This window comes from Xanthomonas indica, assembly GCF_040529045.1.
GTDB lineage: Bacteria > Pseudomonadota > Gammaproteobacteria > Xanthomonadales > Xanthomonadaceae > Xanthomonas_A > Xanthomonas_A indica.
Genome location: NZ_CP131914.1, coordinates 656493 through 713602, shown reverse-complemented (window position 1 = coordinate 713602; position 57110 = coordinate 656493). Strand labels below are relative to the sequence as shown.

The following is a 57110-nucleotide window of genomic DNA, read 5'->3' as shown; positions in this document are numbered from 1 at the left end:
GCCAACTTCACCGGCCGCGCGATCACCACCGAATTCGCCCAGGAAACCCTGCGCGACCTGCTGCGCGCACAGCAGCAGGCGATCGGCATCCCCAACATCCAGAAGACCGTGGCCGACTACTACGGCCTGCAGATCAAGGACCTGCTGTCCAAGCGCCGCACGCGTTCGCTGGCGCGGCCGCGGCAGGTGGCGATGGCGCTGACCAAGGAACTGACCGAACACAGCCTGCCGGAAATCGGCGATGCGTTCGCCGGGCGCGACCACACCACCGTGCTGCACGCCTGCCGCCAGATCAAGCACTTGATGGAGACCGACGGCAAGCTCCGAGAAGACTGGGACAAGCTGATCCGCAAGCTCAGCGAGTAGTGCGGCGGCCGGTGCGGAGGACGCCGGATAAATCGGTGCATGACTTCGCGACAAATCCGGGAGAAACTGTGGATAAAGCGCGACGCGGCGGCGACGGCAAAACTATCCACAGGTTTCCCCACCAGTTCCGGGACAGTAGTACACGGGATTGGTGGCGCCAAAAATTCTTTGTTTTCAGTGGCTTGAGCTACATTTTCACCGATTTTCGCTCTACCATCACCACCAAGCTTTTGATTTATTCCACATCTTTTAAAGCATAGGGGCACGGAACCACATGCGTTTCACACTGCAGCGCGAAGCCTTCCTCAAGCCATTGGCGCAAGTCGTCAATGTGGTCGAACGCCGCCAGACCTTGCCGGTTCTGGCCAACTTCCTGGTGCAGGTGCAGGGCGGCCAGCTGTCGCTCACCGGTACCGATCTGGAAGTGGAAATGGTCTCGCGCATTGCGGTCGACGATGCCCAGGATGGCGAAACCACCATCCCGGCGCGCAAGCTGTTCGAGATCGTGCGTGCCCTGCCCGACGGCAGCAAGGTCACCGTGTCCCAGTCCGGCGACAAGATCACCGTGCAGGCCGGGCGCAGCCGCTTCACCCTGGCCACGCTGCCTGCCAACGACTTCCCGTCGGTCGACGAAGTCGAAGCCACCGAGCGCGTGGTGGTGCCGGAAGCGGCGTTGAAGGAACTGATCGAGCGCACCGCGTTCGCGATGGCCCAGCAGGACGTGCGCTATTACCTCAACGGCCTGCTGTTCGACCTGCGCGACCAGACCCTGCGCTGCGTGGCCACCGATGGCCATCGCTTGGCGCTGTGCGAGACCGAGCTGGAGAACGCTGGCGGCGCCAAGCGCCAGATCATCGTGCCGCGCAAGGGCGTGACCGAGCTGCAGCGCCTGCTGGAAGGCGGCGAGCGCGAAGTCGAACTGGAAGTCGGTCGCGCGCACGTGCGGGTCAAGCGCGACGATGTCACCTTCACCTCCAAGCTGATCGACGGTCGCTTCCCCGACTATGAAGCCGTGATCCCGATCGGTGCCGACCGCGAGGTCAAGCTGGATCGCGAAACCCTGCGCGCGGCGCTGCAGCGTGCGGCGATCCTGTCCAACGAGAAGTACCGCGGCGTGCGCGTGGAAGTCTCCCCGGGCCAGCTGAAGATCAGCGCGCACAACCCCGAGCAGGAAGAAGCGCAGGAAGAAGTGGAAGCGGACACCAAGGTCAGCGACCTGGCGATCGGCTTCAACGTGAACTACCTGCTCGATGCGTTGTCCGCGCTGCGCGAGGAGTTCGTGGTGATCCAGCTGCGCGACGCCAACTCGTCGGCGCTGGTGCGCGAAGCCAGCAGCGCCCGCTCGCGCCATGTGGTGATGCCGCTGCGTCTCTAACGTTTCTTTGTGTTCCACGTGGAACAAACGCAGAAAAGCGACCCGGCCTTGTGCCGGGTTTTCTTTTTCTGGCGGGTTGGGAGCAGAGTTGTTGCTGCGGTGGCACCCCCACGGGCAACCGCGGGAGATAAGAATCAAGGGCTGGAGACGTCGAAAGAGAGCGCTGCGGCGACGCTCGGCATTCGTCGCTCACCGTGGACTGACCGCAGTTGAGAGGCGAGTTTTGTTTTGTCGTCAGTGCTTTTGCAGACGGCACACGGCGGATATCCTATCCATCCGACTTTCGATGGAATGCGCCGAGTCCAGCAGGCGCGCCCATCTCGTCAGGACACAACGCGGCAGATCGCATCCCGGCCCAACCGCAAGCGCGCTTGCTCCACACCGCCTGCCAACCGTTTTGGGTATGCTGCCGCTCTCCCCCATAGCCCCCGATCTGCGTGCGCCCGGCGCGAGCGCTTTCGCCTCCATCCCCGCATGCACGTCTCTCGTCTCGACTTCCACCATCTGCGCCGCTTCGCGACGCTCGAGTTGGCCCCCGCGCCCGGGCTGAACCTGATCATCGGCGACAATGGCGCCGGCAAGACCACGGTGCTCGAGGCGATGCACCTGATGGCCTATGGCCGCAGCTTTCGCGGCCGCGTGCGCGATGGGTTGGTCCGCCAGGGTCAGGAGGCGTTGGATGTCTTCGTCGAATGGCAGGAACAGGCGGGCGACGCAGGCACGCCGCGTCGGCGCCGCGCCGGACTGCGCCACAGCGGCCAGGACTGGCGTGGCCGTCTCGACGGCCAGGACGTCGCCCATCTCGGCACGCTGTGCGCAGCGCTCGCGGTGGTCACCTTCGAGCCGGGCAGCCATCTGCTGGTCAGCGGCGGTGGCGAGCCCCGCCGCCGCTTCGTCGATTGGGGCTTGTTCCACGTGGAACCTGATTTCCTGTCGCTGTGGCGGCGCTATGCGCGGGCACTCAAGCAGCGCAACGCCCTGCTCAAGAGCGGCGGCAGCGGCGCGGCACTCGACGCCTGGGATCACGAACTGGCCGAGGCAGGCGAGCCGCTGACCTCGCGCCGCCAGGACTACCTGGATCGCCTGCTGCAGCGCCTGCTCGCCCTCGCCCCTGATCTGGCGCCGGCGTTGGGCATTTCGCATCTGCAGTTCGCGCCCGGCTGGCGCCGCCAGGAGGTGTCCCTGGCCGATGCGCTGCTGCTCAACCGCGAACGCGATCGGCAACTGGGCTATACCTCGGCAGGTCCCCACCGCGCCGACTGGAGCCTCAGCTTCGCCGAGATCCCCGGCCGCGACGCGCTTTCCCGCGGCCAGGCCAAGCTCACCGCCCTGGCCTGCCTGCTGGCGCAGGCGGAGGACTACGCCGAACAACGCGGCGAATGGCCGGTGATCGCCCTGGACGACCTGGCCTCGGAACTGGACCGCCACCACCAGGGCCGGGTCCTGGAGCGGCTGCGTGCCGGCCCGGCGCAGGTCTTCGTCACCGCCACCGAAACGCCGCAGGCGCTGGCCGACGCCGGCCTGCCGATTGCGCGGTTCCACGTGGAACATGGCCAGATCCTGGCCGTTTCCTAGGCCGCCCCGGGTCCGGCGGCCCGGGCTGCTATAATTTCTGCCAATCCCCTATCCAGCGGCGCGAACCGGCCCCGGCCTGTCTTCGCCGCCTCGTGGAGCCTACGGCACGCGCAATGACCGACGAACAGAACACCCCGGCAAGCAACGGCAACTACGACGCCAACAGCATCACCGCTCTGGAAGGCCTGGAGGCGGTCCGCAAGCGGCCCGGCATGTACATCGGCGACGTCCATGACGGCACCGGCCTGCATCACATGGTGTTCGAGGTCGTCGACAACTCCATCGACGAAGCCCTGGCCGGGCATGCCGATCACGTCGCGGTGACCATCCACGCCGATGGTTCGGTGTCGGTGTCCGACAACGGCCGCGGCATTCCGGTCGGCAAGCACGCGCAGATGAGCGCCAAGCTCGGCCGCGAGGTCTCCGCCGCCGAGGTGGTGATGACCGTCCTGCACGCCGGCGGCAAGTTCGACGACAACAGCTACAAGGTGTCCGGCGGCCTGCACGGCGTGGGCGTCAGCGTGGTCAACGCGCTGTCGGAGAAGCTGCTGCTGGACGTGTTCCAGGGCGGCTTCCACTACCAGCAGGAATTCAGCAACGGCGCGGCCGTGGCGCCGCTGGCCAAGCTCGGCGAGACCACCCAGCGCGGTACCACCGTGCGCTTCTGGCCGTCGGTGGTGGCCTTCCACAACAACGTGGAATTCCACTACGACATCCTGGCCCGGCGCCTGCGCGAGCTGTCCTTCCTCAATTCCGGGGTCAAGATCGTGCTCGCCGACGAGCGCGGCGAGGGCCGCCGCGACGACTTCCACTACGAGGGCGGCATCCGCAGCTTCGTCGAGCACCTGGCGCAGCTGAAGACCCCGCTGCACCCGAATGTGATCTCGGTCACCGGCGAGCACAACGGCATCACCGTCGAAGTGGCGCTGCAGTGGACCGACTCCTACCAGGAGACGATGTACTGCTTCACCAACAACATCCCGCAGAAGGATGGCGGCACCCACCTGGCCGGCTTCCGCGGCGCGCTGACCCGCGTGCTCAACACCTACATCGAGCAGAACGGCATCGCCAAGCAGGCCAAGATCAACCTGACCGGCGACGACATGCGCGAAGGCATGATCGCGGTGCTATCGGTGAAGGTGCCGGACCCGAGCTTCTCCAGCCAGACCAAGGAAAAGCTGGTCAGCTCGGACGTGCGCCCGGCGGTGGAGAACGCCTTCGGTGCACGCCTGGAGGAGTTCCTGCAGGAGAACCCCAACGAGGCCAAGGCCATCGCCGGCAAGATCGTCGATGCCGCCCGCGCCCGCGAGGCCGCGCGCAAGGCAAGAGACCTCACCCGCCGCAAGGGCGCGCTGGACATCGCCGGCCTGCCCGGCAAGCTGGCCGACTGCCAGGAAAAGGATCCGGCGCTGTCGGAGCTGTTCATCGTCGAGGGTGACTCGGCGGGCGGCTCGGCCAAGCAGGGCCGCAACCGCAAGAACCAGGCGGTGCTGCCGCTGCGCGGCAAGATCCTCAACGTCGAGCGCGCGCGCTTCGACCGCATGCTGTCCTCCGACCAGGTCGGCACGCTGATCACCGCGCTGGGTACCGGCATCGGCCGCGACGAGTACAACCCGGACAAGCTGCGCTACCACCGCATCATCATCATGACCGACGCCGACGTCGACGGCGCACACATCCGCACCCTGCTGCTGACCTTCTTCTACCGGCAGATGCCGGAGCTGATCGAGCGCGGCTACGTCTACATCGGCCTGCCGCCGCTGTACCGGCTCAAGCAGGGCAAGCAGGAGCTGTACCTGAAGGACGACAACGCGCTCAACGCCTACCTGGCCAGCAGCGCGGTCGAAGGCGCGGCGCTGATCCCGGCCAGCAACGAGCCGCCGATCACCGGCGCGGCGCTGGAGAAGCTGCTGCTGCTGTTCGCCAGCGCCAACGAGGCGGTGGCGCGCAATGCGCACCGCTACGACCCGGCGCTGCTGAGCGCGCTGATCGACCTGCCGCCGCTGGACGTGGCCCAGCTCGAGGCCGAGGGCGAGGCGCATCCGAGCCTGGAGGCGCTGCAGGCGGTGCTCAACCGCGGCAGCCTGGGCTCGGCGCGCTACAGCCTGCGTTTCCAGGCGTCCAACGCGCAGCGTCCGGCCACCCTGCTGGTGGAGCGCCGGCACATGGGCGAGGAGACCACCTACGTGGTGCCGATGGCGGTGTTCGAGAGCGGCGAACTGCGCCCGCTGCGCGAGATCGCGCGGGAGCTGCACGGGCTGGTGCGCGAGGGCGCGCAGATCGTGCGCGGCAACAAGACCCAGGCCATCACCAGCTTCGCCCAGGCCTACGCCTGGCTGTTCGAAGAGGCCAAGAAGGGCCGCCAGATCCAGCGCTTCAAGGGCCTGGGCGAAATGAACGCCGAGCAGCTGTGGGAGACCACGGTGAACCCGGACACGCGCCGCCTGCTGCAGGTGCGCATCGAGGACGCGGTCGCCGCCGACCAGATCTTCAGCACCTTGATGGGCGACGTGGTCGAACCGCGCCGCGACTTCATCGAGGAAAACGCGCTGAAGGTCGCCAACCTCGACATCTGACCGCGGCGGCGGTCGCCCCGGCGCGTGCCGGGGCCGGCTGCCCTCCGTGCCTTCCGCCCGCTTCCGCGCAGGACCGCGATGACCGCACCGCCGCCGTTGCCCGCCGCTCCGCTGTCTTTGTCCTCCCCGCCGACGCCGACGCCGACCCGTCCGCGCCGGCCGATCCTCGGTTTCTTCCTCGACGTGCTGCTGGCGGCGGTGGTGCTGCTTGGGGTGAGCGTGCTGTGCGGCCTGGTCTGGGGCGTGCTGCGCGGCTTCCAGCTGGCCATGCAGCTGAAGACGCAGGGCATCCCCGCCGATCGCCTGGCCACGCTGGTCGCGCAGCAGGTCGGCCAGCCGGGCGCGCTGGCGCAGCTGCTGATCGCGCTGGTCAGCACCCTGTCCGCAGCGCTGTTGCTGTACTTCCTGCGGCGCCCGGCCAGTGCCGCCGAGCGCCGCGCCTCGTGGCAGGCGGCGCGCGTGCCGTCGACCTGGGGCTGGGTGCTGCTGGTCGCGGCCGGAGTGTTCTTCGGCAGTGCCGCGATCTCCGCGGTGTCGGCGCAGTTCGGCATCAAGCCGGAACCCACCAACCTGCCGCTGATGCGCGAGGCGATGGCGCAGATGCCGTTGTTCCTGATCGTGTTCGCCGTGGTGATCGCCCCGGCCTACGAGGAACTGCTGTTCCGCCGCGTGCTGTTCGGGCGGCTGTGGGATGCCGGCCGGCCGCGGCTGGGCATGCTGCTCAGCGGCGCTGCCTTCGCCCTGGTGCACGAGGTGCCGGGAACCACCGGCAACAGCCTGGCGGCGACCGCCCAGCTGTGGCTGGTCTACGGCGGCATGGGCGCGGCGTTCGCCTGGCTGTACAAGCGCACCGGCACCTTGTGGGCGCCGATCGCCGCGCATGGACTCAACAACGCCCTCGCGGTGGCCGGGCTCTATTGGTTTGGCGCAACCTGAAGGTTTGTTTGACGAAATGTTAAGACGCGGCCCCCCACACTGCCACGCGTGTTAGGAGGGGGGACCGTATGAAGCAAGTGGTACTTGGCGCGTCGTTCGCGATGCTGCTGGCAGCGTGTGCGACGACGACATCGCCAACCGGGCGTACCCAGGTCGTGGGGGGCATCTCGCAGCAACAACTCGACCAGATGGGCGCGCAGGCGTTCGCCGAAGCCAAGGCCAAGGAACCGCTGGACACCGATCCCAAGCGCAACGCCTACGTGCGCTGCGTGGTCAACGCGCTGGTCGCGCAACTGCCCGACCAATGGCGCGGCACCGGTTGGGAAACGGCGCTGTTCAACGACAAGGAACCCAACGCGTTCGCCCTGCCCGGCGGCAAGGTCGGGGTCAACAGCGGCATCTTCAGCGTGGCCAAGAACCAGGACCAGCTCGCCGCCGTGCTCGGCCACGAGATCGGCCACGTCATCTCGCGTCACCACGAAGAACGCATCACCCGTCAGCTCGGCGCGCAGGCGGGCCTGAGCGTGATCGGCGCGCTGGCCGGCGCGCGCTACGGCCAGGGTGCGGCCGACACCGTCGGCCAGGTCGGCGGCATGACCGCGCAGACGCTGTTCCTGCTGCCCGGCTCGCGCCAGCAGGAAAGCGAGGCGGACATCGTCGGCCAGCGCCTGATGGCACAGGCCGGATTCGACCCGGCGCAGGCGGTGGATCTGTGGAAGAACATGATGGCCGCCGGCGGCGATCGTCTGCCGCAATGGCTCTCCACCCACCCCGATCCCAGTGCCCGCATCGGCGAGTTGCAGCGCGACGTCGCTGCGCTGGAACCGGTGTATGCGCAGGCGCGCAGCGCCGGCAGGACGCCCAAGTGCGGTTGAGTCGGCCGTCGTCCCCGCGCCCGTCGCCGGCGCTGTCACAGAAAACGCATCTAAAAACGTTTTCACGGCGTACAGGTTTCTGATAGGTTTGCTGGCTCGGCCGAGGAATGGCCGCTCCGTCTTCCGTGCCGCTCCGGGCGGTTTCCACCGAGGTGACCCATGAAATTCCGCATCCGCAAGCAAGCGTTGTTGTCCCTGGTGATCACCGCCGCCCTCGGTGGCGCGGTGGTGACCGATGCCGCTGCGCAGAGCGATCGCACCGACCACCGCTCCTCGCGTAATGCGAAGAACGAGAAGGCGGCGGTGCTGTTCCCCAATGCCGAGCGCAAGGAGCCGAACGGCAAGCCGTCGTCCAAGCTCGGCAGCAAGCTGCAGAAGCTGATCGACACCTACAACAAGGGCGAGGACTACGCCTCGGTGCGTGCCCAGGCCGACGAGATCCTGGCCAACAGCGGCGCCAACGAGTACGACAAGTCGGTCGCCGCGCAGCTGGCCGCGCAGGCCGCCTACAACCTCGACGACAGCAAGGCCGCGCAGGCCTACCTCAAGCAGGCGATCCAGTTCAACGGCCTGGACAACAACGGCCACTACCAGTCGATGCTGATGCTGGCGCAGCTGCAGCTGCAGGACGACCAGACCGCCGAAGGCCTGGCCACGCTGGACAAGTTCCTCGCCGAAACCAAGTCGACCCGCCCGGAAGACCTGATCCTCAAGGGCCAGGCGCTGTACCAGGCGCAGCGCTACCAGGAAGCGATCCCGGCGCTGAAGCAGGCGATCGCCGCCTCGCCGGAGCCGAAGGACAGCTGGAACCAGCTGCTGATGGCGTCCTACGCCGAAGCCGGCCAGACCGGCGAGGCGGTCAAGGCCGCCGAGGCGCTGGCGGCCAAGTCGCCCAACGACAAGAAGGCCCAGCTCAACCTGGCCAGCATGTACATGCAGGCCGACCAGATGGACAAGGCCGCAGGGGTCATGGACAAGCTGCGTGCCGCCGGTCAGCTGACCGACGAAAAGGAATACAAGCAGCTGTACTCGATCTACGCCAACACCGAGGGCCACGAGAAGGACGTCATCGCGGTCATCAACGAGGGCATGCAGAAGGGCATCCTAAAGCCGGACTACCAGACCTACCTCGCCCTGGCGCAGTCGTACTACTACACCGACCAGCTGCCGCAGGCGATCGAGAACTGGCAGAAGGCCGCGCCGCTGTCCAAGGATGGCGAAACCTATCTCAACCTGGCCAAGGTGCTGCATTCGGAAGGCCGTGTGGCCGAAGCCAAGCAGGCCGCGCAGCAGGCACTGGCCAAGGGCGTCAAAAAGCCGGAAGACGCCAAGAAGATCATCAACCTGAAGTAGCACGCAAAAAAAGCCCCCGAAGACCAGTGCTGAAAGTAGTGCAGGTAACAGGGATTGGTATAAGCTTGGAGGTTCCTGCGGTGTCATCGCCGCGTGAACTTGGGTTCAGCTCCACAGCGGAATCCGCCCCCCTTTAATCGAGTCATTGGCGCATGACGGAACAACTGGTCATCCATCGGCAGTACGACAAAGATGACGCCTCCGGCCTCAGCTGGCCGCGCATCATCGGTATTGCCTTCGTAATCGCGCTGCATCTTGCGGCGCTGATGTTGCTGCTGATTCCGGCCGTTGCGCCCAAGGCGGTGGCGGAGAAGGAACGCAACATCATGGTCACCCTGGTGGATGCACCGCCGCCGCCTCCCCCGCCGCCGCCGCCGCCGCCGAAGCCGCCGGAAACCCCGCCGCCGCCGGTGAAGAACCTGGCGCCGCCGAAGCCGACCCCGCTGCCGCCGCCGCCGGAAGCCCCGGTGATCGACGTGCCGGAGCCGCGCCCGAACGACGTGGCCACCCCGCCGTCGCCGCCCGCGCCGCCGGCCGCACCCTCGGACATCAGCGCTAGCGTCGATATTTCGTCGAAGAACATGAACCCGCCGAAGTACCCGCCGGCTGCATTCCGGTCGGGCGCACAGGGCGAGGTGATCCTGATCATCGACGTCGATGCCAGTGGTAACGTCACGAACGTTGCCGTCGAGAAATCCAGCCGCAACCGCGACCTGGACCGCGCCGCCATGGAAGCAGCGCGCAAGTGGCGGTTCAATGCCGCTGTCGTCAATGGACAGAAGACTGCCGGTCGCGTCCGCGTCCCGGTCAACTTCGCGCTGAACTGATACAAGGGTTCGCGGGCCGGCGCACCGCCGGTCCGCACGGCCTGTCTACTCTTTGCACCACCCTCATCACCACCACACACAACAAAGGTAAGCGTCATGCTGCAGGAAATTTTCATCGCCGCTGCTGCGGGGGGCAACAACGCATCGAACGCCCTGTCGCAGATGGGCTTCGAGCACCTGATCACCGAAATGACCTCCAAGCCGGGTGACTTCGCCGTCTCCTGGGTGGTGCTCATCACCCTGATCATCATGTCCGCCTCGTCCTGGTACTGGACGATCATCAACATCTTCCGCGCCACGCGCCTGAAGAGCCAGGCCGACCGCGTCACCAGCCTGTTCTGGGATACCCCGAACGCGCAGGACGCCATCCGTGCGATGGAAGAGCAGCCGGCTTCCGAGCCGTTCTCGAAGATCGCCCTGGACGCCGCGCAGGCCGCTGCGCACCACCAGCGCGCCGAAGCCGGCACCGGCACCGGCCTGGGCGAGACCCTGAGCCGTTCGGAGTTCGTTGACCGCGCCCTGCGTCAGGCCGTGACCCGCGAAAGCACCAAGCTGCAGTCGGGCATGACCCTGCTGGCGACCGTCGGTGCGACCGCGCCGTTCGTCGGTCTGCTGGGTACCGTGTGGGGCATCTACGGCGCGCTGATCAAGATCGGTGCCACCGGCTCCGCCTCGATCGACGCCGTGGCCGGCCCGGTCGGTGAAGCGCTGATCATGACCGCGATCGGTCTGTTCGTCGCGATCCCGGCCGTGTTCGCCTTCAACTTCTTCAGCAAGGTCAACAGCTCGGTGATCGCCAAGTTCGACACCTTCGCTCACGACCTGCACGACTTCTTCGCCACCGGTTCGCGCGTTCGCTGATCCCGGCTAAGTCGTCCACGCAACGTTAACGGAGCCCGTTATGGCTTTCAGTAGTGGTAACAGCGGCGGCCCCATGGCCGACATCAACGTCACGCCCCTCGTGGACGTGATGCTGGTGCTGCTGATCATCTTCATCATCACGGCACCGCTGATGTCCCACAAGGTCAAGGTGGAACTGCCCCAAGCCAACTTGAAGCAGGATCCGGACAAGGACGACAAGCGTTCGAATCCGATCACGCTGGCGGTCAAGGAAGATGGGTCGCTGTACTGGAACGATGAGCCGATCTCCAAGGAAGCCCTGGAGTCGCGCTTCTCGACCGCCGCACAGCAGACCCCGCAGCCGCCGCTCAACCTGCGTGGCGACCGCACCACCAAGATGCGCACGATCAACGAGATCACCAAGATCGCGCAGAGTCAGGGCATGCTGGACGTCGGCTTCGTTGCGACCAAAGAGAAGGGGAACTGAGCCATGGCGTTCAGCTCAGGAGGCGGCCGTGGTCCCATGGCCGACATCAACGTCACGCCGCTGGTCGACGTGATGCTGGTGCTGTTGATCATCTTCATCGTGACCGCGCCGATCATGACGTACCCGATCGACGTGGATCTGCCGCAGCGGGTCATCAACCCGCCGCCGCAGTTGCGCGATCCGCCGCCGCCGATCGATCTGCGGATCGATGCGTCGAACCAGGTGTTCTGGAACAACAGCCCGGTGGCGGTGAGTGCGCTCCCGCAGATGATGGAAAACGAAGTCCAGCGCGATCCGACCAACCAGCCGGAACTGCGCATCGATGCCAATCCGGATTCCGAGTACGAAGTGATGGCCAAGGTGCTGGCCGCCGCCAAGAACTCGGACATGAAGAAGATCGGCTTCGTGCAGCAATAAGCTTCAACGCAATCCGTTTCACCGCAACACCTCAGTCATGACGCGACTGCAAACGCCACCGGCAACGGTGGCGTTTTTTTATGCGCGGACGGAAGCCCCTCCCCTGCCCGTTCGCCAGGCAGGCCCGGTCCGCGGCCGGATGCGCTGACGCGACATGCAGCCGAATGGTCCGGACACGCGCGTCCCGTGCACCCTGCCGCCTGCGTGTCCGCCGCCTGGGCCAAGTCCGCATGCCCGCACCATCCTTGGCCGCCCACTCGCACATCGCCGCGGCCCAGGTGTAGGCTGGTGGCGCGACACCACACCCACAGGAGGCTGGCCATGGCGTTCAGTGCTGCAGGGACTCGGGGACCGCTGGCGGAGATCAATGTCACTCCGCTGGTCGATGTGATGCTGGTGCTGTTGATCATTTTCATCGTCACCGCGCCGATGCTGACGCGGACGATCACCATGGACCTGCCGCAGCGCACGCCGGCAATGTCCAGGCCCTTGCCGCCACCGGACCCGATCCAGTTGCGCCTGGATGCCAGCGGCCAGTTGTTCTGGAATGCCTCCCCCCTGCCGTTGCGCGAGTTGCAGCCGCGCCTGCAGCAGGCGATGGCGCAAGCCGCCGGCAATCCGCCCGAGCTGCGCATCGATGCCAGCCCGGATGCCGACTACGACGCCATGGCCAAGGTGCTGGCGGCGGCGAAGAACGCCGACGTGCAGCGCATCGGCTTCGTGCAGTAAGCGGCGGCCCGCCGGGCCGCCATGTAGCGACGCCACCGAAAGGTGGCGTCGTGCACGTCGTGCGCCGCTCGTCGTTCCGGTTTGAGGGCGGCAGCGCAAGACGCACCATGGCCAGCTTGCGCTGAGCGCGACAGCCCTGCGGACGGCGATCGCTGCGCCAGCAAAGCGCGCCTTGCTCCAGAGCGGCGCCTGCCTCGCAGAGTTTGTTTGGCTCAGCGTGCGCCGGCCAGCACCGCCAGATAGGCCTTCACCGTGGCGTCGAGCCCGGCGTACAGCGCCTCGCCGATCAGCGCGTGGCCGATCGAGACCTCCAGCACCTGCGGCACGTTCGCCAGGAACGCGCCGAGATTGGCCTGGGCCAGATCGTGGCCGGCGTTGACGTCCAGGCCGGCCGCCTGCGCGCGGCGTGCGGCGGCCGCGAACGGCGCCGCCGCGGCGCTGTCGCCCCGCTCCCATGCGGCCGCATAGGGGCCGGTATAGAGCTCGATGCGGTCGGCACCCAGTTCGGCCGCCACCGCCAGCTCGGGGTTGTCGGCATCGACGAACAGGCTGATCCGGCAGCCCAGCGCCTTCAGTTCGGCGATCAGTGGGCGCAGGCGCGCACTGTCGCGGCCGAAGTCGAAGCCGTGGTCGGAGGTGAGCTGGCCGTCGCCGTCGGGCACCAGGGTCGCCTGCGCCGGGCGGGCCTGCGCGCACAGGGCGATCAACCCGGGATAACCGGTCCGCGGCGGTGCGAACGGGTTGCCCTCGATGTTGAATTCGACGCCGCGGTCGCGGGTCAGCTCGGCCAGCGCCAGCACGTCTTCGGCATGGATGTGACGGCGGTCCGGCCGCGGGTGCACGGTGATGCCGTGCGCGCCGGCATCCAGGCAGGCGCGCGCGGCCTCGAGCACGCTGGGCAGGTCGCCGCCGCGCGAATTGCGCAGCACCGCGATCTTGTTGACGTTGACGCTGAGCTTGGTCATTGCCGGCGTGCCGTTACGGCGCCGCGGCGTCGTCGCTGGCGGCGGCCGCGGCGCGGCGCGCCTCGGCCTGCTCGCGCAGCCGGCGCAGCTCGGCCGGGTCGATCATCGGCATCGCATCGCGCTGGCTGGCGTCGCCGATCTTGGCCACGTACCAGCCGCGCGCCCAGGCCAGCAGAAAGGCCAGCGCGGCCAGCAGGCTCACCACCAGCAACCACATGTGCGGCGTCGTGAACGCCAGAACGAAAGCACCCAGCGCAAGCGGCAGAAAGAGCCAGTACATGACGATCTCCCCAAGGATGGCGCAGTGTAGCGCCGCCGGGCGTGCCGGTTCCACGTGGCGCCACGGCCGGTGCGGGTGGCCCGGCCGCCGGGGCGCCGCGACTACAGCAGCGGCGAGGTGAGCCGCGCCACTGCCTCCGGCAGCCGATAGCGCCACAGCGAGCGCTTGCGGTCGTCGCGCACACGCACCGCATCGGCCATCTCGCCTTCCAGCAGCTCGGCCAGCTGCCGGGTCAGCCCGTGGTCGCGGAACAGCGTGGCGACCTCGAAATTGAGCCGGAAACTGCGGTTGTCGAAGTTGGCGCTGCCGACCAGGCACAGGTCCTCGTCGGTGATCAATGCCTTGGTGTGCAGCATGCGCGGGCCGTATTCGTAGATCCGCACGCCGGCCTGCAGCAGTTCGTCGAAGTACGAGCGCGCGGCCAGCGTCACCAGCCGCGAGTCGCTGCGCTTGGGCACCAGCAGGCGCACGTCCAGCCCGCCCAGCGCGGCCGAGGTCAGCGCCATGCGCGCGGCCTCGCCCGGCACGAAGTACGGCGTGACCAGCCAGACCCGGCGCTGTGCCTCGTAGATCGCGGCGACCTGCAGGCGGTGGATGCTCTCCCACGACGAATCCGGTCCCGACACCAGTACCTGTGCCTGGATGCTGCCGGCATCGCGGCTGGGCATGTCGTTGGGCCAGATCCGCGCCATGTCGAAGGCGTCGCGGCCCTGGCGGGTGGCGTACAGCCAGTCTTCCACGAACACCAGCTGCAGGCTGCGCACCACGTGGCCCTCGCAGCGCAGGTGCAGGTCGCGGTAGGCATCGGCGCGCAGCGCCTCGTTCTCCTCGTCGGTGACGTTGATGCCGCCGGTGAAGGCGATGCGGCCGTCGATCACCACGATCTTGCGGTGGGTGCGCAGGTTGACCCAGGGCCGCTTGAACTTGAACGGCCGCAGCAGCTGGGTGGGATGGAACCAGGCCACCTCGGCGCCGGCCTCCAGCAGCGGCCGCAGGAAGCGCTTGCGTACCTGCGAGGAGCCGACCGCATCCAGCAGCAGGCGCACCCGCACGCCGGCACGGGCGCGCTCGACCAGCGCGTCGCGGATGCGCGTGCCGGTGCGGTCGGGATTGAAGATGTAGTACTCCAGGTGCACGTGGTGCTGGGCGGCACCGATGTCGCGCACGATCGCCTCGTAGGTGGCCGCGCCGTCGACCAGCCACTGCACCGCGGTGGCCGAGCTCGGCGCCAGGCCGGTGGTGGCCTGGGCGATCTTGGCCAGCTCGGTGCAGTCGGCGTCCGGCGGGCAGACGCTGCTGTAGTGCTCCATGCCCGAGCGCGAGCGGCCGCGGCGCAGGCGCTGCCGCTTCACCTTCTGCGGGCCCAGCAGGTAGTAGATGACGAAGCCGAGGTAAGGCAGGGCGGCCAGCGACAGCACCCAGCTCAGCGTCGCCGCCGGCTCGCGCTTCTGCAGCACGATCCAGCCGCTCAGCCACAGGATGTACAGCAGGTAGGCGGCGGTGAGGTAGGCGCCGATGTGCGGGATACCGGTCAGCCGGTCCCAGGTGTTCTGCAGAGTCGCGATCACGAGCATCGGCGGATTCTAGAGGGTGGCGCGGAGATTGCGGCGAAGGCGATGCCGGCGCGGGATGGCGCGGTCGGCCTGCGCGACGCGGAGGCCGCCTGTCTTGCTGCTGGCCACCGGCGCCGCGAACCGACATGGCGCTGCATGGTGTATGACACCTGCTCGCGGCAGCCGCGTGACACCCGTGGGGACCTGTTCGCGAGCGAGTGGGGATCGGCCCCGGCAAAGCGCGGCATCATCTCGGCCGGGTCACCCTGAGCGTCGACCTGCTGCGCTGACAGCGCGCCAATCCTGCGCACGGGACGAAGGTGGCCGTGCCGCAGGCGTCGGCCTGAAAGATTCAGCGCGGCGGCAGGCACCGTCGCATCCGCCGAGACGCCCGGCGCGTAGCCTATGCCGATGAGCACTGCCATCAAGGGCCGCGGCGCCGGCAGCCACCTGCCCGGCCGCTTCGAACGGACCGTCAGCCAGGCCGAGGACGATGGCTGGCACCCCGACGACAGCGAGGAATTCGCCGCCCCGCGCCTGCGCACCCAGGTGAGCGAGGAGACCGCGCGCAGCATCATCAGCCGCAACCAGTCGCCGGACGTGGGGTTCGCGCAATCGGTGAACCCCTACCGCGGCTGCGAGCACGGCTGCAGCTACTGCTTCGCCCGTCCCAGCCATGCCTATCTGAACCTGTCGCCGGGGCTGGACTTCGAGACGCGGCTGTTCGCCAAGACCAATGCCCCGGAGCTGTTGCGTCGCGAACTGGCCAAGCCTGGCTACGTGCCCAGCCCGATCGCGCTGGGCATCAACACCGATGCCTACCAGCCGATCGAGCGCAAGCTGCAGCTGACCCGGCGCCTGATCGAGGTCTTCGCCGAGACCCGCCATCCGTTCTCGCTGATCACCAAGAACGCGCTGGTCGAGCGCGACCTGGACCTGCTGGCGCCGCTGGCCCGCGACAACCTGGTCAGCGTGCATTTCTCGGTGACCTCGCTGGACGCGCGGCTGTCGGCCAGGCTGGAGCCGCGTGCCTCGGCGCCACACGCGCGGCTGCGGGCGATGCGCACCCTGCACGCCGCCGGGGTGCCGGTCGGGGTGATGGTGGCGCCGGTGATCCCGTGGATCAACGACCATGCGCTGGAAGCGGTGCTGGAAGCGGCCCGCGAGGCGGGCGCCGAGTCCGCCGGCTACGTGTTGCTGCGCCTGCCGCACGAAGTGGCGCCGCTGTTCCGCGACTGGTTGCAGGCGCACCACCCCGATCGCGCCGCGCACGTGATGAGCACGGTGCAGCAACTGCGCGGCGGCAAGGACTACGACAGCACCTTCGGCAAGCGCATGCGCGGCGAAGGCGTCTACGCCGACCTGCTGGCGCGGCGCTTCGCCCTGGCGCACAAGCGGCTGGGCTATGCCGAGTCCCCGCGCCGCCGCCTGGACTGCAGCCACTTCGTCAAACCGCTGCCGCCGCGCCCGCCGTCGCCGCAGGGCGAGTTGTTTTGAGCGGGGAGTGGGGATTCGGGATTGGTGATTCGCAAGAGCGGCTTTCTTGGCGGTTGAATTGCAATGGCGGCGGACCGCAGCGTCGCGCCGCTTTTGCGAATCCCGAATCTCAAATCCCCAATCCCTGCTTTCGACGAATCCCTACTCCCGGCCGTACAACGCCTGGGCCGATTGGAACAGGATCCAGCTGGTGGCGATGAACTTGTCGCCGCGTTGCGGGCGGTTGCCGCGGTGGGTGTGGGTGAAGGCGGTGGGGGCGATCAGCAGGCTGCCGGCGCGCGGGGCGATCTTGCGGCGCTGGAACAGGAACTCGGTCTCGCCCTCGTCGAAATCGTCGTTGAGGTACAGGGTCCACAACAGGTGCCGGTGCAGGGTCTCGGCGCCGGGATCGCGCGGATACAGTTCGCAGTGCCAGTACGGATAGCCACCCTCGCCGGCTTCGTACCACTGCAGGTTGATCGCGCCCGGGCGCAGGCAGGTGCGCGCCAGGTTGGACAGTGCCGCGTCGTCGAGCAGGGCGAAGTCGTCGGCACCGAGCCGGTGCGGCTGGCCGTCAGCGCCCGGCACCTGCAGCATCAGCGGCGAGATCAGGGTCTGCGGGTACTTGCGCAGGTAGCCCAGCAGCCCGCCGAACACGGCCTGCTGCAGTCGTTGTTCCACGTCGCGCCACGGTTCCAGGCCGCTGATGCGCAGGTCGCGGCTGCGCTTGAGCTCGGGAAACACGCCGCTGCCGACTTCGCCGGGCCGCAACTGGGTGCTGCCGCGCAGGCGGCGCAGGATGGCGGCGCAGTCCTCGCGGGACATGGCGCCCTCGAACACTTCGATGAAATCGGGATGCGGGTCGGACATCGCGCGACCTTACCAGCGATTTCGCAGGGTTGCAGCCGCAGCGACGCGGTCGCCAGCGATTGGCGCGGCGACGCAGCGGCCGCCTCAGGCCAGCGGCGGCGGGTACGGACTGGCCTTGAGCAGGCGCGCCAGGTGGGCGGCATTGCTGGCGGCGGTGGTGATGGTGTCGGCCAGCACCTTCGGCGTCTGCTTCAGGTCCCGGTAGGCGGTGCTGCCCATGGCGTCGCCGGCCCAGTATGGCGGGCTGCCGCCGGCGATGCTGGAGCCGACGTCGGTGAGCCTCTGGTACAGGTCGGCGCTGACCTTGTGCGCGCCGTCCTCGTGCCTACCACTGCGACATGGCCGCTGGCCGCCGCGCTTCAGCGGAACAGGTGCCGCGTTGCCCGACGCTAGCGCTTGTCGGTGGCCGCCGGGTTGCCGCGGATCGCGATGCCCAGCAGCACCAGCCACACCGCCAGCGCCAGCAGGGTCGGCAACTCGAAGCGGCTGGAGTTGTACAGGGTGAAGCTCCTGGCGGCGAAGAACAGCAGCGTCCACAGCGCCAAGTTGATCAACACGATGCGCTTTCGCCAGCGGTGGCGGGTGAACAGCGCGATGACGGTGGGCATCAGCGCGACCGGTGCGGTGGCGAAGAAGAACAGCACGACGAGGGTCTGGTTCATGGGGTTCCTCCCGCCCGGTACGACCAAGTGCATGTGACGACCGCCTGCAGTCATCGCGCTCGCGCAGGCCGCCACACTGCCGCTACCCTACCGCAGCCACCACGCCAGGCAACCGCGGACACAGCGGCGGCGATGCACATCAGGGTGACGTCGCGGCGGACGGATCTGTCATCCAACAGGATGCAAGCCAAGGCGCGCAGCGGCCTCAGTGCGCCGCACTCGCGGGCCAGACCCGATCGACCAGGTCGCCGATCTCCATCGGCGCCCCTTGGCCCTCGGCGACACGCTGCCAGGCCGCTGGTGATGGTCCTTGGCGCTCGGTCGGCGGCGCGTCCCACAGGGTGACGTTGAGCGCGAACACCACCACGCCGCCCTTGGCCTGGAACGGCGGCACCCGCTCCAGTGCCGTGACCAGCGTCGTCGCCGTCGCATCGGGAAGTGTGGGTGCCAGATCCAGCCAGATCCTGGAACGGCCGCCGGGGCGGACGGCCACCGCCACGAAGCCGGCGGCAGGCCGGGGCGTGCCGACCCGCGCCAGTTCGCGCGACGCCGCGGCGTTCAGCGCCTTCACATACGCCGCCAGCGCTTCGATGTTCCCGGCACGCTCGCGCATCACCGCGTCGGGCTGCAGCAGCATCAGGTTCTGCATGCGAAAGGGCTCGGCCGCCGACACCATGCCGCTACACAACACCGCCACCAGCATCATGCACCAGCGCATCGGAACCTCCTTGTTCGTCTTGGTCGCTGCCTGCATCCTGCCGCATCGCTGCGCCCCCGGCCAGGGGGCGGCGTGCGTGTGCGATCAGTACAGCAGGTCGACGTAGTGGATCTTCTTCGCACCGAAGCCGCCACAGCCCTCGCTGGTCGTGAACTGCAGCACGACCTGGGTCCTGGAAGAGGCAGCAGAGAGGATGGCCGAATACTTCTCCTTGGCGATGGTATCCGCGGAAAAATCGATTACCCAGCGCCCGTCGGACGCGCACTCGTTGTTGGTCGGCTGGTTCTCCAGCCAGACGGAGGCGTAGTTGGATTCGACCACCACACGGGTGATCTTCCCTTGTTGCGTGGTGTCGGCACAGGCCACACCCGAGACGAGCAGCAGCAACAGCCCGAAGACACGTTTCATCGCACTTTCCCCTGTTTGCGTTGTTTTACCGCCACCGGCGCTGCGACCGCGATAGCGCACATCATCGCGCCGAGGCACCGCCCAGGAGCGACGGCTGCCGTTCCAGGACGATCTCGCCGAAGCGCAATACGCCGCCTGTGGCGGCTTCCCCCTGCACCACCGCGGCCATGCGTCGGCGTTGCGGCAGCGACTATACGGCAGTGCGGGCGACAGCCGCCATCGTCCAGGGGACCTGGACGCGCGACTGTCGCGCCGTCCGCTCAGCCCTGGCGGCTGTCGTGCTCCAGGTGATACCGCACCGCCTCGGCCACTTCGTTCTTGGAGCCCAGGAACACCGGCACGCGCTGGTGCAGTTGCTCCGGCTGCAGGCCGAGGATGCGCGCGCGGCCGGTGCTGGCGGCGCCGCCGGCCTGCTCCACCAGCATGCCCATCGGGTTGGCTTCGTACATCAGCCGCAGCTTGCCGGCCTTGCCGGGATCCTTCTTGTCCCAGGGATAGATGAAGATGCCGCCGCGGGTGAGGATGCGGTGCACGTCGGCGACCATGCTGGCAATCCAGCGCATGTTGAAGTTCTTGCTGCGCACGCCTTCGCTGCCGGCGAGCAGGTCGGCCACGTACTGCTGCATCGGCGCTTCCCAATGGCGCTGGTTGGACATGTTGATCGCGAACTCGGCAGTGTCCTCGGGGATGCGCATGTCGGCCTGGGTCAGCAGGAAGCTGCCCTCCTCGCGCTCCAGGGTGAAGGCGTGGGTGCCGTGGCCCAGGGTCAGCACCAGCATCGTGCTGGGGCCGTAGATGCAGTAGCCGGCGGCGACCTGCGCGGTGCCCGGCTGCAGGAAGTGCTCGTCGCCGGGCTTGTCGGTGCCCGGCGGTGCGCGCAGCACCGAGAAGATGGTGCCGACCGAGACGTTGACGTCGATGTTGGAGCTGCCGTCCAGCGGGTCGAACAGCAGCAGGAAATCGCCGCTGGGGTACTTGTCGGGCACCGGCTGGCAGTGGTCCATCTCTTCCGAGGCGCAGGCGGCGAGGTGGCCGCCCCAGGCGTTGGCTTCGAGCAGGATGTCGTTGCTGAGCACGTCCAGCTTCTTCTGCGCCTCGCCCTGCACGTTGCCGGTGCCGGCATCGCCGAGCACGCCGCCCAGCGCGCCCTTGCTGACCGCGATGGAGATGCGCTTGCAGGCACGGGACACGATCGTGATGAGCTGGCGCAGTTCCGGGCCGATACGCCCGGCATGCTGTTCTTCGATCAGGAAGCGGGTCAGCGAGGTTCGCGACATGGGCAGGGCGGCCTTGCGTGAGAAGGGGACCGCCATTGTCGCGGGTTGCGCCGCGGATTTCGATGCGCCGCGCTGCACGCGCGTCGAAACGCCGCGTAGCGGCCGACGCGCGCGTGCCGCTATGGCGTGCGCTCGTCGGCTTCGAGGGCAGCGGCGAACTTCGCCATCAGCCGCACCAGATCCGTCACGTCCTGCGGCGCCCAGGAGGCGAAGATCCGCCGGCCGATGCGCTCGCGTGCCGCATCCAGACGGTCGGTCATGTCCTTGCCCTTGGGCGTGACGGTGGCCTCGCGCAGGCGCCGGTCCTGCGCGTTGCCGCGGCGTTCGACCAGCTCCATCGCCGCCAGCTTGGCGACCTGGCGGCTGATGGTCGTGTAGTCGCGGCCCAGGCGCTCGGCCAGGTCCACCACCCCGATCGGCCCGAATCGCTCGATCACCACCAGCAGGCGGAACAGCGCCTGGTCCAGGGTCAGGCCGGCTTCTTCCAGCAGTCGCGCGTCGTTGCGCGGGCGGTTCATCACGCTGGCGATGCTGACCATGGACAGGTGCAGCGACTTCAGTTCGGGCGATATATGTGTATCTTGCACTCTCTTATCGGCAGGCATATCGTCCTCTCCAGTTAAGTGCATTTTGCACATTTATGGAGCCTGCAGCGATGACGATGTCCCCCGAGGTGGTGATCTGCGGTGCCGGCGCGGCCGGTTTGACCCTGGCGATCGAACTGGCCCGCCGCGGTGTCGCGTTCCGGCTGCTGGAACAGCGCGACCAGCCCTTCCCCGGCTCCCGCGGCAAGGGGATCCAGCCACGCAGCCAGGAGATGTTCGAGGACATGGGCCTGATCCATCGACTGTTCGCCGCCGGTGGCCTCTACCCGGTGTCGCGCACCCATCGCGCCGACGGCAGCTGGGTCGACACGGTCGTGGTGGACGGCGGTCCCGCCACCCCGGCCGAACCCTATCGCAGCCCGTTGATGGTGCCGCAGTTCCTGACCGAAGCGGCGCTGCGCGCGCGCCTGTCGGAACTGGGGCACCAGGTGGAGTTCGGCCATGCCTTGCTCGATTTCGCGCAGGACGCCGAGGGCGTCACCGTACGCGTGGCCACGCCGGCCGGCGAGCAGACCATCGCTACGCGCTACCTGATCGGCGCCGACGGCGGCCGCAGCGCGGTGCGCCCCATGCTGGGCATCGGCTTTCCCGGCCAGACCCTGGGCGTGCGCGCCGTGGTCGCCGACATCGTGCTGCACGGGCTGCCGCGTGGTGCCTGGCATACGTTCCACGAGGACGACAACGCGCGGCGCATTTCGCTGTGCCCGTTGCTGGGCACGACGCTGTTCCAACTGCAGGCGCCGGTGCCGCGCGACGGCGAGGTGGACCTGTCGGTCGCGGGCCTGGCGGCCATGCTGCGCGCGCGTACCGGCCGCGACGACCTGGTGATCGACCGCGTCTGTTGGGCATCGGCTTATCAGATGAGCGCGCGCTTGGCCGATCGCTACCGCGCCGGGCGCGTGTTCCTGGTCGGCGATGCGGCGCACATCCATCCGCCGACCGGCGGCCAGGGGCTGAACACCAGCGCCCAGGATGCGTACAACCTGGGCTGGAAGCTGGCCGCGGTGCTGCGCGGCGCGCCCGCCGCCCTGCTCGATACCTACGAGGAAGAGCGGCGGCCGATCGCCGCCGCGATGCTGGGCCTGTCCACGCGGCTGCTCGATCGCGCCCGCCACGGCGACCAGCGGCGCGGTCGCGAGGTGCAGCAGCTCGACCTGCAGTACCGGGCCTCGTCGCTGTCGCTGCAGGCCGACGCGGGCGAGCGCCGGATACTACAGCCGGGCGACCGGGCGCCGGATGCGCCGCTGCGCGGTGCGGGCGGGCAGCCGCTGCGGCTGTTCGAGGTCTTGCGCGGCACCCACTGGACCCTGCTCGGCTACGCCGCCGATCGGGCCCTCGCCCCCGGGTGCCGCGGACTGCACGTGCACATCATCGGTCCGGCCGGGGATCTGCGCGATGTGCACGGCCACTTCGCCGACGCCTACGCACCATACCCGGGCGAGTGGCTGTTGGTGCGTCCGGACGGCTACGTCGCCGCACGGGTGGCAACCCCGGACCTCGCGGCGCTGATCGGCCATTTCCAACGGCATGCGGCGTGACCTGCGCTGGCGCCTGCGCAGGTGGCACAGGATGCCGTGCGGCGACCCGATCGATCGCGCCACACGGCACAGCGCCGCCTGCGCGATCCCGCCCCAGGCGCGCCGGCGTTGGCGGCGGGCATAAAAAAACCGGGAGGCTTGCGCGCTCCCGGTGCGATGTCCTGGCCGGACTGCATCAGGCCGCCAGGCGGCGGCCTCGCCGGCGGCACTCAGCCCTTGTGCACGGTCGCCACGGCCTGGGTCACGTAGTCCAGGTTCTTCTGGCTCAGCGCGGCCACGCAGATGCGGCCGGTGCCGACCGCGTAGATGCCGAACTCCTCGCGCAGCCGGTCCACCTGCGCCTTGCTCAAGCCCGAGTAGGAGAACATGCCGGCCTGCTGCTGGATGAAGCCGAACTCCGGCGCGCCCAGGGCGGCCAACTTCTGCACCATGCCGGCGCGCAGGGCGTGGATGCGCTCGCGCATCTCGGTCAGTTCCTGCTCCCACATCGTGCGCAGTTCCGGGCTGTTGAGCACCCCGGCGACCAGCGCGGCGCCGTGCGTGGACGGGCTGGAGTAGATGGTGCGGATGATGCGCTTGACCTGCGACTGCACCGCCTTGCTCTCGGCGGCGTTGGCCGAGACCACCGACAGCGCGCCGACGCGCTCGCCGTACAGCGAGAACGACTTGGAGTAGGAACTGGCGACCACGTAGTTGTCGATGCCGACCTCGGCCAGCAGGCGCACCGCGTAGGCGTCGGCGTCGATGCCCTTGTCGAAGCCCTGGTAGGCGATGTCCACGAACGGGAACAGGTTGCGTTCCTTCAGCAACTCGGCCACGGTGCGCCACTGCGCCTGGCTCAGGTCGGCGCCGGTGGGGTTGTGGCAGCAGGCGTGCAGCAGCACCACGCTGCCGGGCGCGAGCGCGCGCAGGTCGGCGAGCATGCCGTCGAAGTTCAGGCCGTGGCTGGCCGGATCGAAATAGGTGTAGTCGACCACGTCGAAGCCGGCGGCGGTGAACACCGCGCGGTGGTTCTCCCAGCTCGGGTTGCTGATGGCGATGGTCGAGGTGGACAGCAGCTTCTTCAGCAGGTCCGCGCCCACGCGCAGCGCACCGCTGCCGCCGACGGTCTGCGAGGTGGCGACGCGGCCGGCGGCCAGCAGCGGCGACTCGGCGCCGAACAGCAGCTTCTGCGTGGCCAGGTCGTAGGCGGGCAGGCCGTCGATCGGCAGGTAGCCGCGCGGCTTGGCCTCCTGCGCCAGTTGCTGTTCGATCTGCTGCACGGCGCGCAGCAGCGGGATGCGGCCGTTTTCGTCGTAGTAGATGCCCACGCCCAGGTTGACCTTGGTCGGGCGGGAGTCGGCGTTGTAGGCCTCGGTCAGGCCCAGGATCGGGTCGCCTGGGACCTGTTCCACGTTTGCAAAGAAGGACACGGCGGTACTCGTTCGGTGGCGGAGGTGGGGGCCGGAAGGACCGGAGCCGGCGCGGTCAAACACCTCATCCTAACAAACGCTGCCGCGCTTGGCGGGTGCGGCCCGGGGGCACATGGGCGATGATGGCGCATGTCCGTTCCCCTGCCCTCTGCCCTGCTCTGCGGGGCCTGCGCCTTGGCGCTGTCCTCCCTTGTCCGCGCCGCCCCCGGCGCGGATCCCGCCACCACCCTGCCGGCGTTGCAGGTCCAGGCCGCCCGCGTCGGCGGCGTGGCCGATTTCGACCTGCCGGCGTCGCTGACCACCACCGGCCTGGGCGACAGCGACCGCCTCGGCGTGCAGGCCTCCGAGGCCCTGGCCGGGGTGCCCGGCCTGCTCGCGCGCGACCGCCAGAACTATGCGCAGGATACCCAGTTGTCGATTCGCGGCTTCGGCGCGCGCTCGGCGTTCGGCGTGCGCGGCGTGCGCCTGCTGCTCGATGGCATCCCGGCGACGATGCCGGATGGCCAGGGCCAGCTGTCCAACTTCAACCTGTTCGGCAGCGAGCGGGTCGAGGTGCTGCGCGGGCCGTTCTCGGCGCTGTACGGCAATTCCTCCGGCGGCGTGGTGCAGCTGTGGAGCGCCGATGGCCAGCCGGACGATCCGTGGCGGCTGCGCAGCGCGATCGGCAGCCACGGCACCGCCGCCCTCAGCGCGCAGGCGCTGGGCCAGCAGGGCGACGTCCACTACAACCTGGCCGCCACCCATTTCAGCACCGACGGCTACCGCGACCACAGCCACGCGCAGCGCACCACCTTCAACGCCAAGATCGGCATCGACCTGGCGCCGGGGCGGCGCCTGGACCTGCTGCTCAACGCGCTGGAGGCGCCCGATGCGCAGGATCCGCTGGGCCTGAACCGCGCCCAGGTCGCCGCCGACCCGCGCCAGGCCACCGCCGTGGCCAGCCAGTACGACACCCGCAAGTCCACCCGCCAGGTGCAGGCCGGCGCCATCTTCACCCAGCAGGTGGACCAGCAGACCTGGCGGCTGATGGGCTACGCCGGGCGCCGCGACGTGGAGCAGTACCTGTCGGTGCCGGTGAGTGCGCAGAGCAACCCGCTCAACGCCGGCGGCGTGATCGACCTGGATGGCGACTACGGCGGCCTCGACGCGCGCTGGGCCTGGCAGGGCGAACTGGGCGGCCGCCCGTTCCAGTTCACCGTCGGTGCCAATGCCGATCGCCAGCAACAGCACCGCACCGGCTACGAGAACTTCGTCGGCAGTACGCTGGGGGTGAAGGGCCGGCTGCGCCGCGACCAGCAGGACCGAGTGGAGAACGTGGACCAGTTCGCCCAGGCCTGGTGGCAGTTCGCCGAGCGCTGGTCGCTGCTGGCCGGCCTGCGTCACAGCCAGGTGCGGTTCCGCTCGGACGACGCCTACATCGTCGGCCGCAACCCCGACGACAGCGGCCGCACCGACTATGCCGCGACCACGCCGGTGGCCGGGCTGGTGTTCCGCGTCAGCGACGATCTGCGGCTCTACGCCTCGGCCGGGCGCGGGTTCGAGACCCCGACCTTCAACGAGCTGGGCTACCGCCGCGACGGCGGCGCCGGCCTGGCCTTGGACCTGGCCGCCGCGCGCAGCCAGAACCTGGAACTGGGCGCGAAGTGGCGCAACGCCGCCGGCGCCAGCTGGGACGCAGCGCTGTTCCGCGCCACCACCGACGACGAGCTGGCGGTGGCCAGCAACACCAACGGCCGCAGCACCTACCGCAACATCGGCCGCACCCGCCGCCAGGGCGCCGAGACCAGCCTGACCCTGCCGCTGGGCGACAGCGCGCAACTGCAGCTGGCCTACACCTGGCTGCAGGCGACGGTGCGCCAGGCCTACCTGACTTGCGCCAGCAGCGGCTGCGCCACGCCCACCGCGGTGGTGGCCGCCGGCACGCGCCTGCCCGGCGTGCCGCGCCAGCAACTGTTCGCGCGCTGGCAATGGCAGCCGCACGCCTGGCAGTTCGCGGTGGAGGGCGTGGCCGCCGGCGACACCGTGGTCAACGACCTGGCCAGCGAGGCCGCGCCCGGCTACGCCGTGCTCAATCTGGAAGCGGCGCGGCGCTGGACCACCGCGCACGGCACCCTGCGGACCTTCGCGCGCATCGACAACGCGTTCGATCGCCGCTACATCGGTTCGGTCATCGTCAACGACGGCAATGGCCGTTACTACGAACCGGGTCCGGATCGCGGCTATACGGTCGGGTTGCAGTGGGATTTCATGCCCTGAGTGGGTCGTCGACGTGCAGCATTGCGCGGGCACCGTCAGTACGGGGCCACCCTCGCACGCGTTTGGAGACGCTGATGAAAACCAGATGGCTGCTCGCCCTGCTCGCCCTCACGCCGATCACCGCGCTGGCCGCGTCCGTCACCGGCACGCTGGTCGAGGGCGGAGGCATCGACGACATGAGCATCGTCGTGCGTGCGGCCGATGGGCGGCAGGTGGAGGCGTATTGCACGATGCAGTGTGGCGACTGGTTTGTCGTCGAGGCAGAAAGCGAGGTGTCGGTGTTGAAGAAGGCACTCAAGGGCAGGCAGGTGGCGTTGGAGTACGCCACCGAAGCCAACGGCGACCGCATTGCCGGTCCGAGCCCGGACGAGCGGTTGCGGTTCGTGAAGCGTGTGCGCCTCCTTCCCTGAGCGGTCCTGTCGGCACAGGCGCAGCAGCGCAGACAGACGCTGGGACGTAGCCGCCTCACACGCATGCTCGTCACGTCGCTGCTGGCGATTGGCGATCACTACAGGCGAGCTCGATGATCTTGTGCAGTGTTGCCGGCAGCGTCGCGACACCCTGGTTCAGTGCGTCCCCAACTGCAGCCGCCGGTACAGCGTGCTGCGGCTGATGCCCAGCCGGCGTGCGGCCTGCGACACATTGCCTTGGCAGGCATCCAGTGCCTGGCGCATGGCGCCGAGCGCCAGGCTGTCCAGGTCGGCGTCGGGCAATGGCATCGCGGTGCCGCCGTGGCCGCCCTGCTCCGCCGCGCGGAGGCCGGGCAGGTAAGCCGGCAAGGCGTCGGTATCGACCAGCGCGTCCGCCTCGCTCAACGCCACCAGCGTGCGCAGGCACGCCACCAGTTGGCGCAGGTTGCCCGGCCACGCATAGACGCTGAGCGTCGCCAGGGCCGCCTCGGTCAGGCGCCTGCCCTGCCCCAGCCGTGTCCACAGGTCGGCGACCAGCGTCCGCCGGTCCGGATGCGCGCGCAGCGCCGGCACCTGCACGCAGTGATGGGCGATGCGGTAGTACAGGTCGGGGCGGAAGCGCTGTTCGGCCATCGCCGCGTCCAGGTCGCGGTGGGTGGCGCAGATCAGCGCGAAATCCAGCTTCACCGGCTTGCCGCCGCCCAGCGGCAGCAGCTCGCGTTCCTGCAGCACGCGCAGCAGCCGCGGCTGCAGGGCCAGCGGCATGTCGCCGATCTCGTCCAGGAACAGCACGCCGCCATCGGCCTGGCGCAGCAGGCCCGGGCTGCCGTGCTTGCGCGCGCCGGTGAAGGCACCGTCCTCGTAGCCGAACAGTTCCGCTTCGATCAGCCCTTCCGGCAGCGCCGCGCAGTTGACCGCCACGAACGGGCGCCCGGCGCGCGCGCTGCGCCGGTGCAGTTCGCGCGCGAACACTTCCTTGCCGGTGCCGGTCTCGCCCTGCACCAGCACCGGCAGCTGCGCGTCGAGCACGCGCCGCGCGCGTTCCAGCGCCAGCTCCTGCGCGGCATCGAACAGCGGCGCGTCAGACGCGGCCGCCGCCGAAGGCCGCGACGACGTGGTCACGGTGATCGGCGCCTGCTGCGGGCGCCGCCGCGGACGGTCGTCGGCCGGGCTGTCGATGCGTCCGTGCAGTGCGCGCCCCTGCAGGTCGAACACGCTGCCCTGCTGGCGCAGCCGCGACAGCGGTTCCTCGAACAGTGCCTCGTAGGGCGCGCGCCCGAGTTCGTGGCGTTCCAGTCCGAACAGCCGCAACCCGGCCTGGTTGGCCGCCACCAGGCGGCCGTTGCGGAACGCCAGCAGCGCCTCGCGCGCGGTGCCGAGCAGCGCCGGGTCGTGGTGCACGCGCAGCAGTTCGCAGCCGGGAATGCCGTCGTCGAAGTAGCGGTGCTCGATGTTCGCCACCGCCATCCGCGCCAGCGCCAACGCATGCATGTGCTGCACGCTGGCGTCGCCGGAGATGTCGAGCACGCCGGCCAGGCCGCCGTAGGGATCGAAGATCGGCACCGCCGCGCAACTGAGGATCTGATGCGGGGCGAAGTAGTGCTCGCCGCCGCGCACTTCCACCGAGCGGCTTTCGACGATGGCGGTGCCGATGGCATTGGTGCCGACCTGGGTTTCGCTCCAGCACGCGCCCGGCATCAGCGCCACCCTGCCCGCCTTGTCGAGGAAGCGCGGGCTGCCTTCGGCGTCGAGGATCCAGCCGGCCTCGTCGGTGAGCAGCACGATGCTGCCGGTGGCCGCGGCGTCGCCGGCCAGGCCTTCCAGCTCGGCGCGGGCCAGCCGCCACAGGCGCTCGTGCGCCTCGCGCAGGGCGCGCAGGCGCGAGGCCTCCAGCGGCTCGATTGCCGGCTTGGCATCCGCGGCCAGGCCCAGGCGCTGGCAGCGCTGCCACGACTGCAGGATGGTGTCGGGCACCTGCCCGACCGGCGCGCCGCCGCGTTCGAAGAAGGCGCGGCGCGCCAGGCCGAGCTGATGTTGCGATGGTTGCGCCATGTCCGGCTCCGCTGTCGCAGATTGCGACACCTGTTGATACGGGTGTTCCGATAAACAGCACATCCGTCGGCGCGGTGCAATCGCCACACGTGACGCGACGCAGCAAAACCGGTGCAGGTGCGTCGATCTGTCGCGGTGCGACCGCGTGACGCGGCGCAGCACGCAAAACCTGGCATCGGACTTGCGCACATGCGGCTACCGGACGGCCCTGCCCGTCCTTTCCGACCGCCGAAGGAGAACACGATGAACGCCGTCAGCACCGCCAAGCCGCATGCCACCGATCCGCAGTCCATCTTCAAGTCGCGCTACGGCAACTTCATCGGCGGCAAGTGGGTGGAGCCGAAGAGCGGGCAGTACTTCGACAACAGCACGCCGATCACCGGCAAGGTGTTCACCGCGGTGGCGCGCTCCAATGCCGAGGACATCGAAGCCGCGCTCGACGCCGCGCACGCCGCCAAGGACGCCTGGGGCAAGGCCTCCAGCACCGAGCGCAGCAACGTGCTGCTGAAGATCGCCGACCGCATCGAGCAGAACCTGGAACTGCTGGCCTATGCCGAGACCTGGGACAACGGCAAGCCGGTGCGCGAGACGCTCAACGCCGACGTGCCGCTGTGCGTGGATCACTTCCGCTACTTCGCCGGCGCGGTGCGTGCGCAGGAAGGCGGCATCTCCGAGATCGACCACGACACCATCGCCTACCACTTCCACGAGCCGCTCGGCGTGGTCGGGCAGATCATCCCGTGGAACTTCCCGCTGCTGATGGCGTGCTGGAAGCTGGCACCGGCGCTGGCCGCGGGCAACTGCGTGGTGATGAAGCCGGCCGAGCAGACCCCGGCCTCGATCCTGGTGCTGATGGAGGTGATCGGCGACCTGCTGCCGCCGGGCGTGCTCAACGTGGTCAACGGCTTCGGCCTGGAGGCGGGCAAGCCGCTGGCCAGCAACCCGCGCATCGCCAAGATCGCCTTCACCGGCGAGACCACCACCGGCCGGCTGATCATGCAGTACGCCAGCCAGAATCTGATCCCGGTGACGCTGGAGCTGGGCGGCAAGTCGCCCAACATCTTCTTCGCCGACGTGATGGCCGAGGACGACGACTTCCTCGACAAGGCGGTGGAAGGCTTCGTGCTGTTCGCCTTCAACCAGGGTGAGGTGTGCACCTGTCCGTCGCGCGCGTTGATCCAGGAATCGATCTACGAGCGCTTCATGGAAAAGGCCCTCAAGCGCGTGGCGGCGATCAAGCAGGGCAACCCGCTCGACCCCAACACCATGGTCGGCGCGCAGGCTTCCAGCGAGCAGCTGGAGAAGATCCTGTCCTACATCGACATCGGCAAGCAGGAAGGCGCCGAAGTGCTGATCGGCGGCGAGCGCAACGCACTGGACGGCGACCTGGCGGGCGGCTTCTACGTCAAGCCGACGGTGTTCAAGGGCCACAACAGGATGCGCGTGTTCCAGGAGGAGATCTTCGGCCCGGTGGTGTCGGTGACCACCTTCAAGGACGAGGCCGAGGCGCTGGCGATCGCCAACGACACGCTGTACGGGCTGGGCGCGGGCGTGTGGAGCCGCGATGCCGCGCGGCTGTACCGCATGGGCCGCGCGATCCAGGCCGGGCGGGTGTGGACCAACTGCTACCACGCCTATCCGGCGCATGCCGCGTTCGGCGGCTACAAGCAGTCGGGCATCGGCCGCGAGAACCACAAGATGATGCTCGATCACTACCAGCAGACCAAGAACCTGCTGGTCAGTTATTCGCCGAAGGCGCTGGGTTTCTTCTGACGCATGGGGCAGGGCGGCGGCACGCAGCAGCGTGTCGTCGCCTGCCCCAACTGATCTGGATCAAGGCACTCCGTCGCCGGTCGCGCGATGGTGACATCACCCGTTTTTCTCAGGAGCGTTGCAATGGACAAGACGATGAAAGCCGCCGTGGTGCGGGAATTCGGCAAGCCGCTGGCGATCGAGGAAGTGGCGGTGCCGCGGCCGCAGGCCGGCGACATTCTGGTCAAGATCGAGGCCTGCGGCGTGTGCCACACCGACCTGCACGCGGCCGAAGGCGATTGGCCGGTGAAGCCGAATCCGCCGTTCATTCCCGGCCATGAGGGCGTGGGCCACGTGGTGGCGGTCGGCGCCGGCGTGGACCACGTCAAGGAAGGCGACCGCGTCGGCATTCCGTGGCTGTACTCGGCCTGCGGCCATTGCGAGCACTGCCTGGGCGGTTGGGAAACCCTGTGCGAGACGCAGCAGAACACCGGCTATTCGGTCAACGGCGGCTTCGCCGAATACGCGCTGGCCAACGCCAGTTACGTCGGCCATCTGCCGAAGGGCATCGGCTTCGTCGAGGTCGCACCGATCCTGTGCGCCGGCGTCACCGTGTACAAGGGCCTGAAGGTCACCGACACCAAGCCTGGCAACTGGGTGGTGATCTCCGGCATCGGCGGCCTCGGCCACATGGCGGTGCAGTACGCCAAGGCGATGGGCCTGAACGTGGCCGCGGTGGACGTGGACGACGCCAAGCTGGCGCTGGCCACGCGCCTGGGCGCGACGGTGACGGTGAACGCGCGCACCACCGACCCGGTGGCGTACCTGAAGAAGGAGATCGGCGGTGCGCACGGTGCGCTGGTCACCGCGGTCTCGCCGAAGGCGTTCGAACAAGCCATCGGCATGGTTCGCCGCGGCGGCACCGTGTCGCTCAACGGCCTGCCGCCGGGCGAGTTCCCGCTGGACATCTTCGGCATGGTGCTCAACGGCGTGACCGTGCGCGGATCGATCGTCGGCACCCGCCTGGACCTGCAGGAGTCGCTGGAATTCGCCGAGCAGGGCAAGGTCGCCGCGACCGTGGCCACCGACACCCTGGACAACATCAACGACGTGTTCGCACGCATGCACGCCGGCAAGATCGAAGGCCGCATCGTGCTGGACATGGCCGCCTGATGGATGCGTCCGCGCCCGCGGCCGCGCTGCCGCCGCAGGTACTGGCAACGCTGCCGGCCCTGCAGTTGATCGCCAAGCTGCGGGCGCGGCACGGCGCGCTGCTGTTCCACCAGTCCGGCGGCTGCTGCGACGGGTCCTCGCCGATGTGCTATCCGCAGGACGACTTCATCGTCGGCGATCGCGACGTGCTGCTGGGCGAGATCGGCGAGGCGCCGTTCTACATCAGCCCGTCGCAGTTCGCCTACTGGAAGCACACGCAGCTGATCATCGATGTCGTGCCCGGCCGCGGCGGCATGTTCTCGCTGGAGAACGGCGAGGGCGTGCGCTTCCTGGTGCGCTCGCGGTTGTTCGACGACAGCGAGTACGCCGCGCTGGAGGCGGCGGGGAAGGTGTAGGAGCGGCTTCAGCCGCGACGGGCGTTACCGGGAACGCCGCTCGCGGCTGAAGCCGCTCCTACACATGTAATGCATCGCGTCGACGATGCCCTGGTGGCCTACGACGCCTTCGGCGGCTTCGCCGGCACGAACGGCGACACCGGGTCGCTGGCGGGGAAGGTTTCTTCCAGCGCTTCGTCCTGGTTGGCGTCGGCGTGCCGTCCGTGCGCGGTGTCGGGGGTGGAGTGCGCCGGCGTGTCCTGCGGCGCAGCGCGGTTTTCGCCGGTGCGCGGTTCGTGTTCGACGATGGTCTCGGGGCTGTCGCCGGCGCCGCGGTCTTCGCGGTCCTGGGTGTGACGCTTGCCGCGCTGTTCGCCGGGAACGGGTGGGGCCTGGCGCAGCGGATCGGTGGGCGTGGTCATGTCCGGTTCCTCCAGAGGAATGGCGGCGGAGGTCCAGTTCACCGCCGCGGCAGTGAAGCCATTGCGAATCGCGGCCCTTGCACGCGTCGGTCACGAACCGCTAACGGGGCGGGCGCTACTGCTGCGCATCCCCCCGCCGACGTTGCCGCCCGGAGCCCTGCCATGCGCCCCAGCGACCGCCCCGACCCCTTGCTGTTCAACGCCCATCTGGACCCCTTGCCGAGCGTGCCGTCGCCGCGTCGCCGTGGCGCCGCACCGCGCCCGCAGGATGCGCCGGACTACCGCCGCTACAGCCTGGCCGACTATCGCCAGCGCCGCGCCCGCCACCGCACCCCGTGGCGCGACCTGTGCCCGGCCTACGCCTTCGCCCTGCAGACCCACGCCCGCGGCTGGCCGCGCGGGCCGGAAGCCGAGACCGATGGCGAGCTGGCCGCGCACTGGGACCTGGTGCGCGGCGACTCGCGGCTGGACTGGGACCAGGCGCGGCAGGTGGTCGAGGACGCCTGGCAGGCGCTGGATCACCTGCCGGCGCAGGCCACCGGCATGGAGGCGCACTGATGCCGCGCCCGATCTGGACCGGCACGCTGTCCTTCGGCCTGCTCAACGTGCCGGTGTCGCTGATGTCCGGCGAACGCCGGGTCGATCTGCACTTCCGCATGCTCGACGCGCGCGACAAGCGCCCGATCCGCTTCGAGCGGGTCAATGCCGACACCGGCGAGGAAGTGCCCTGGAAGGACATCGTCAAGGCCTACGAATACAGCAAGGGCAACTACGTGGTGGTCGAGCAGCAGGACATCGCCTCGGCCGCGCCGGAGAGCCATGAGGCGGTGGAGGTGGAAGCCTTCGTCGACGCCGCCGAGATCGACCTGCGCTATTTCGAAAAGCCCTACGTGCTGGTGCCGGGCAAGAAGGCCGAAAAGGGCTACGTGCTGCTGCGCGAGACCCTGCGCAGCACCGGCAAGGTCGGCATCGCGCGGGTGGTGATCCGCACCCGCGAATACCTGTCGGCGGTGATGCCGCTGCAGGACGCGCTGGTGCTGATCCTGCTGCGCTATCCGCAGGAACTGGTCGACCTGGACGACTACACGCTGCCCAGCGGCAAGGCCGCCGACTACCGGATCAGCGCCAAGGAAACCGAGATGGCGGCGCAGCTGATCGACTCGATGTCCGGGCGCTGGGACCCCGATGCCTACCACGACGAATTCCGCGAGCGGCTGCACGCGGTGATCCAGAAGCGGATCAAGGCGCAGGAGGGCACCACCCAGGTCGACGAGGACGCCGAGGCGCCGCACCGCGAAGACGCCGCCACCAACGTGGTCGACTTCATGTCGCTGCTGCAGAAGAGCCTGGAGGCCAAGAAGCGCACGCCGGCCAGGCAGGACGAACGCGTGCCGGTGCGCAAGACCGCGAAAAAGGCCAGCAAGCCGGCCAAGGCGGCGTCCGGCAAGGCGAAGAAGGCCTCGCGCGCGAAACCGGCGGCAGCCAAGGCCAAGCCGGCCGCACGCAAGGCGCCGGCGCGGCGCAAGGCGGGGTAGGGCGGGGCGGTGGCGGTGGCGGTGGCGCCAGGTGCACCACCGATCTGGAGGGCGCCGCACCGCACCGGGGCCGGCAAACGTGCCGCTGGTGGTGCGGCGCACAGCGCCTGCCCGGTCGTCAGGTCGTGCCGCGCGCCGTCAATGCCGCGGCCCGCCCGGCCAACCCGAGCGAGCGCGGTGGCAAGGGCGTCATTCCACTGGCGTGCCTCGCCATCCGCGTCCCGGCTTCCTCGCGACGCGCCATCGCGGCGTGGCAGGTTCGCGACTGGCTGATACGCCCTACGCCGAGACCATCGCCTCGCGCGTCACCTGCGCCAGCGACTCGCGCGAGATCGCCGCGATCGACTTGGCGCCGGTCAGGGTCATCGCCACCTGCATCTCCTTCTCGATCAGGCCCAGCAGGTGCTCCACGCCGGCCTGGCCGGCGGCGGCCAGCGCGTAGACGAAGGCGCGGCCGAGCAGCACCGCGTCGGCGCCCAGCGCCAGCATGCGCACCACGTCCAGGCCGCTGCGCACGCCGGAATCGGCCAGGATCTTCAGCTCGCCCTGCACCGCATCGGCGATCGCCGGCAATGCCCGCGCACTGGACAGCACGCCGTCGAGCTGGCGTCCGCCATGGTTGGAGACCACGATGCCGTCGGCGCCGAAGCGCACCGCATCGCGCGCGTCGGCCGGGTCGAGGATGCCCTTGATCACCATCGGCCCGGTCCAGAACGCGCGGATCCATTCCAGATCCTTCCACGTGATCGACGGGTCGAAGTTGGCGCCGAGCCAGCCGATGTAGTCGGCCAGCCCGGTCGGGTGGCCGCGGTAGGTGGAGATGTTGCCCAGGTCGTGCGGGCGCCCGCGCAGGCCCACGTCCCAGGCCCAGCGCGGGTGGGTGACCGCCTGCAGCATGCGCCGCAGCGGCGCATGGCGGCCGCTCATGCCCGAATGCGCGTCGCGGTAGCGCGCGCCCGGCACCGGCATGTCCACGGTGAACACCAGGGTGGTGACGCCGGCCGCCTTGGCCCGTTCCAGCGCATTGCGCATGAAGCCACGGTCCCTGAGCACGTAGAGCTGGAACCACATCGGCCGGTCGATTGCCGGCGCCACTTCCTCGATCGGGCACACCGACACCGTGGACAGGGTGAACGGCACGCCCTTGGCCGCCGCCGCCTTGGCCGCCTGCACCTCGCCGCGCCGCGCGTACATGCCGGTCAGGCCCACCGGCCCCAGCGCCACCGGCAAGGCCAGGCGTTCGCCGAACAGCTCGGTGCGCAGGTCCAGCGCCGACATGTCCTCGCGCAACACCCGCTGACGCAAGGCGATGTCGCTCAGGTCGGACACGTTGCGGCGCAGGGTGTGCTCGGCATAGGCGCCGCCGTCGATGTAGTGGAACAGGAACGGCGGCAGCCGGCGCTGCGCAGCGGCACGGTAGTCGGTGGACGCGGAAATGATCATGGCGGCAGGCGGTCAGGGAGAGGAGGGCAGGCGCGAGGCGCGGGCGCGGCGCGCATCGTCCTCGTCGAGGGTGCGCAGCGCGCTGTGCACGAATTCCAGGTGGGCGTGCGCGGCGGCGCGGGCGCGTTCCGGGTCGCCGGCCAGGATCGCGTCGCGCAAGGCGCGGTGCTGGGCGTGCAGGGCGGCGAAGATGCGCGGCGAGGCGAACAGCTGTTGCCGGCTCTGCGAGATGTTGGCCTGCAGCAGGTCGAACAGGCCGCGCATCACCTGCAGCAGCACGCGGTTGTGGGTGGCCTCGGCGATGGCCAGGTGGAAGTCGGCATCGGCATGCGCCTGGGCGGCCGCATCGGCCTGCGCATGGGTCTGCAGCAGCGCCTCGAACGCGGCGTCGATGCGCGCGCGGTCGTCGTCGGTGGCGCGCAGCGCCGCGTGCCAGGCGGTGGCGCCTTCCAGGGCGTGGCGCGCTTCCAGCACGTCGAAACGGTATTCCGGGTCGGCATGCAGCAGCGGCAGGAACGGCTGCAGCTGCGCCACCACCTGGTCCTCCGGGGTCGGTGGCCGTTGCACGTAGGTGCCGCCGCCCACGCGGGCGCGCAGCAGCCCCTGGCTGGCGAGCTGGGCGATGGCCTCGCGCAGCACCGGGCGGGACACGCCCAGCTCTGCCGCCAGGGCGCGCTCGGCGGGCAGGCGCGCGTCGACCGCCAGGCCGCGGTGTGCGATCAGTGCGCGCAACTGGGCGGCGACCCGGTCGCTGAGCCGGGCTGGGGGCTCGGCGGCTGCTGGTGTGCTGGCAGCAATGGAAATTTTGGTCATACCAATCACGCAGAGAGAGCAAGCGCTACGGCGGCATTAGGCGCCTGATCTCACGCGAGGTCAATCTCTTCAACGCGCTGGCTGCACAATATTGGTAATACCAATCAGTGGGGTCGCGACCAGCGACGTGGCCTCACCACACCCACGGCAGCAGCCGCCAGCTGTGCGCGGCGTAGTCCGGGTACTCCTCGGGGAAGGCCTGGGTCAGCAGCGCTTCCTCGACCTGGATGCGGCGCAGGAACGCCCAGGTCACCGGCAGCACGATCGCCAGCAGCGACAGCACGTTGCCCATGCCCAGCGCCAGCCCGTAGAACGCCAGCAGCGCGCCGGTGTAGGAGGGATGCCGCAGATAGCGGTACGGCCCGTGGCGGACCAGGCGATGGCCTTCCTGGATGGTCACGTCGACGGTGAACCAGCGCGCCAGCACGCGGATCGACCACAATCGCAGCGCCAGGCCGCTGGCCAGCAGCACGCACGCCGTCCAGCGCAACGGCTCGCGCAGGTGCGGCGCATACCGCCACACGCCGAGCATCGACAGCACGACGCCCAGCGCCACCGCGGCGTACAGCACGCGCCACAGCAGCCGCAGCGTCCCCTGGTCGCGGGCGCCACCATCGGCGGCGCGGCGGCGGTGGCCGAGCACCATTTCGTAGGCGCCCCAGCTCAGGCCGAGCAGCATGAACAGCAGATCCGGATGGTGCAGGGTCATGGGCATGGCGGTGTTCCTCGTGCGGCGTGCAAGGCCGGCATTGCGTGGCAGGGTGGATGAATCGGCCCCGTCCAGCGCGCCGGGCATCCAGCGCGCAGCAGGACATGGACGCAGTGTGCCGCCATCGCGGTGGCGCGGCAGTGGCCGCTGGTCACCCGGTCCGCCTGCCGGAAGTCACTTTCTGCAGGCGCCCCATTGCCGCGGCGTCGACCCGCGGTCAGCATCGGTCGCATGAACCGATTCCTGCGCGACCTGATCGAACCCAAGCGCCTGGCCGGGCTGCTGACCGTGGCCACCGTGCTGTGGTCGTTCCAGTTCGCGCCGCATGCCCTGGCGGTCTGGTGCTGGCTCGCGGCGGCGTTGTTCCTGCTGCCGCTGATCGGCGCGCACTACCTGCCCGGGCATTGGCGCGATGCCGCGCTGTGGCTCGAGGCGGCGGCGGCGATGGCCCTGGTCTGGCTCGAGCCGCACGTCGGCACGGCGCCGGTGCTGCTGGTGGTGGTGGTCGCGCAGGTGGCGCTGCAGTGGCCGCCGCGGCAGGTGCTGCTGTTGGCCGTGCTGGCCAACCTGGGCACGTTCCTGGCGCTGTCCGCCGCCAGCATCAAGCATCCGCTGCTGACCACGCTGATCTACGGCTGCTTCCATGCCTTCGCCGGCCTGAGTGCGCACTACGCGCGCACCGCCGAGCTGGCGCGCGAGGCGCTGGCGCGGGTCAATGCCGACCTGCTGGCCACCCGCGCGCTGCTCGCCGACAGCACCCGCGATGCCGAGCGCCTGCGCCTGGCGCGCGAACTGCACGACGTGGCCGGGCACAAGCTCACCGCCATGCGCATCCAGTTGCGCCTGCTGCTGGCCGATCCGGCGCTGGCGCAACGCACGGAGGTGGCGACGGTGGAACGGCTGTCCGCCGAACTGCTGGCCGACATCCGCGCGGTGGTGCAGTCGCTGCGCGACGACCGCGGCGTGGACCTGGAGACGGCGCTGTGCGCCCTGGCCGCGCCGTTCCCACGGCCGCAGCTGCAGCTGCAGATCGACCCGGCGCTGCGCATCACCGATCCGCACCTGGCCGAGACCCTGCTGCGGCTGGTGCAGGAAGCGCTGACCAACGCCGCGCGGCATGCCGACGCCGCGCATGTGCGGGTGCGCCTGGGCCAGGACCGGCAGCAGCTGTGCCTGGACATCGAGGACGACGGCCACCGCGCCGAACGCATCCGCGAGGGCAACGGCATCGCCGGCATGCGCGAGCGCCTGGCCGCGCTGCACGGACGCCTGGACCTGGGCCGCACGCCGCTCGGCGGCATGCAGCTGAGCGTGAGGCTGCCGCTGTGAGCGCGCTGCGGATCGCCCTGGCCGACGACCAGGTGCTGGTGCGCGCGGGGCTGCGCGCGCTGCTGCAGACCCAGGGCATCGTCGTCGCCTGCGAGGCCGACGACGGCCAGGCCCTGCTCGACGCGGTGGCGGCCACGCCGGTGGACGCGGTGCTCAGCGACATCCGCATGCCGGGCATGGACGGCATCCAGGCGCTGCAGCAGCTGCGCGCGCGCGGCGACCGCACGCCGGTGTTGCTGCTCACCACCTTCGACGAATCCGACCTGCTGCTGCGCGCCACCGCCGCCGGCGCGCAGGGCTTCCTGCTCAAGGACGCTGCGCCGGAGGACCTGCGCGAGGCGATCGCGCGCGTGGCCGCGGGCGAGACCCTGCTGCAGCCGGTCAGCACCGACCCGGTGCGCGCGCGCTACCGCTACCGCGACGAGGACGCGCCGCGCGACACCTTCAACGAACGCGAAGTGGCGATCCTGCGCCTGCTCGCCGGCGGCTACTCCAACAAGGAAATCGCGCGCAGCCTGTTCCTGGCCGAAGGCACGGTGAAGAACTACGTCTCCACCATCCTGGACAAGCTCGGCACCCGCGACCGCACGCGCGCCGTGCTCAAGGCGATCACCTTGCGCATCATCTGATGCGCCCGCAGGCGATCTCGCTGAGACATCCACCGTCAGCGCGTCGGGACTGAAACCCCCTCCCTGCTTTTCGATCAGCCCCCTCGGATGAGCTGCTGTAGGAGCGGCTTCAGCCGCGACAACCAACGACGCGGTGAAGGGTTCGCCGATCCGCGCTTTTCCCTCCCGCCAGCACGGCATCCGCCGCTGCGCCGCAGCTCTTTTGTGGGAGCGACTTCAGTCGCGACGCGACACCCCCGCACGCGCGCGCCTTCACCCGCACCGCGCTCCATACCCTGCCGTGTGCTGCCACCGGGACTTCTGCATGCCCGCCGCAGACATTAAGATGCCGCGGGCATTGTGCCGACGAGGAATTCACGTTGATCATCCATCCGAAAGTCCGCGGTTTCATCTGCACCACCACGCATCCGCTCGGCTGCGAGCGCAACGTGCTCGAGCAGATCGCCGCCACGCGCGCGCGCGGCGTGCGCCACGATGGGCCAAAGAACGTGCTGGTGATCGGCGCGTCCAGCGGCTACGGCCTGGCCTCGCGCATCACCGCCGCGTTCGGCTTCGGCGCCGCCACCCTCGGCGTGTTCTTCGAGAAGCCCGGCAGCGAGAAGAAGGCCGGCACCGCCGGTTGGTACAACGCCGCCGCCTTCGACAAGCAGGCCAAGGCCGACGGCCTGTACAGCAAGTCGATCAACGGCGACGCGTTCTCCGACGAAGCGCGCGCCAAGGTCATCGAACTGATCAAGACCGAGATGGGCGGCCAGGTCGACCTGGTGGTGTATTCGCTGGCCTCGCCGGTGCGCAAGCTGCCGAGCACCGGCGAAGTGAAGCGCTCGGCGCTCAAGCCGATCGGCCAGACCTACACCGCCACCGCCATCGACACCAACAAGGACGCGATCATCGAGGCCTCGATCGAGCCGGCCACCGAGCAGGAGATCGAAGACACCGTCACCGTGATGGGCGGGCAGGACTGGGAACTGTGGATCGATGCGCTGGACGCGGCCGGCGTGCTCGCGCCGGGCGCACGCACCGTCGCCTTCAGCTACATCGGCACCGAGATCACCTGGCCGATCTACTGGCACGGCGCGCTGGGCAAGGCCAAGGTCGACCTCGACCAGACCGCGCAGCGCCTGCACGCCCGCCTGCAGCCGCACGGTGGCACGGCCAACGTGGCGGTGCTGAAGTCGGTGGTCACCCAGGCCAGCGCGGCGATCCCGGTGATGCCGCTGTACATCTCCATGGTCTACAAGATCATGAAGGAAAAGGGCCTGCACGAAGGCACCATCGAACAGGCCGACCGCCTGTTCCGCGAGCGCCTGTACCGCGAGGACGGCCAGCCGGCGGCCACCGACGACGAGAACCGCCTGCGCCTGGATGACTGGGAACTGCGCGACGACGTGCAGAACGCCTGCAAGGCGCTGTGGCCGCAGGTGACCACCGAGAACCTGTTCCAGCTCACCGACTACGCCGGCTACAAGCATCAGTTCCTCAAGCTGTTCGGCTTTGAACGCCAGGACGTGGACTACGACGCCGACGTCGACCCAGACGTCAAGTTCGATTGCGTGGAGCTCTGAGGAGCGGGGATTGGGGAGTGGGGATTCGGGAGTCGTTGTGATCCCGGATCCTGGAGAGAACATGCGGCCGGCAGCGATGTCGGCCGTTTTCTTTTTCGATGGCAGCCGAAGCGATGGCAGCGCCGGGATGAGCGGCCTCCATGGGCGAGACAGGCGAGGGCTGTGCAGTGGCGGCGGGCCAGGCCATACAGTGGACTAGCGGCGCTGCCCGCAATACCGAAGCAGCGACATGTGCGCCATTGCGCTCGCACCGCGCATTGCCGATGTTCGATGGCTTGTCGCGGCTGAAGCCGCTCCTACGAGAGCGCACGCCGCCGACAGCACACGCCGCACCCGTAGGAGCGGCTTCAGCCGCGACAACCGAAGCCGTGATGCGTGAATTGACCGAATCGCGTCGGGACTAAAGTCCCTCCCACAAATGCACCAGCCATCCCGCGACAGCTGCTTTCCCGTAGGAGCGGCTTCAGCCGCGACAAGCGAAGCGGCAATGCGTGCGTCGACCGAGTCGCGTCGGGACTGAAGTCCCTCCCACAAGTGCACCAGCCATCCCCGCGGCAACTGCACTCCCGTAGGAGCGGCTTCAGCCGCGACAACCGAAGCCGCGATGCTGGAATTGACCGAACCGCGCCGGGAACGAGGTCGGTTCCATACCAAGCCGCCACCCCGCGCCGCAAAACCCGCAGCACTAGCGCCTTTGCCAATCCCCAATCCCCATTCCCGAATCCCGGCCCTTCACCGCCTCACATCGAACCGCGTCGCCCCCACGCAGGCCTGCACCTCGGCTTCGCTCAGCGCCAGCACGTCGCCGGGCAGCGTGTGCTTGAGGCAGCCGGCGGCCAGGCCGAAGCGGATCGTGGCGGTGTCGTCCCAGCCCTGGATCAACCCGTGCAGCACGCCGGCGGCGAAGGCGTCGCCGCCGCCGATGCGGTCGACGATGCCGCTCAGCTCTTCGGCCGGCGCCTGCGCGACGCTGCCATCGCGGCGCAGCAGCATCGCGCCCAGGCTGTGCCGGTCCACGCTGTGCGCCACGCGCTGGGTGCAGGCCATCGCCTGCAGCTGCGGGAACGCGGCGAAGGCGTCGCGCGCACCGGCCTCCACCCGCGCCTGCACGCTGTCCTGCGGGTAGCGGTGACCCAGGACCACCTCCAGGTCGCGATAGTCGGCGAACAGCACGTCGGCCTGGGCCAGCAGCTGCCGCAGGATGCCCGGCGCATCGCCGTGCCAGGCCTCCCACAGCTTGGGCCGGTAGTTGCCGTCGAACGACACCCGCACCCCGGCCGCGCGGGCCGCAGTTGCCGCGGCCAGCGCCGCCGCCGCGCCACGTTCGCCCAGCGCCGGGGTCACCCCGGACAGGTGCAGCCACTGCGCGCCGCGCAGCAGCGTCGGCCAGTCGTGCCGGTCGCCCGCATCCAGCGCGAAGGCCGAGCCGGCGCGGTCGTAGGTGACCTCGCTGGGCCGGTGCCCGGCGCCGGTGCTGAGGAAGTACAGGCCCATGCGCCCGGGCACGAAGCGCACGCCGCTGGTGTCCACGCCATGCCGGCGCAACTCGCCGGCCGCGGCCTGGCCCAGCGGGTTGTCCGGCAGCACGCTGACCACGGCGACGGTGTGGCCGAAATGCGCCAGCGCCACGCCCACGTTGGCCTCGGCACCACCCACCTGCACCTCCAGCCGCGGCGTCTGCAGCAGCCGTTCGTGGCCGGGCGCGCCCAGGCGCAGCAACAGTTCGCCGAAGCAGACGATGCGGGAAGCGGTCATGGCGGGCGGGTCCGGGCGGCCGAAGGGACGCCAAGCATGCCGCGAAACGCGGACGTCGGCCAGAAAAACTGACTAGCGGTGTCATTCCTGTGCGGCAACAGGCGTTCCGGCACTGGCCGCTATCGCGATCACGCGCTATCTCATTGACTGGAAAGACCCTTGGAGCGCTTGGCACTCTGTTGCGCTGCAAGATGCCGCAATGTTTCGCAACTGTTAACGTTGTTTTTGACTAGCGGTGTCATTCGCGACAACGCCCGCAGTTCCACGCCGTCATGTAACCCTTGGGAGGGGAGGACATGCAATCACGTACCGAACGCCGGAAGACACCGGTTACCTTGCTCGCGCTGTCGATCGGCCTGGCCCTGCAGGCCGGTGCCCTGCAGGCGCAGGAAGCCCCGGCGCAGGCGCCGGCCACGGCCTCCGCCGATGCCACCACCGAGCTCGACACCGTCGTCGTCACCGGCTACCGCGCCAGCGTGGAGAAGGCGCTGGACATCAAGCGCGCCGAGAAGGGCATGGTCGACGCCATCGTCGCCGAGGACGTGGGCAAGTTCCCCGACACCAACCTGGCCGAATCGCTGCAGCGCATTCCCGGCGTGGTCATCACCCGCGACGCCGGCGAAGGCCGCAACATCTCGGTGCGCGGCCTCGGCCCGGACTTCACCCGCGTGCGCATCAACGGCATGGAGGCGCTGACCACGGTCGGCGCCAGCGACCAGAGCGGCGGCACCAACCGCGGCCGCGGCTTCGATTTCAACGTGTTCGCCTCGGACCTGTTCACCCAGATGGTGGTGCGCAAGACCGCCTCGGCCGACGTCGAGGAAGGTTCGCTGGGCGCCACGGTCGACCTGCGCACCGCGCGGCCGTTCGACTACGACGGCTTCACCTTCGCCGCCAACGGCCAGGCCACCTACAACGGCATGTCGGAGAAGGCCGATCCGCGCATCGCCGCGCTGGTCGCCAACACCTGGGCCGACGGCACCTTCGGCGCGCTGATGTCGGTGGCCTATTCCGAGCGCCAGGTGCTTGAGGAAGGCAGCGGCACCACGCGCTGGGCCAACGGTCCCAGCAACAACGGCTACAGCCCCGCCTCGCCGTTCGCCGCGGCCAACAGCGCCAACGTGTTCAGCCCGCGCATCCCGCGCTACACGCAGATGGAGCACGAGCAGAACCGCCTGGGCGTGACTGGCTCGCTGCAGTGGAAGCCCAACGACAGCACCGAGTTCTCGCTGGACGGCCTGTACTCGAAGATCGACGCCAAGCGCGACGAGCACTACATCGAGGCGATCAGCTTCAGCCGCGGCCGCTCGCAGAACGGCAAGCCGGAGATGATCGTGCGCGACGGCTATGTCGACCCGGCCTCCGGCGCGCTGCTGTACGGCCGCTTCGACAACGTCGACATCCGTTCGGAGAACCGCCACGACGAGTGGAACACGGTCTTCAAGCAGCTCACCCTGAGCGGCGAGCACCGCTTCAGCGACACCTTCAAGATCACCGGCGAGGTCGGCACCTCCAGTTCCAAGCACCGGAACCCGATCCAGACCACGGTGATCATGGACAAGAACAACGTCGCCGGCTACAGCTACGACTACCGCAACAGCGACACCTCGCCGGTGTTCAACTACGGCATCGATCCCACCGCCGCCAACGGCTGGACGCTGGCCGAAGTGCGCATGCGCCCGCAGTCGGCCAACAACGATTTCGACACCGGCTCGTTGAACTTCGAGTGGAACCTGGGCCCGAACTTCACCCTCAAGGGCGGCGTGCTGGCCAAGAACTACGGCTTCGACACCAAGGAGTTCCGCCGCGCCTCCGAGACCAGCGTGCCGACCTTCGCCACCGGCAACCGCATCGTGCCGACCGACCTGGTGGCGCTGGCCGGGCTGAAGGGCATCGAAGGCACCCCGTCGAACTGGGCGGTACCCGACCTCAACGGCATCGCCGATGCGCTGGGCATCTATAGCGGCACCGGCACCTGGACGCTGACCGAGCGCGCGGTCAACACCCGCAGCGTGGAAGAAAAGGACCGCGGCGCCTGGCTGATGGGCGACTTCGCCTTCGACATCGGCGCAATCCCGTTCTCCGGCAACATCGGCGTGCGCTACGTAAAGACCAACCAGTCCTCCACCGGCTACGCCCTGGTCGGCTCCAACCTGATCAACACCACGGTCGAGCGCGACTACCACGACACCCTGCCGTCGCTGAACCTGGTCGCCGAGATCACCCCGGACTTCCTGATCCGCTTCGGCGCCGCCAAGGTGATGACGCGGCCGGGCCTGGGCAGCCTGACCCCGGGCGTGACCGTCGCGGTGGCCGGCGGTGCGCGCACGGTCAGCGGCGGCAATCCGAACCTGGACCCGATCCGCGCCAAGACCGCCGACCTCGGTTTCGAGTGGTACCTGCAGGAAGGCGCGATGCTGGGCCTGGCGCTGTTCTACAAGGACATCGACAGCTTCGTGCAGACCGCGCGCACCATCGCCCCGTACTCCAGCAGCGGCCTGCCGGTCAGCCTGCTCGACGGCACCGGCGCGGCGGCCAGCGACGACTTCGTCTTCAGCGTGCCGCTCAACACCCCGGGCGGTAAATTGAAGGGCGCCGAGTTCAACTACATCCAGCCCTTCAGCTTCCTGCCGGGCAAGTGGGCCAACTTCGGCACCCAGCTCAACTACACCTACGTGCAGTCGAAGATCCAGTACGTCACCGGCACCGGCGCGTTGTCCTTCAACACCGACCTCACCGGCCTGTCGAAGAATTCGTACAACGCCACGCTGTTCTACGAAGGCGAGCGCTTCAGCGGCCGCGTGTCGCTGACCCACCGCGACGGCTACCTGACCCAGGTGCCGGCCACCGAGACCGGCTTCGACATGCACGGCATGCGCGGCACCAATGTCGTCGACGCCAAGCTGACCTACAAGATCGACGAGAAGATCGACATCAGCCTGGAAGGCTCGAACCTGACCAACGTGCCGTACTACGAGTGGGTGCAGACCAGCGCGGGCGGCGCGCAACTGCCGCTGACCTACAGCGAGACCGGCCGCCAGTACGCGATCGGGGTGCGCTACAAGTTCTGAAGGTTGCGTGCGCCGGTGCCGCGCTGCGGCATCGGCAACGCCCCGCTACCCGCATACTCGCGGGCCGGGGAGGGAGGTCGCCGCGCGCCGTCATGGCGCGCGCCGATCGCAAAGGAGCGAGATGAAACAGGCAATTCGCAGTGGCGCCGCCGCCGACCACATCGTCGCGGCTGAAGCCGCTCCTACGCGCGCACCGGCTCCTCGTAGGAGCGGCTTCAGCCGCGACAGCTGGCCTCGATTCGCTCCTGCACTCCCCGTGCGCCTGCGCGGCATGCTCCACGGTCTCGCCCTGCTGTGCGGACTCGTCTGTCCCACCATCGCCACAGCCGCCACCCCCGAACTCCTCTTCCGCGTCTCCGCCGACAAAGGCCTGGACGCCGACGTCGCCCACGGCGACCCGACACCCAACTTCCGCGACAAGATCACCCTGGTGCCCACCGGCGTGTCCGGCCAGGCGATCGAATGGGCCGACGACGGCGTGCTGTCCTGGAACGCCCCCGGCAACATTTACACCCAGCGCGGCACGCTGTCGTTCTTCTGGCGCTCGCGCTATCCGGTCGGCGAAGCGCCGTTCGTGATCTTTCGCGTCGGCTACGCCGACCACACCAGCTGGGACATGGCCTGGCTGCGCATCGACTGGAACGGCCACGGCTTCGATGCCTTCGTCACCGACGCCAACCTGGCGCGCACCCGCGTCTCCTTCAAGCTCGACAAGGTCCCCGCGCCCAGCGCCTGGACCCATCTCGCCTTCGCCTGGGACGAGACCCGCGGTGTGCGCCTGTTCGTGGACGGCAAGGAAGCCGCGCGGGTGGACTGCACCCAGGCCTGCACCGAGGGCGGCTCGCTCGACTTCGACGCCGCGCTGGACCAGCTCGGACTGGCCGCCCGCGTGCTGGCGCCGCACCAGGTGCAGAGCCGCTACAACTTCCTGCGCGGCAGCGATGTCGACGAGCTCCGCGTCTACGACCGCATGCTCGATGCCGCCGGCGTCGCCGCGCTGGCCCGGCAACAGGAGCCACGCAGCGCCGAGGCCGTGCCCGACAGCGCCGCGCGCAACGCCTGGCTGCATCGCTTCGGCTGGGACCACGGCCGCGCCCCGCCGGCGCTGGACGCGCCCTCCACGCGCATCCGCAAGGTCGAGTTCGCCGACGCCAAGGACCTCAAGGAGTGGATGTGGAAGGCGACCGACGGCATCGCCGAGACCACCTGGCCCGGCGTGTACAACCGCTCGCGCCTGCCCGGCCGCAACGATTACTTCCAACTGCCCGACTGGAACGTCTACGTCGAAGGTGGCAAGGCGCTGGACCTGGCCCTGCCCGACGAACCGTTCAACCGCATCGAACTGCGCGGCGCCGCCTACGGCCAGGCCACCTACGCCGCCGAAGGCGCCACGCCTGCGCCGTTGTTCACGCGCGCGCAGGGCACCGTGCGCAGCGTCGACCAGTTCGAACGCCGCCGCGGCGGCCACCTGCGCTTCAGCAACGTCGCCCAGGAAACCCCGATCCAGGAGATCTGGGCCTACGACGTGGGCGCCGGTGCCGAGCCGGCCACCCCCAGCGCCACGCTGCGCTACACCGTGCGCAGCGACATCGCCCCGGACTACGCCAACCTCGCCGCGTTGCGCGCCTACATCGCCGGGCGCTATCCGCCGGACGAGCGCAGCACCGTGGTCGCGCTGCCGACCAAGGCACCCCAGCGCAAGCGCGCCGACGACAAGACCGCGGTGCAACCGCTGCCCATCGTGCACGTGCTCATCCCGTCCAACCTCGGCGACGCACCGGCCGCGCAGCCGTTGATGCGCAGTTGGTCCTACGGCTGGGAGAACATGCACGACGGCCTGGACGGCATCGCCATCGACCTGCCGGCGCTGCAGCTGCCGGCCACGCACAATGGCCTGATCCCACTCAACATCCGCGTCAAGGATCCCATCTGGCCCGGCCGCGACATGCTCGACGTGTCGGTCTCGGTCGCGCCCGGGCAGGCGCGCACGCTGTGGCTGGACCTGCGCGATCGCATCCTCGGCGACGACAGCCTGATGCTCAGCATCGCCTCGGCCGCACCGGGCTTCGACGCGCGCGCGCTGGACGGCGCGCAACTGCGCCTGCTGTTCAAGCCGCGCGCGCAGGCCAAGGCCGAGCATATCGCCGACCGCTTCAACCAGGTCAAGGACAATTGGGGCTTCCTGGTCGAGGAACACACCACCTCCAAGCGCCAGCGCCTGTACGCACGCCTGGATGCCGACATCCACGACCTGCTGCGGGTGGACCCGGACAACGCGCTGGGCCGCCAGTACTGGGCCGACATCAGCTACGGCAACCAGGGGCCGCTGCCGGTGCAACTGCCGCAGCCGCCCAGGGGCGTGCCGGGCTGGGCGTTCTGGCAACTGGAAGACCTCAAGGCCACGCGCCGCTACATCCACTGGTGGATCGACGAACGCCAGGTCGACTACGGCGATTTCGGCGGCGGCATCTCCGACGATTCCGACCTCACCCAGCAATGGCCCGGCGTCGCCCTGATGGGCGTGGACCCGGACAAGCTCAACGCCTCGCTCACCGCCCTGTCCGACGCCAACTACCGCAACGGCATGTTCACCGGCGGCCTCTCCACCATCGAGACCGACGAACTGCATTCCTACGAGGAGGGCATCAACATCAACAGCGCCATGCTCTACCTCAACTGGGGCGACCCGCTGACGGTGGAGCGGCTGATGCGCACGGTGAAGGCCTTCGATCGCATCATCCAGGTCAACCCGCAGGGCCACCTGCTGTTCGCCAGCAACTGGTTCGGCGGGCGCAAGGTCTACCGCGAGCCGAACTGGCAGTGGCAAAAACCCTACTCGTTCCCGATCCTGCACCCGGCGCTGCTGCTGGGCGGCTACAACGCCGACCCCAACAGTCGCCGCATCGTCACCGGACTGGCCGACGGCTACCTGGCCCACGCCTACACCGACGCCAAGGGCCAGTGGGCGCTGCCCAACGAGATCAACTGGGCCACCGGCAAGACCCGCGGCGGCAGCCTGTTCGACGGCAGCGGCGGCCCCGACACCCTGCACACCTTCTGGGCCGCCTACCGCTGGACCGGCGACACGCGTTATCTCAAGGCCATCGACTACCGCGTCGCCAAGGCCGGCCCCGGCGGCCTGTCCCTGCTCAACGAGAACTTCCTTGACGTGCTCGGCAAGCGCGACAGCTGGGGTGCCAGCCTGGCCAAGGCGGCAGCCGAGGCCGACCCCGACGACGCCTCGGACTTCGCCCACCACGTCGCCTGGGAACAGAGCGGCGACCCGCGCTGGCTGGAAACCCTGTACCGCGCCGAGACCCGCGACAAGCTGCAGACCTTCTACATGAACACCGAAGGCCACTGGTGGAGCGACCGCGTCGAATCGCCCACCGTGAACCTGCAGCGCGCCCGCCTCGGCGGCGTCGCCCTCAAGCGCAACCAGACCTACCCCGGCCACACCGTCAGCTGGCGCTTCGCTGATCCGGAAGGCGCGGTGCAGGTGGCGCTGCTGCTGCCGAAGCCGCGGCAGGATCGCTTTACCGTCATCGGCTACAACACCAGCGGCAAGGTGCAGCGGGCGCAGATGACGGGCTGGAATGTCGCCGCCGGGCAGTGGCGGATGCGTGCGGGCGTGGATCGCGATGGCGATGGGAAGATCGATGGCAAGGCTGCCGCGCGCGAGTTCACGTTCGAGAAGAGCGGGGCGGTGGATGTGGAGTTCCTCGCCGGGCAGACGTCGGTGATGGAGTTCGAGTTGGTCGCGCGGGCTGCGGTGCCGGTGGAACAGCGGCCGGATCTGGGGATTGGGCGTGGGGATGTGCGGGTGATGGCCGATGCCATCGAAGTCACCGTGCATAGCCTGGGGCATGTGGATGCGCCGGCGGGGTTCGTGGTGTTGGAGGATGCGCGGGGTCGGGAATTGGCGCGGGCGGCATTCCCGGTGCTGGCGGCGCCGCGCGATCTGGAGCCGAAGACGGCTCAGGTACGGTTGGTGGTGGCCGGTGGAAAGAGCGCCAAAAACGGTCGGCTGCGTATCGCCAGCCAGGGCGACGTCGCAGAACTGACGCAGAGAAACAATGTGGTGGATGTGCCCTGATTTAATCGGGCCCACATCAAGACGCGCCCTTGCCTAACGGGCGCGCATTCACTTCGGAATGTCCCCGACTGACGGCTTACATTTGTCTCCCCCAAAAGTGTGACGCTGTGCTAGAACAGGGTTGTCTGTGGGGGAGAGCGGACTTCCATCGGACCTGATAGGACGGTTGCGCCTGGGGATACGCGGCGTAGAGCGTCCATCTGTAATGGGAACGCTAGGACGCCACATTTTCTCAGGGGAATCTATGTTTATCAAAGTCTCGATCATCGCGGCGCTAGCTGGGTTTGCCTTGTGCCTGGCTGCTGCATCTGTGGATGCGCGGGTGCATGCGTCCGGTTCACACCACACCACCAGTCATGGCGGTCACTACACGTCGGGCGGCTCTTCGCATAAGGGGGGTAGCTACCGTAGCCCAAGCACCAACAATCATTACCGACGGCACAAATTGTAAATTTAATAATTTGACCCTTACCTTTGAAAAGGAAAGGGTCTCAGGTCGCTCTCATTGCCTAAAAGTATATTTCTAAAATAATGACGCAGAATCAATAAATCATTGCAGAGCAGCCAAGATTGCATCGCCTTTGAAATAGGATGGATCTTTTGGTGCGGATAGTTCACCCGCTTGTGGGTGGTGAGGAGTTTCTTGTGGCAATCAAAAAGCGGAAAAACTCTAAGAAGCCCTCCACGAAGCAGTTGACACAAAAAGTCTGGAGTGGAGTTGACTGGACCGTACACTACGGCAATCTCAAGAGAGGTGCTGGTCGTCCTGGCAAGGTGTCACGCCTTTTTAAGTATTTGGGAGAAAAAATACCGTACGAGTCGCTTGACGATGTGCGGAAACATTTTGTCTCTGACGGAACTCCTGCCCAAGGCGTTTACATCGCACACGACTCTATGGGTACACCAAGATACATTGGAAGGGGAAACGTATTTAAACGCCTAAGTGATCGCAAGAAAGCTCACATGCTTGAGCTAGTCTATTTCTCTTTCTATATTGTTGAGGATAAGCAACATGAGCGAGAAATTGAGACATTACTGATTCGGGCAGCTGGTGATCAACTAGAGTTCAATGATCGCAAAAAGCGCATTGGCATCCATCCTGGGAACGTGCGTGACTACGAGCCTGGGACTGCATTTTACGAGCGGCAATATAAAAAAGGACGCAGATCAAAAGAATAGCTGTCAAGAATAAAAAATAAAAGCGCAGTCCATGTCTAGAGAAATTTTAACTCTGACCGCAATTGCTGAACCACTTTATGACCGTTCTTGAAAGCATTCATTAGGTGCAATCATTGCAACCATCCGTGACAGCAGAAGCGCCCTGGGTAGCTTTTCATCAGACTCTAACTACAGGAATGGTCATGCTTTTTAAACCACTGCGAAGAGACCTTACGGAATCATCCAGGCGTTGCGAATTTTGCCCAAATTTACTCACCTCATTAAAAGCCTACGTCCTCGAAGAGGAGGGGACAGGGCGGACTGTGTATGCCGGACCAAAGTGCGCAGCAGGTAATATTGCTTCTAAATACACTTTGGCGGGAATTCCAGATCTTACGAAATTCACACTATCCAAAAACGATGGAGAAGGTCGGGTTGGTGGAAATGGTGCTTCTGGTATTAGTAAAGCCATAGATCCGAGTCGACATGCTCTTGAGTATCTACTCCTTCGCGAAGGAAAGTTGGCGAAGGATATGAATTTATCGTATCCAGTACTCAAAGAGTATTACTCCAAGTCGCTGACCGAATCACTTACCGACGCCGAAATTCTGCACGTAAATCGTATCGAAGCTAAGGCCCCAGAAAAATTTAAGCTCGCCAATCTTCAAAAATGTTACAACTATCTTTTTTGGATAGACGTAGCTATAGAACGACTGCCTAATGATAAGGCAGATTTTCTCGGTGCCATCAGGGCGGCGCTATTAAAAAACGGTAGCATCTCAATGGGGCAAAAAGTCGCTGTAAATAAGTGGCTTGCCAAAATTCCCGGCGTTCCCCAACTCAAGTAGAAGAACATGGCCAAAACAGGAGAAGAGCGCAATTTTCCTGTGTGCGACACCTTGAAAATTCACTCTGACCTCAAGTTTTACCTGCGTCGCTGATGATTGATTGCCGGATCCCCAATGTACGCCAGTTAACTGGCATCATCGTAAGGATAACGCGAGCATCACACCCTAGAGCGATGTTATTCGCCTATATTGACGGCTAGTCAACATACTTTGTATCTAGTTAATAAAAGGAGTTTTATTTAATGGAGCCCTGGCAAAAAAGACTCGCAGATCTGGCACATCTGTTAAAGCAATGCCACGCCAATTATATGGAGCCAGATCTTTTTAGGTTAAGCATAAATCAGTTTCTGCAAACGTCACGCACAGTTACATTTATAATTCAGAAAAACAAGGCGTCAATCCCTGATTTCACAACTTGGTATGAGGCAAACATCGCAGGTGCTTGGAAAAATGATGTGGTGATGCAATGGTCAAAAGATGCAAGAAATAAAATCGAGAAAGAAGGCGATTTGAATCTCTTTAGTTCGATCTCGGCTAAAGTTATCTTCGGATATCTGGACAGAGATGATTTTGGCTTCGAACTTAATGAGCCGGCGATGTTGCAGGCAAGTGTGAGAAAACTAACTCAATTAGCAAAAAAAAGACTTCCTCCAGGCTTCGCAAGTTCAGCAGTGATAAAAATTGAGCGCCGGTGGGTGGCCGATTCTCTGCCAAATTATGAACTCCTTGGAGCCATCTGCCGTGTGTATCGTAGGATGTACGAAATGTGTGCCCACTTAGCAAAGCACATGGATATGGAATTCAACAAAAAAATTAATCACCCCAGCGAATTTGAGGAAGTCTCACAAGAAACGCGTCAAGTTAGATATTTTAAAATGCGAGACGCTAGCACTTTTTCGATTGATGCAAAGAGAATAGATTATAGCGCCAAAGAAGTTTCTGATGACGTCAAGGCTGAGATAAAGACGATCGGGGAAGCTTTTGGAGGAGTAAGGGATATAAATGGCGCAAAAAGATTTTTATCAGCTATGGCCGAGATGGTCTTTAAGATGGCCGTCATGTTTCGATGGCATTTTTATACGACGCAAACTGGCGCCCAACTGAAATGATTAGCTTCAAGCCTCGAGACGCGACAGATAATTATATTATGTGGCGCGATCTCGGCGATAAAATTAAAGCCACAGGCGCGCACGCTTTAGCATTTGTAGGTGAAGTGTGGCTTCATCAAGCGGTTAACCTAGTAGACCATCCTGTTGGCGATCAACCAATCATTGGTGAGCAGCTATATCTCGTAATACTAGATGGTCGCGGAAACTTTAGACAATGCCGTTGGTATATTTCGAATCGAAATGGTGAGCGAAATATACATGTAGTATCCGACGAAGATCCAATGTACGACATACAACCATCATTTCTGGCGCCGGCAATGTCCGCGCTCGGCGTGCAAGAGTTGAGAGGTCGAAAAGGTAGATAGAGAGCCTGGGTTGATAATGGGGTCAGGTTGACTTATTCGTTGATCGCGGCGGGTTTGCGTGGTCGATGTGCTGGCCTGACACTCGCGAAGCGGCGGGTCTTGGCCTTGACCATGCCGCGAAACGTATCGTGGCCGAGAGCCCGCTGATACCTTTGAAATTTCATTCTGCCCCAAGTTCTACTCTCGCTTCTCGTGATCGGATCGCCCGCCGCCTTGCCGCCTGGCTTCGTTGCCCCAACGCGCTCATTGCCTTCGGTTACATCCAGCAGCTAGCGCCCCGGGCGAGCCCCAAGACCACGATCTGTGGCATGCTCGACTCTTGGCAGCAGTGCTGGGGAGCAAAGTCCATGTGTTAGCACCTCCTGGCACCACCGCACAACCACTCATTCAAGCCGATGCCGCTCCGTGAGACGGCTTCACTCAGGCGTTGGGCATCTAATGATCAAAGCAGATCAAGCCAAAGCTTTAGTCCTTCGCTGCTGCGAAGCTTCTCGAGAAGGAAGAGACCGTTTTGTTATTCAATCCTGCGTGCTTTCCGAGTGTGGTGACTACTGGATCATTCGTGCAAACAGCGAAGATTTTGTCCTTCGAGGTATCCACGGACGCTGCTATGTTGGTGTAAATGCTCATCTTGTCAGTACTGCATTGGGTGAGATTGAAATCGTCGGTAGTGGTCAGAGTGTTGATGATTACCTTCAAGATAAATGCGACGCTGCAAGAGCTGGTACCAATCACTACGTGCTAGGTCCGGACTTCGACAAAAGCGACAAGGCAGCCGTCATTCGCCTGCGGCAAAATCTGGAGTGCTCGCTCCAGAGAGCAATGCAACTCGTATCCCCCGAGTTCAGTTGTTGGCTCACAGGGGAGAGGCGCATGCTTAGCGAGGCCAAGGCGATGCTGCAGAAAGAAGGAGTTACTACCAGTATTCGACTACTTGAGAACCCGGGATGTGCAGTGAAAATAGACAACTCGATTTGGCACTGGACTGCACTGAAGTCGGCTTTGAATCGAGTGGAGACGAAATGACGCACGAAGTGTAACGGCCAGAGGTACGTTTCTTGCGTCTGCGAAACCTGCCAGTTTGACTCGTATGGCTGCTGGCTGAAGTCCCGGGCTTTTCCTATCGACCAGACTCTGCACTTCTGCTTGCGCGAAGAAGAGCTGGTTGTGATCTTGCCCCGCGGTGAGCGTGATCGCGAGGAAGATGCCGCGGCTCTATCGGGAAAACTCTCTTCGTCCCATCACGTCAGCAGGGTTGCTGCCCGAAATTGCGAAAGCATATGCTCTGCTTCCTGGAGAGTTGCGGAAGACGCACACGTGACGACGACAGCTGACGACCTCAAAGCCCAACTCGCCCGCTCGGGTGTCATCCTGGAGATCGGGGGATTCCGGCCGCCCGACGATCCCCTGGCGAGTTGGTTCGGTCGCGTGAACGTCTGCGCGCCGGGCGAGGCATGGCCGGAGACGGCGGGACGGCCGATGCATGCGCTGTGTCAGATCAATGTCAGCGACCTGCCGCTACGGCCGGCCCGCCTGGCGGATATCGCGCTGATTGCGGTGTTCATTGGTCCCGATACGCTCCCGGTCGATACGCCCAACGGGGAAGGGCGGTGTCTGCGGGCCTACAAGCGGCTCGATGGACTGGTCCCGCTGCCGCCACGGCACACCGATTCGCCCATTAGCGCATTTCCTATGCGGCCGCATGTCTTTCATGACGACTACCCGTGCTGGGAGGATGCGCCGATGGATCTGCCGGCAGACATCGAAGCGCGCTACCACGATCTCTTCCGGAACCTGGATGGCTTCAAGATGGGAGGATGGCCGACGTTGATCCAGGCCGAGATCTTCTGGGCGCCTTTCAAGCGCCATCCCGCGTCGCCGGAATTCGTCTTCCAGATCGACTCCACGGACAAGGGCCGCTGGATGTGGGGCGACGGCGGCGTCGGCTACTTCGGCCGCGGAACAGCACCAGGAAAAAAAGACGAGTGGGCGCTTGCGTGGCAATGCCATTAGCGGCGTCCGGCGGAGAAGGCTGCAGGACCAGGTGCGCAGCTCAGCGGGCGGTGCATCAAGCGAAGTCCTAGCAAGACTGCGCGCTATTGTGCGCAGTGCGCCGACAGGTCTACTCTGATCCAGCTGTCTGGTCGATCACATTAGGGGGTGTGATATGAAGTGTGGACTGCTGTCGTTGATCCTGCTGGCGGGCCTTGTGGCATGTCACTCCGCGCCGTCGCCGCGGCCAGCCGTCGCACATGGGGATGGCGCATCGCCGGACCGTCCCGTCGATCTGTCTGCAGCGCATAGCGAAGGCGCGGGCATCGCCGCGCAACGCACATGGCTCGATCAGCACTACCCCGGCGCGCGCATCAAATCGCAGTCGCTGTTGTTCGAGCCGTCGGCCATGGACCTCATCACGATCGTACTGCCCACTGGCGAGGAGCGCGAGGTCTACTTCGATATCTCGTCCTACTTTGGGAAGTGGTGAGCGGCGCGATGCATGTCATGCAGGCATTTGTGATCGGATTGCTGGCGCTGGTCGCGTGCGCTGGAGCGGCCTTCGTCTTGGCGGTCGTCTTCCCGTCCCGCCTGGTGTTGTGGCTGCTCCTGTTTACGTCGACCACGACCTTCCTCTGTCTGCTTTGCGTCGACTGGTTCCTGCGGGATGGATTGGGACCGGACGCGGTCACATCGCAGGGAATGGAGGCGGCCTTGCGTGTCGCCGACAGTGCCTGGCTTCCGGCGTTGTGCTGGGCGCTCCTCAACGGTTCTGCCCATCTGGTCTATCGATGGAGGCGCAGGAAACGTGCCTTACCCGCCCCGGCATTTGAAATGCGATCCGAACAAAGCAGGGCCGATACGCTTTCGAGCTAGATATAAGAAGATGCAACGCCAGTTTTTACCGTATCGTAGATTGATCTAGGCACCCACAGCATGCAGCGACATATCCAGGCCCTGGGAGCCGGGACCATCGTGGCGTGTGTCGCCAGTCTCGCAACGTACCCGGCGGGCAGCGCCGAACTCGTCACGGACGAAAAGTCGGGTTCGGCGCTCAAGCGCGTGCTTGAGGATCTGCCGGGCGTCGAGGACGACATCAAGCAGCAGATCCTGTCCGGCCTTGATGAACACAGCGCAGTGCTCACCGAACCACCTGTCGCCAGGGATTTCGTGCCCGCCCTGGGTAGCTACCGGGGCCAGCTTGTCGCCGCCATTGGTCACGATGATCACCTGCAGGAAATGCGTCGCGAGGACGAGATCGGCGCTGGTCCTGCCGCAGTCCCCCATCTGGAGAAGTCTAATGCGTCGGCCTCGGCGATCACGGGGTAGATGAATATGCGGGATGTCTACCTCAGTCAACCCAACGACGCGCACCGGCACTCCGCCGCAGACATCCCCCGCCGTTCCAGTGATTGGTAGCGATTGACCGCAATCACTGGCTCGGCGAGGATCACGCCACGCTGCGCTTATGCGGCAACAGCAACAAACGGGCCACAGATGGACGGTACAACGGTTCGGTTAGGAATTGTGGCCCTGGTCTTTATCACGTGTGCTTCGGTGAACTACTCCGCTCTCCGGATGGCCGGTGGCCTGCCGGGTAGGATGAAGGCACTTGGCGTGATGTTTGGTGCTGTCGGCATCCTTTTTATGGTTCTGGTGGTGTTATGCGTCTTCACCTCCCTGCTTCAATACTTCATCGGCGGCGGCGCCTATCTGGTCGTAAGGCTACTTGATCCACTCCTCTTGGGCGTAGGGTTCTGCACCACCGGCTCTCTCATTATCCTAGTGCTTGGCGCGCGAGGCAGGCATGACAAAAAAACCCATTGACTCAATCGGACCTACTGCACTCAGTGGAGCGACGCAATGCAAGCGGACATCGCTTTGAACGCCACCAACGTTTTTGCCCGCAACTTCGCCCGATGCGCTGCATACGACGATTGCTCGGTCGTCTCAATGAAGAGATGCGCTGGAACTGGGACGAGTACTGGCTTCTGGAGAAGGCACTGTATGACCTGGCGACCAATGGCGAACTTGAGCGCGAGACGGCATGGCCTCTGTTCCGGATTTTCAGCTTCGTGCTGATACTCCTTGGTTGCCACTTCAATCCGAACGACGTCTTTGCGATCAAGGG

The 57110-nt window shown here is 66.9% G+C and carries 54 protein-coding genes (2 of these 54 cut by a window edge); 37 read left to right on the top strand and 17 right to left on the bottom strand.

Going from position 1 to position 57110, the window contains the following annotated elements:
* The 12 genes from dnaA to Q7W82_RS03040 form a co-directional block, all read left to right on the top strand.
* On the top strand, nucleotides 1–366 hold the 3' portion of the coding sequence (gene dnaA / locus Q7W82_RS03095) for a chromosomal replication initiator protein DnaA (protein WP_242157788.1). The gene continues 975 nt to the left of window position 1, outside the view; only the last 366 of its 1341 coding nucleotides appear in the window; the start codon falls outside the window, past its left edge; the stop codon is at nucleotides 364–366.
* 274 nt (nucleotides 367–640) lie between these two features.
* Nucleotides 641–1741 carry a DNA polymerase III subunit beta gene (dnaN, locus tag Q7W82_RS03090; RefSeq protein ID WP_010340416.1) on the top strand — a complete coding sequence of 367 codons (1101 nt, stop codon included), beginning with the start codon at nucleotides 641–643 and terminating at the stop codon, nucleotides 1739–1741.
* Between the two features lie 474 nt (nucleotides 1742–2215).
* Entirely contained in the window at nucleotides 2216–3316 is a 1101-nt protein-coding gene (gene recF / locus Q7W82_RS03085; protein WP_242157806.1) for a DNA replication/repair protein RecF, read from the top strand.
* 113 nt (nucleotides 3317–3429) lie between these two features.
* Nucleotides 3430–5892 (top strand): DNA topoisomerase (ATP-hydrolyzing) subunit B, encoded by a 2463-nt coding sequence (gyrB, locus tag Q7W82_RS03080; RefSeq protein WP_242157815.1) that lies wholly within the window; start codon nucleotides 3430–3432, stop codon nucleotides 5890–5892.
* 78 nt (nucleotides 5893–5970) lie between these two features.
* Nucleotides 5971–6828 (top strand): CPBP family intramembrane glutamic endopeptidase, encoded by an 858-nt coding sequence (locus Q7W82_RS03075; RefSeq protein ID WP_242157819.1) that lies wholly within the window; start codon nucleotides 5971–5973, stop codon nucleotides 6826–6828.
* A gap of 68 nt (nucleotides 6829–6896) precedes the next feature.
* A complete protein-coding gene (locus Q7W82_RS03070; RefSeq protein ID WP_242157822.1) occupies nucleotides 6897–7703 on the top strand; it encodes a M48 family metallopeptidase in 807 nt (268 codons plus the stop codon).
* A 159-nt stretch (nucleotides 7704–7862) separates the two neighbouring features.
* Complete coding sequence (locus Q7W82_RS03065) at nucleotides 7863–9056, top strand: tetratricopeptide repeat protein (RefSeq protein ID WP_242157824.1); 1194 nt, start codon at nucleotides 7863–7865, stop codon at nucleotides 9054–9056.
* A gap of 152 nt (nucleotides 9057–9208) precedes the next feature.
* Entirely contained in the window at nucleotides 9209–9883 is a 675-nt protein-coding gene (locus tag Q7W82_RS03060) for an energy transducer TonB (protein ID WP_242082628.1), read from the top strand.
* Between the two features lie 96 nt (nucleotides 9884–9979).
* On the top strand, nucleotides 9980–10744 hold the full coding sequence (gene exbB / locus Q7W82_RS03055) for a TonB-system energizer ExbB (RefSeq protein WP_010340667.1): 765 nt from the start codon (nucleotides 9980–9982) through the stop codon (nucleotides 10742–10744).
* A 40-nt stretch (nucleotides 10745–10784) separates the two neighbouring features.
* On the top strand, nucleotides 10785–11210 hold the full coding sequence (locus Q7W82_RS03050) for a biopolymer transporter ExbD (protein WP_010340666.1): 426 nt from the start codon (nucleotides 10785–10787) through the stop codon (nucleotides 11208–11210).
* A 3-nt stretch (nucleotides 11211–11213) separates the two neighbouring features.
* On the top strand, nucleotides 11214–11627 hold the full coding sequence (locus tag Q7W82_RS03045) for a biopolymer transporter ExbD (RefSeq protein ID WP_010340665.1): 414 nt from the start codon (nucleotides 11214–11216) through the stop codon (nucleotides 11625–11627).
* Nucleotides 11628–11948: 321 nt separating this feature from the next.
* Nucleotides 11949–12356: a biopolymer transporter ExbD gene (locus tag Q7W82_RS03040; protein ID WP_242157863.1), complete on the top strand. Its 408-nt coding sequence runs from the start codon at nucleotides 11949–11951 to the stop codon at nucleotides 12354–12356.
* A gap of 212 nt (nucleotides 12357–12568) precedes the next feature.
* On the opposite strand, the gene Q7W82_RS03035 is transcribed toward Q7W82_RS03040, so the two are convergent.
* The 3 genes from Q7W82_RS03035 to cls form a co-directional block, all read right to left on the bottom strand.
* The gene (locus Q7W82_RS03035; RefSeq protein WP_242157872.1) at nucleotides 12569–13321 is read right to left on the bottom strand and encodes a pyridoxine 5'-phosphate synthase; all 753 of its coding nucleotides are present in this window, start codon (nucleotides 13319–13321) and stop codon (nucleotides 12569–12571) included.
* Between the two features lie 13 nt (nucleotides 13322–13334).
* Nucleotides 13335–13601 (bottom strand): hypothetical protein, encoded by a 267-nt coding sequence (locus Q7W82_RS03030; RefSeq protein ID WP_010340662.1) that lies wholly within the window; start codon nucleotides 13599–13601, stop codon nucleotides 13335–13337.
* Nucleotides 13602–13702: 101 nt separating this feature from the next.
* Nucleotides 13703–15175 carry a cardiolipin synthase gene (cls, locus tag Q7W82_RS03025; RefSeq protein WP_242157878.1) on the bottom strand — a complete coding sequence of 491 codons (1473 nt, stop codon included), beginning with the start codon at nucleotides 15173–15175 and terminating at the stop codon, nucleotides 13703–13705.
* A gap of 390 nt (nucleotides 15176–15565) precedes the next feature.
* Between cls and Q7W82_RS03020 the strand changes: the two genes are divergently transcribed.
* Complete coding sequence (locus Q7W82_RS03020; RefSeq protein WP_242157880.1) at nucleotides 15566–16651, top strand: PA0069 family radical SAM protein; 1086 nt, start codon at nucleotides 15566–15568, stop codon at nucleotides 16649–16651.
* 141 nt (nucleotides 16652–16792) lie between these two features.
* On the opposite strand, the gene Q7W82_RS03015 is transcribed toward Q7W82_RS03020, so the two are convergent.
* From Q7W82_RS03015 to Q7W82_RS02985, 7 genes are all read right to left on the bottom strand, one after another.
* Nucleotides 16793–17500, bottom strand: coding sequence for a 2OG-Fe(II) oxygenase (locus tag Q7W82_RS03015; protein ID WP_242157882.1), 708 nt, complete (start codon nucleotides 17498–17500; stop codon nucleotides 16793–16795).
* Nucleotides 17501–17584: 84 nt separating this feature from the next.
* Complete coding sequence (locus tag Q7W82_RS03010; RefSeq protein WP_260114879.1) at nucleotides 17585–17719, bottom strand: hypothetical protein; 135 nt, start codon at nucleotides 17717–17719, stop codon at nucleotides 17585–17587.
* A gap of 170 nt (nucleotides 17720–17889) precedes the next feature.
* Nucleotides 17890–18162, bottom strand: coding sequence for a hypothetical protein (locus Q7W82_RS03005; protein WP_242157884.1), 273 nt, complete (start codon nucleotides 18160–18162; stop codon nucleotides 17890–17892).
* A 205-nt stretch (nucleotides 18163–18367) separates the two neighbouring features.
* On the bottom strand, nucleotides 18368–18916 hold the full coding sequence (locus tag Q7W82_RS03000) for a hypothetical protein (RefSeq protein WP_242157886.1): 549 nt from the start codon (nucleotides 18914–18916) through the stop codon (nucleotides 18368–18370).
* Between the two features lie 48 nt (nucleotides 18917–18964).
* Nucleotides 18965–19288 (bottom strand): hypothetical protein, encoded by a 324-nt coding sequence (locus Q7W82_RS02995; RefSeq protein ID WP_242157895.1) that lies wholly within the window; start codon nucleotides 19286–19288, stop codon nucleotides 18965–18967.
* Between the two features lie 260 nt (nucleotides 19289–19548).
* Nucleotides 19549–20565 carry a class 1 fructose-bisphosphatase gene (locus tag Q7W82_RS02990; protein ID WP_242157903.1) on the bottom strand — a complete coding sequence of 339 codons (1017 nt, stop codon included), beginning with the start codon at nucleotides 20563–20565 and terminating at the stop codon, nucleotides 19549–19551.
* Between the two features lie 119 nt (nucleotides 20566–20684).
* The gene (locus tag Q7W82_RS02985) at nucleotides 20685–21152 is read right to left on the bottom strand and encodes a MarR family transcriptional regulator (RefSeq protein ID WP_242157920.1); all 468 of its coding nucleotides are present in this window, start codon (nucleotides 21150–21152) and stop codon (nucleotides 20685–20687) included.
* A gap of 68 nt (nucleotides 21153–21220) precedes the next feature.
* Between Q7W82_RS02985 and Q7W82_RS02980 the strand changes: the two genes are divergently transcribed.
* Entirely contained in the window at nucleotides 21221–22708 is a 1488-nt protein-coding gene (locus Q7W82_RS02980; protein ID WP_242157929.1) for an FAD-dependent oxidoreductase, read from the top strand.
* Nucleotides 22709–22917: 209 nt separating this feature from the next.
* Here Q7W82_RS02980 and Q7W82_RS02975 read toward each other — a convergent pair whose 3' ends face one another.
* Entirely contained in the window at nucleotides 22918–24120 is a 1203-nt protein-coding gene (locus tag Q7W82_RS02975) for an amino acid aminotransferase (protein ID WP_242157932.1), read from the bottom strand.
* A gap of 129 nt (nucleotides 24121–24249) precedes the next feature.
* Here Q7W82_RS02975 and Q7W82_RS02970 point away from each other — a divergent pair, with 129 nt between their 5' ends.
* Both Q7W82_RS02970 and Q7W82_RS02965 read left to right on the top strand, forming a co-directional pair.
* Nucleotides 24250–26376, top strand: coding sequence for a TonB-dependent receptor (locus Q7W82_RS02970; RefSeq protein WP_242157934.1), 2127 nt, complete (start codon nucleotides 24250–24252; stop codon nucleotides 26374–26376).
* Nucleotides 26377–26450: 74 nt separating this feature from the next.
* Complete coding sequence (locus Q7W82_RS02965; protein ID WP_242157936.1) at nucleotides 26451–26786, top strand: hypothetical protein; 336 nt, start codon at nucleotides 26451–26453, stop codon at nucleotides 26784–26786.
* 156 nt (nucleotides 26787–26942) lie between these two features.
* Here the strand turns inward: Q7W82_RS02965 and Q7W82_RS02960 are convergent, their stop codons facing one another.
* On the bottom strand, nucleotides 26943–28838 hold the full coding sequence (locus tag Q7W82_RS02960; protein WP_242157945.1) for a sigma-54-dependent Fis family transcriptional regulator: 1896 nt from the start codon (nucleotides 28836–28838) through the stop codon (nucleotides 26943–26945).
* Between the two features lie 243 nt (nucleotides 28839–29081).
* On the opposite strand from Q7W82_RS02960, the gene adh reads away from it, so the two are divergent.
* The 3 genes from adh (at nucleotide 29082) to Q7W82_RS02945 (ending at nucleotide 32158) form a co-directional block, all read left to right on the top strand.
* Nucleotides 29082–30611 carry an aldehyde dehydrogenase gene (gene adh, locus Q7W82_RS02955; protein ID WP_242157953.1) on the top strand — a complete coding sequence of 510 codons (1530 nt, stop codon included), beginning with the start codon at nucleotides 29082–29084 and terminating at the stop codon, nucleotides 30609–30611.
* Between the two features lie 123 nt (nucleotides 30612–30734).
* Entirely contained in the window at nucleotides 30735–31763 is a 1029-nt protein-coding gene (adhP, locus tag Q7W82_RS02950; RefSeq protein ID WP_242158014.1) for an alcohol dehydrogenase AdhP, read from the top strand.
* Entirely contained in the window at nucleotides 31763–32158 is a 396-nt protein-coding gene (locus Q7W82_RS02945; RefSeq protein WP_242158017.1) for a DUF779 domain-containing protein, read from the top strand. The genes adhP and Q7W82_RS02945 overlap by 1 nt, the downstream gene beginning before the upstream one ends.
* Before the next feature lie 98 nt (nucleotides 32159–32256).
* Here the strand turns inward: Q7W82_RS02945 and Q7W82_RS02940 are convergent, their stop codons facing one another.
* Nucleotides 32257–32559 (bottom strand): hypothetical protein, encoded by a 303-nt coding sequence (locus Q7W82_RS02940; protein WP_242158023.1) that lies wholly within the window; start codon nucleotides 32557–32559, stop codon nucleotides 32257–32259.
* Nucleotides 32560–32721: 162 nt separating this feature from the next.
* On the opposite strand from Q7W82_RS02940, the gene Q7W82_RS02935 reads away from it, so the two are divergent.
* Together Q7W82_RS02935 and Q7W82_RS02930 are read left to right on the top strand one after the other, a co-directional pair.
* A complete protein-coding gene (locus tag Q7W82_RS02935; protein WP_242158025.1) occupies nucleotides 32722–33117 on the top strand; it encodes a hypothetical protein in 396 nt (131 codons plus the stop codon).
* The gene (locus Q7W82_RS02930) at nucleotides 33117–34094 is read left to right on the top strand and encodes a Ku protein (RefSeq protein WP_242158033.1); all 978 of its coding nucleotides are present in this window, start codon (nucleotides 33117–33119) and stop codon (nucleotides 34092–34094) included. The genes Q7W82_RS02935 and Q7W82_RS02930 overlap by 1 nt, the downstream gene beginning before the upstream one ends.
* A gap of 279 nt (nucleotides 34095–34373) precedes the next feature.
* Here Q7W82_RS02930 and lldD read toward each other — a convergent pair whose 3' ends face one another.
* The 3 genes from lldD to Q7W82_RS02915 form a co-directional block, all read right to left on the bottom strand.
* Entirely contained in the window at nucleotides 34374–35537 is a 1164-nt protein-coding gene (gene lldD / locus Q7W82_RS02925) for an FMN-dependent L-lactate dehydrogenase LldD (protein WP_242158035.1), read from the bottom strand.
* Nucleotides 35538–35549: 12 nt separating this feature from the next.
* Nucleotides 35550–36350, bottom strand: coding sequence for a transcriptional regulator LldR (lldR, locus tag Q7W82_RS02920; protein ID WP_242158044.1), 801 nt, complete (start codon nucleotides 36348–36350; stop codon nucleotides 35550–35552).
* Nucleotides 36351–36483: 133 nt separating this feature from the next.
* A complete protein-coding gene (locus Q7W82_RS02915) occupies nucleotides 36484–37059 on the bottom strand; it encodes an isoprenylcysteine carboxylmethyltransferase family protein (RefSeq protein WP_242158388.1) in 576 nt (191 codons plus the stop codon).
* Nucleotides 37060–37290: 231 nt separating this feature from the next.
* On the opposite strand from Q7W82_RS02915, the gene Q7W82_RS02910 reads away from it, so the two are divergent.
* From Q7W82_RS02910 to fabV, 3 genes are all read left to right on the top strand, one after another.
* Complete coding sequence (locus tag Q7W82_RS02910; RefSeq protein WP_242158052.1) at nucleotides 37291–38388, top strand: histidine kinase; 1098 nt, start codon at nucleotides 37291–37293, stop codon at nucleotides 38386–38388.
* A complete protein-coding gene (locus Q7W82_RS02905) occupies nucleotides 38385–39017 on the top strand; it encodes a response regulator transcription factor (RefSeq protein WP_242158054.1) in 633 nt (210 codons plus the stop codon). Before Q7W82_RS02910 ends, Q7W82_RS02905 begins: the two co-directional genes overlap by 4 nt.
* Nucleotides 39018–39376: 359 nt before the next feature.
* Nucleotides 39377–40582: an enoyl-ACP reductase FabV gene (gene fabV, locus Q7W82_RS02900; protein ID WP_242158056.1), complete on the top strand. Its 1206-nt coding sequence runs from the start codon at nucleotides 39377–39379 to the stop codon at nucleotides 40580–40582.
* Between the two features lie 732 nt (nucleotides 40583–41314).
* Here the strand turns inward: fabV and Q7W82_RS02895 are convergent.
* Nucleotides 41315–42337, bottom strand: coding sequence for a sugar kinase (locus Q7W82_RS02895; RefSeq protein WP_242158066.1), 1023 nt, complete (start codon nucleotides 42335–42337; stop codon nucleotides 41315–41317).
* A 296-nt stretch (nucleotides 42338–42633) separates the two neighbouring features.
* On the opposite strand from Q7W82_RS02895, the gene Q7W82_RS02890 reads away from it, so the two are divergent.
* The 13 genes from Q7W82_RS02890 to Q7W82_RS02830 all read left to right on the top strand — a co-directional run.
* Nucleotides 42634–45408 carry a TonB-dependent receptor gene (locus Q7W82_RS02890; protein WP_242158068.1) on the top strand — a complete coding sequence of 925 codons (2775 nt, stop codon included), beginning with the start codon at nucleotides 42634–42636 and terminating at the stop codon, nucleotides 45406–45408.
* Nucleotides 45409–45679: 271 nt separating this feature from the next.
* Nucleotides 45680–49504, top strand: a complete 3825-nt coding sequence (locus Q7W82_RS02885) for a LamG domain-containing protein (RefSeq protein WP_242158070.1) — start codon at nucleotides 45680–45682, stop codon at nucleotides 49502–49504.
* A gap of 244 nt (nucleotides 49505–49748) precedes the next feature.
* Nucleotides 49749–49955, top strand: coding sequence for a hypothetical protein (locus tag Q7W82_RS02880; RefSeq protein WP_242158072.1), 207 nt, complete (start codon nucleotides 49749–49751; stop codon nucleotides 49953–49955).
* A gap of 194 nt (nucleotides 49956–50149) precedes the next feature.
* Entirely contained in the window at nucleotides 50150–50683 is a 534-nt protein-coding gene (locus tag Q7W82_RS02875) for a hypothetical protein (protein WP_353949508.1), read from the top strand.
* 104 nt (nucleotides 50684–50787) lie between these two features.
* Entirely contained in the window at nucleotides 50788–51510 is a 723-nt protein-coding gene (locus tag Q7W82_RS02870; protein WP_242158091.1) for a DUF3888 domain-containing protein, read from the top strand.
* Between the two features lie 242 nt (nucleotides 51511–51752).
* Nucleotides 51753–52619 (top strand): hypothetical protein, encoded by an 867-nt coding sequence (locus Q7W82_RS02865; RefSeq protein WP_242158093.1) that lies wholly within the window; start codon nucleotides 51753–51755, stop codon nucleotides 52617–52619.
* 803 nt (nucleotides 52620–53422) lie between these two features.
* Nucleotides 53423–54010, top strand: coding sequence for a hypothetical protein (locus Q7W82_RS02860; RefSeq protein ID WP_242158095.1), 588 nt, complete (start codon nucleotides 53423–53425; stop codon nucleotides 54008–54010).
* A gap of 291 nt (nucleotides 54011–54301) precedes the next feature.
* A complete protein-coding gene (locus Q7W82_RS02855; protein WP_242158102.1) occupies nucleotides 54302–54997 on the top strand; it encodes a DUF1963 domain-containing protein in 696 nt (231 codons plus the stop codon).
* 175 nt (nucleotides 54998–55172) lie between these two features.
* The gene (locus Q7W82_RS02850) at nucleotides 55173–55469 is read left to right on the top strand and encodes a hypothetical protein (protein ID WP_242158105.1); all 297 of its coding nucleotides are present in this window, start codon (nucleotides 55173–55175) and stop codon (nucleotides 55467–55469) included.
* 17 nt (nucleotides 55470–55486) lie between these two features.
* Nucleotides 55487–55855 (top strand): hypothetical protein, encoded by a 369-nt coding sequence (locus Q7W82_RS02845; protein WP_242158122.1) that lies wholly within the window; start codon nucleotides 55487–55489, stop codon nucleotides 55853–55855.
* A 60-nt stretch (nucleotides 55856–55915) separates the two neighbouring features.
* The gene (locus tag Q7W82_RS02840; RefSeq protein WP_242158124.1) at nucleotides 55916–56308 is read left to right on the top strand and encodes a hypothetical protein; all 393 of its coding nucleotides are present in this window, start codon (nucleotides 55916–55918) and stop codon (nucleotides 56306–56308) included.
* A gap of 228 nt (nucleotides 56309–56536) precedes the next feature.
* A complete protein-coding gene (locus Q7W82_RS02835) occupies nucleotides 56537–56806 on the top strand; it encodes a hypothetical protein (RefSeq protein WP_242158132.1) in 270 nt (89 codons plus the stop codon).
* A 110-nt stretch (nucleotides 56807–56916) separates the two neighbouring features.
* Nucleotides 56917–57110, top strand: partial view of an Imm41 family immunity protein gene (locus tag Q7W82_RS02830; protein WP_242158135.1) — the 5' portion only. Its footprint extends 133 nt past the window's final position; only the first 194 of its 327 coding nucleotides appear in the window; its start codon is at nucleotides 56917–56919; the stop codon falls past the right edge of the window.

Coding starts and splice junctions, on each gene's coding strand:
- dnaN (WP_010340416.1), top strand. CDS start 641: ATGCGTTTCACACTGCAGCGCGAAGCCTTCCTCAAGCCATTGGCGCAA.
- recF (WP_242157806.1), top strand. CDS start 2,216: ATGCACGTCTCTCGTCTCGACTTCCACCATCTGCGCCGCTTCGCGACG.
- gyrB (WP_242157815.1), top strand. CDS start 3,430: ATGACCGACGAACAGAACACCCCGGCAAGCAACGGCAACTACGACGCC.
- Q7W82_RS03075 (WP_242157819.1), top strand. CDS start 5,971: ATGACCGCACCGCCGCCGTTGCCCGCCGCTCCGCTGTCTTTGTCCTCC.
- Q7W82_RS03070 (WP_242157822.1), top strand. CDS start 6,897: ATGAAGCAAGTGGTACTTGGCGCGTCGTTCGCGATGCTGCTGGCAGCG.
- Q7W82_RS03065 (WP_242157824.1), top strand. CDS start 7,863: ATGAAATTCCGCATCCGCAAGCAAGCGTTGTTGTCCCTGGTGATCACC.
- Q7W82_RS03060 (WP_242082628.1), top strand. CDS start 9,209: ATGACGGAACAACTGGTCATCCATCGGCAGTACGACAAAGATGACGCC.
- exbB (WP_010340667.1), top strand. CDS start 9,980: ATGCTGCAGGAAATTTTCATCGCCGCTGCTGCGGGGGGCAACAACGCA.
- Q7W82_RS03050 (WP_010340666.1), top strand. CDS start 10,785: ATGGCTTTCAGTAGTGGTAACAGCGGCGGCCCCATGGCCGACATCAAC.
- Q7W82_RS03045 (WP_010340665.1), top strand. CDS start 11,214: ATGGCGTTCAGCTCAGGAGGCGGCCGTGGTCCCATGGCCGACATCAAC.
- Q7W82_RS03040 (WP_242157863.1), top strand. CDS start 11,949: ATGGCGTTCAGTGCTGCAGGGACTCGGGGACCGCTGGCGGAGATCAAT.
- Q7W82_RS03035 (WP_242157872.1), bottom strand. CDS start 13,321: ATGACCAAGCTCAGCGTCAACGTCAACAAGATCGCGGTGCTGCGCAAT.
- Q7W82_RS03030 (WP_010340662.1), bottom strand. CDS start 13,601: ATGTACTGGCTCTTTCTGCCGCTTGCGCTGGGTGCTTTCGTTCTGGCG.
- cls (WP_242157878.1), bottom strand. CDS start 15,175: ATGCTCGTGATCGCGACTCTGCAGAACACCTGGGACCGGCTGACCGGT.
- Q7W82_RS03020 (WP_242157880.1), top strand. CDS start 15,566: ATGAGCACTGCCATCAAGGGCCGCGGCGCCGGCAGCCACCTGCCCGGC.
- Q7W82_RS03015 (WP_242157882.1), bottom strand. CDS start 17,500: ATGTCCGACCCGCATCCCGATTTCATCGAAGTGTTCGAGGGCGCCATG.
- Q7W82_RS03010 (WP_260114879.1), bottom strand. CDS start 17,719: ATGGGCAGCACCGCCTACCGGGACCTGAAGCAGACGCCGAAGGTGCTG.
- Q7W82_RS03005 (WP_242157884.1), bottom strand. CDS start 18,162: ATGAACCAGACCCTCGTCGTGCTGTTCTTCTTCGCCACCGCACCGGTC.
- Q7W82_RS03000 (WP_242157886.1), bottom strand. CDS start 18,916: ATGCAGGCAGCGACCAAGACGAACAAGGAGGTTCCGATGCGCTGGTGC.
- Q7W82_RS02995 (WP_242157895.1), bottom strand. CDS start 19,288: ATGAAACGTGTCTTCGGGCTGTTGCTGCTGCTCGTCTCGGGTGTGGCC.
- Q7W82_RS02990 (WP_242157903.1), bottom strand. CDS start 20,565: ATGTCGCGAACCTCGCTGACCCGCTTCCTGATCGAAGAACAGCATGCC.
- Q7W82_RS02980 (WP_242157929.1), top strand. CDS start 21,221: ATGACGATGTCCCCCGAGGTGGTGATCTGCGGTGCCGGCGCGGCCGGT.
- Q7W82_RS02970 (WP_242157934.1), top strand. CDS start 24,250: ATGTCCGTTCCCCTGCCCTCTGCCCTGCTCTGCGGGGCCTGCGCCTTG.
- Q7W82_RS02965 (WP_242157936.1), top strand. CDS start 26,451: ATGAAAACCAGATGGCTGCTCGCCCTGCTCGCCCTCACGCCGATCACC.
- Q7W82_RS02960 (WP_242157945.1), bottom strand. CDS start 28,838: ATGGCGCAACCATCGCAACATCAGCTCGGCCTGGCGCGCCGCGCCTTC.
- adh (WP_242157953.1), top strand. CDS start 29,082: ATGAACGCCGTCAGCACCGCCAAGCCGCATGCCACCGATCCGCAGTCC.
- adhP (WP_242158014.1), top strand. CDS start 30,735: ATGGACAAGACGATGAAAGCCGCCGTGGTGCGGGAATTCGGCAAGCCG.
- Q7W82_RS02945 (WP_242158017.1), top strand. CDS start 31,763: ATGGATGCGTCCGCGCCCGCGGCCGCGCTGCCGCCGCAGGTACTGGCA.
- Q7W82_RS02940 (WP_242158023.1), bottom strand. CDS start 32,559: ATGACCACGCCCACCGATCCGCTGCGCCAGGCCCCACCCGTTCCCGGC.
- Q7W82_RS02935 (WP_242158025.1), top strand. CDS start 32,722: ATGCGCCCCAGCGACCGCCCCGACCCCTTGCTGTTCAACGCCCATCTG.
- Q7W82_RS02930 (WP_242158033.1), top strand. CDS start 33,117: ATGCCGCGCCCGATCTGGACCGGCACGCTGTCCTTCGGCCTGCTCAAC.
- lldD (WP_242158035.1), bottom strand. CDS start 35,537: ATGATCATTTCCGCGTCCACCGACTACCGTGCCGCTGCGCAGCGCCGG.
- lldR (WP_242158044.1), bottom strand. CDS start 36,350: ATGACCAAAATTTCCATTGCTGCCAGCACACCAGCAGCCGCCGAGCCC.
- Q7W82_RS02915 (WP_242158388.1), bottom strand. CDS start 37,059: ATGACCCTGCACCATCCGGATCTGCTGTTCATGCTGCTCGGCCTGAGC.
- Q7W82_RS02910 (WP_242158052.1), top strand. CDS start 37,291: ATGAACCGATTCCTGCGCGACCTGATCGAACCCAAGCGCCTGGCCGGG.
- Q7W82_RS02895 (WP_242158066.1), bottom strand. CDS start 42,337: ATGACCGCTTCCCGCATCGTCTGCTTCGGCGAACTGTTGCTGCGCCTG.
- Q7W82_RS02890 (WP_242158068.1), top strand. CDS start 42,634: ATGCAATCACGTACCGAACGCCGGAAGACACCGGTTACCTTGCTCGCG.
- Q7W82_RS02885 (WP_242158070.1), top strand. CDS start 45,680: ATGCTCCACGGTCTCGCCCTGCTGTGCGGACTCGTCTGTCCCACCATC.
- Q7W82_RS02880 (WP_242158072.1), top strand. CDS start 49,749: ATGTTTATCAAAGTCTCGATCATCGCGGCGCTAGCTGGGTTTGCCTTG.
- Q7W82_RS02865 (WP_242158093.1), top strand. CDS start 51,753: ATGGAGCCCTGGCAAAAAAGACTCGCAGATCTGGCACATCTGTTAAAG.
- Q7W82_RS02860 (WP_242158095.1), top strand. CDS start 53,423: ATGATCAAAGCAGATCAAGCCAAAGCTTTAGTCCTTCGCTGCTGCGAA.
- Q7W82_RS02845 (WP_242158122.1), top strand. CDS start 55,487: ATGCAGGCATTTGTGATCGGATTGCTGGCGCTGGTCGCGTGCGCTGGA.
- Q7W82_RS02840 (WP_242158124.1), top strand. CDS start 55,916: ATGCAGCGACATATCCAGGCCCTGGGAGCCGGGACCATCGTGGCGTGT.